This window comes from Propionibacterium sp. oral taxon 192 str. F0372, from assembly GCF_000413315.1.
Taxonomy (GTDB): Bacteria; Actinomycetota; Actinomycetes; order Propionibacteriales; family Propionibacteriaceae; genus Brooklawnia.
Genome location: NZ_KE340297.1, coordinates 1,048,544 through 1,104,451, shown reverse-complemented (window position 1 = coordinate 1,104,451; position 55,908 = coordinate 1,048,544). Strand labels below are relative to the sequence as shown.

Here is a 55,908-nt window from a genome sequence, read left to right as displayed (position 1 = left end):
AAACGTGCTGGGCAACCGGCTGAAAAGGATTGATGAGGGCACCCATGCACGGCGACCGGTGAACCTCTCAAGACACCGTTGTCGCGCAGTCATCCATCGCACAGGCCATCGCTCATCCGTGGGGACAGTCCGTGGGGGCAGCCAATGAGTCCTGCGTATCGGACTACTCAACGCCGCGGGAAACCTCTTCCACTGGACAAGGCGACGACGGCAATAATGCCGCACCATGTCATTGCCATGGCTAAGAACCCACCGATCCCGCCCGGAACGGTTGCAATCGCGGTCAGCGGGACAGCCAATACCAGGGCAATCACCACCCTGAGCGTCATGGCACGGCGATCTCGGTCCCGCTGTAGTTCCTCGTAACCGCCCACCGGAACAGCAGGCGGGCTCGGGGGCATCGGTACCATCTGCTGATGAGAAGTATCCGGTTGCCCGGTTGGGTTCTGAGTCCATCCGTAGACTTGGTCAAAGGAGTCGTTGTAGGCGGTCTCGGTGTGGAACTCGTCGCGGGGATTCTCCATGGTCATGAAGGAATAATCCCACAACCTACAACAACCAGGGAATAGGGGTTGGCCCCGATCGCGCGACTCATGTGCACGGAACCTCCGTACAATGGAAATGGACCCAGAGCCCACCCTATGCAACATGTCAGGAGCATCATCTCACGTGGTGGTGCCGCCGACGCGCAAAGCATTAGCAGCACCACCACGGCCCAAAAATCTGCCAGTGAAATCCAGTTCTGGGTAGTTTATGCCCAGTGCATTTCACTAAGTGAATTTTTATTTCATGTGAGGCGCATCAGCTCAGTTCCTTCACCGGCGAATGAGCCGTCTGGATCAGCACTTTGCCGGTACGGGTAACCCAGGTGCCACGACCCACTGGCAGCTGACTAGGTCGCACGTCGCCGAACAGGCCACCTTCGTCCCTATTGCCGCTCATCACCAGGCCCGGATTCACCTGGTCCTTCATCCTGGTGAACAGCGGATCGGAGTAGAGGGCACGCCCCGCACCACCGGCACCCCGGGCAACGATGATGTGCAACCCAATATCACCAGCTTGGGAGATGAGGTCGGCAAAATTGCTTATCGGATTGTTCATCGAGGTGCCGACCAATTCGTAGTCGTCAATGACGATGAACAGCTCCGAACCGGTCCACCAAGAACGATCACGCAACTGCTGCTGGGTTACATCGGGGCCAGGCAATCGGGAACGAACCGCCTGGGCGGCTTGGGCGAACATGTCATTGGCCGCCTGCGCGGAGGCGCAGTAGCCGCCCGGCAGGAGGTGCTCGGTTTGAACCTCACCCAGCAGGGAACGCCGGTAGTCGGCGATGACGATCTTCGCCTCTTTCGGCGTGAACCGGGTGACGATGCCCTGCAGCATGATGCGCAGGATATTCGACTTGCCCGATTCGGGACCGCCGATGAAGGCGACGTGCGGCTCGCTCATCGGATCGAAGATGACCGGCGCAAGTTCCTCGCCATCCAGGGCGAACGGGATTCCACGGTTGACCCCGTCATAGGAGATAGTCGGCAGCGACGAGAGCGGGAAGTCCATGGGAAGCATGCGCACCTCGGCGGCCTTGGGGCCATGCCAGTGCTTCTGGGAGATCTCGATGAGGTTGCGCTGGCCGTCGGAGACGGAGTCGGCATTCTCCACCCCATCAATGCGAGGCAGGCCAATCAGGGTGTGCAGCCCCTGAGCGTTAATGCCACGACCCGGACGATCAGAAGGAACCAGGGCTGCAGCCTTGCGGTTCACCTCGGATTCGAAGGGATCACCGAGCTTCAGTTCCACCCTGGTCTGCAAGGAGTCACGCACATTCGCCCTGATGTCCATCCACTTGTTGGAGGCCACCCAGATGTGGATGCCGAAACCCAGACCGGAGGTGGCCAACGCCTGCACGGTGGCCTCTTGATCCTCAAATTCCGTCTTGAAGGTGCTCCACCCGTCGATGACCAAGAAGACATCGGTGGGAAAGCGGTCCGGCGGAATCTTCCCTTCGGCACGACCACGTCGGTAGGCGGTCATCGAGTCGATGCCCCGCTCGGCGAACATGAGTTCCCGGGAGGCCCGCAGCGAGTTCACCTCAGCGATCGTGCGGCGCACCCGGTCGACGTCGAGACGCCCGGTGACCGAGCCGACGTGGGGCAGATCCCTCATCGACATGAGACCGCCACCACCGAAGTCGAGTACGTAGAAGCCAACCTCGGCAGGAGTGTGGGTCAGTGAGAACGATGCGATGGAGGTACGCAGAGCCATGGATTTGCCGGTCTGCGGACCACCGATGACGGCCATGTGGCCGCCGGCACCGGAGAAATCCAACCACAACGGATCGCGTCGCTGATGCCGGGGCCGGTCGATGAGGGCGACGGGAGTTGATAACCGACCGTGCAGCGAAGTATCCAGCACCTGCAGGCCGCGCCCGGGCACCTCCCCGACCTGACCCAGCAGGGAGTCCAGGGTCGGCGGATCATCCAGCGGTGGAAGCCACACCTGGTGAGCGGGATAACCATGACCGCGCAGCCGAGACACTGTCAGACCGAGCAGGGTCTCCTCTTCCTCTTCGTCATCGTCGTTATCCATCGGTGCAGGCTCGGCGGCAGCGGGGGACTCGTCCAAAGACTGAGGCGGGGTTTCCTCTGCCTCCGGCGGTGGAGTCACCTTCGGGACGAACTCGGGAAGGAATTCGAGGACCGGCGGAGTCCAAGACCGGGTCGGGGCGGTGAGGGTGAGCTCCGAGGTCGAAGTGGTAGCCGACGCTGTCGGGGAACCATGCCAAGGACCCGACACATAGGCCGCCTTGAACCGCACCAAATCCTTGGTGCCCTCCTTGAGGTAGCCGTTACCAGGAGGCGAGGGCAATTCGTAGGCGTCGCCGACGCCAATGACGGTGCGGGATTCCGCGGCCGAGAAGGTGCGCAGGGCGATGCGGTAAGACAAGAAGGTATCCAGACCACGCAGTTTGCCCTCCTCAAGTCGCTGGGAGGCCAACAGGAGGTGCACCGCAATGGATCGACCGACTCGGCCGATCTGCAGGAACAGGTCGATGAATTCGGGCCGGGCGGTCAGCAATTCAGAGAACTCGTCGACGATGAAAAACAGCGAAGGCATCGGTTCCAGATCGGCGCCCGCCTGACGGGCGTTCTCGTAGTCTTCGCGGTTCTTGAAATTGCCCGCTGCCCTCAGGACCTCCATGCGCCGGTCCAGTTCGCCACCGATGGCGTCCTGCATCCGGTCGACGAGAATCAACTCATCCTCCAGGTTGGTGATCGTCGCCGAGACGTGTGGCAGGGAGTCCAGGCCAAGGAAGGTTGCACCGCCCTTGAAGTCAACGAGGATGAAGTTGAGCTGCTCGGGATCGTGGGTCATCGCCATGCCGAGCACCAGGGTGCGCAGGAACTCAGACTTACCGGAACCGGTTGCACCGATGCAGATGCCGTGCGGGCCCATACCACCTTGGGCGGATTCTTTGATATCGAGTTCGACGGGCTGGCCATGCTCCCCGGTGCCGAAGGGAATGCGCAGGTGCTGGTGCAGGGGCCGCAGCCGCCATGCATCGCGGACATCAAGGGTCAGCGGATCACCTACCCCGAGCATTGATGGGTAGTCCTTCGGCGCCTCGAAGACGACCTCGGGTTCCTCCTCGATCTCAGCAGTCACCGCGTCTGGCATCCGGTAGGGGGCCATCTGACGGGCGAGCATCTCCATGTAGACCATCTCCACCTGATCGGCCCGGCCCAGCGAGGTACGGGCCTGCTGGCCCTTGCTGCCGCGCCGGTACAAGATCAACTCCCCGGAATCGGTGATCTCCATGAAGGCGACTCTCGGATCGATCCTGCGTGGAAGCCCGTCGTCAGTGCCCAGATACAGCCCGGTGGCGTGGGTTCCCGGAGTGGAGAACGTCGTGGAGGCCACATCGGCGAGCCCGTCGACCACGATGAGATTCACTCTCGGGGTATGGTCGCTGTCAGCCTGGGCCCTCGCGCCGATGGTGCTCAGGTCGGTGGCGGAGGTAGCGAACATGCGTACCGGGCCGACACCGTCGGTCTCGGCGGGCGATTGCAGATGGGGTAGCCACTTGACCCACTGCCACTGATCCTGCATCGATTCGGCAGCTGCGACCATGATGCGTAGGTCGTTGGGCGTGTGCCAGATGGCTGTCTGGGCGAGTATCGCGAAGGCCAGTTTCCGGCACTTCTCCGGATCACCGATGAGCCGGATCTGCTCGAAGCCGTCGAGGTTCATCGCCAGTGGGACATCGGAGACCAATCGGTGGGTGCGCATGAATCGACGCAGAGCGCCGGTAGTCAGCGGTTCAAGGTCCTCCACTGGTTGCGCCTCGGGAGGGGTGATCCGCTTGGCAAACTGCTGGGAACCGACGGCGACCCGCACCGCGGCAAAGTCCTCATCCTCGGGGCGTCTTTCCCACATCCGGCGCTCGCCGACGAGGGTCCACAAGATATCCGGGGCTGGATGACGGAATTCGACCGAGGCGCGCTGCTGGTCGCCCGCCTCGCGCAGCGTCTTGCGAGTCTGTCCGAGGTAGCGGAAGTAGTCACGGCGATTCCCGTCGAGCTGCTGGGCCTGCTCATCGTTGCCCCGGCCTGCTGAAGAAATCACCATGCCGAGCATCGACACCCCGTACAGCACGCCGACCACACCACCCATGGCTCCCCGGCCACCGCCGAGGCCACCGCCACCCATCATCATCAGGCCCATGGCCAGGCCGCCAGCAAGCATCGGGAGCATCCGGAGAATCATTCCGAAATTGCGCCCGGTGGGTGGCGGCGGGATCTCAGGAGGCGGCTCCAGGAGGACGTCTCCTCGCGGCAGCGCCGGCTGCACGACCCGCTTGGGCCGATTGAAGGTCACCAATCCCATGGGTCCATCATGCCCTGAAACCGGGTTAGGCTTTGCCCCGTGAGTGCTGCTGATGAGGACCTCGCCCGGGTCACTGTGATTTCACCGACAAGGCGCGTCGACCTCGCGCTGCCGGGAAATGTCACCCTCGGAGAGCTTCTGCCCTCCGTGGTGCGTTTCTCGGGCTACGAGGGAGGAACCCCACAAGAGGCGGTTCATGGCTGGGTCCTGCAACGCTTCGGGCATGATCCACTCGATCCGAATGTGCAGGTTTCAAGGCTGAACATTCGTGATGGCGAGACCCTCTACCTGCGCCAGCGCGAGGCTGCCTTGCCCGATGCCGCCTTCGACGATGTCGTCGATGCGGTCTCTTCGACCACCGCGAAGCGACCTGCTTGGCAACCTAAGCATTCCCGGAGTTTCACCATCGGCGCATTGATCACCGCGTTGGTCGGCGTGCCAACCGGAGCCATGATGTTGCAGGCAGTTCAGCAACCCGTGGGCAACCGCGGCTATTGGGGAGCAACTGCCGCCCTGATCCTTGCCTTGGCCGCAGCCATCGCATCCATCGCTCTGTCCCGGGCCGCAGGCCGCTACCGCGTCTCGGCTGCACTGGCATGGTCTGCGGTGGCGCTGGCCGGGATCGGCGGTTTCCAATTGCTCGACCGGCCGGAATTGCCGGTCAAACTCGTCTTCACCTCTGCACTGCTCTTGGGCATGTCAGCGGCCTGCGCCCTGGCAGCGGCCGTTACCCAGATGGCCTTGTTCTCGGTTGCCGCGGCATCGGGCTGTTTGCTGGTGGCATCCGTCATCGCAGCCCTGAACCCGAGTTGGACGGTGCAATCCGCCGGGGTCGGGGTGGCCGTGTTACTCGCCACGACGGCGATGATGCCCACATGGTCATACCGGATCGCCCAGATCCACCTTCCTGCCTTGCCGAACACCGCCGATGACATCCTCGCCGATGAGGAACCGGTCCAGCCTGACATCGTATCCCGAGCCGTGTTCGCCGACCGGCTGCTCGCCGCGATGCTCACCGCAGCATGCATCGACATCGTCTTGTTCTGCCTGCTGCTACTGCCCCACGGCGGGGGTTGGCATGTAGGTCTGGCTACCTGCGCAGGGCTAGCCCTCATGATGCGCGCGCGGGCCTTCGTCGGGTTCAGCCAGCGTCTCGTCCTACTCAGCAGCGGAACCCTGGTCACCATGATCTCCGCGATTGGTTGGCTTGCCTGGATGCCCACGAGCCCGATTCTGCATGCCCTGCTGATCGTCGTCGTGCTCTCCGGCGGCGCAGTCGCGCTAACCCACTACGCAGCCGTCGGATACGCAAAGATCCTCTCCCCGACCTTCGGGCGGTGGGGTGACATCGTCGAGTGGCTTGCGGTGATGGCAGTGTTCCCACTCACCTTAGGCGTGATAGGCACCTACGGCTGGGTACAGACTCTGTTCACCGGGGCCCGATAGGCCGCGACCCTCAAACCTGCTGCGGAGTTCCGCGAAGGTGGTGGGTCTGGTGACGCCCTCTACGCCTTCTTTCCGTCTCCTCAGGGCATCAGCCGCCGAATAACATCTGGTATTCGATGGTGGTCGGCGGCATGGTAATCCGCTCCAACCGGCGGGGCATAGCGACGATGAGTTCGTTCTCCGCAAGATTGTTCGTCTGCTTGAGCAGCTGGGAGTTCAACGCCAAGCCGCGTTTCATATTCTCCGATACACGCCCGTCGCAGGGCGAGACGAGGGTGACATCGCAGGCTCGCATCGCATGAATTGCAGACGACGACGCGGCATCTTCCAGCACCAGGACCGACTGCCAGACCCCCAGGGACATCCGCGCGCCATCGGCCTCTGCGGAATCGTCCACGACCAGCGATGGACGATAAGGCCGACCTTGACCTGGGATCGCGGTCGGATCGGAGGTGACCTCGACGGTGCCCCCACAAGCCTGGAGCGCCTGCACCAATACCGTCCAGGCGCGGGGATTGGTGGTCACCAAGGTGATGTGCGCTCCCAAGGCCACCGAGCGGAAAATCAGGACCCATTTCATGTAGTCCCTAACGCAGGTAAAGACCCTTGTCGGCTGGGGACGGAATAGGCGCAGGGCCGCGGGCGAGCTATCTCGGCTGTGTCCCAACAGGATTCCACTCGTACTCATGCGGCCACCTGCCTTGCCATCGGAATGGTACCAAGCAGAACCGGCACCTGTTCGCCACCCGGTGCGGCGAAGTCGACGCGCGGGCTGGACTTCTTGATCGCGGCCAAAGCGTTCTGGGCCGCGGCAACATTCGTGGTCATCACCCTGACAGCACCTCCGGAGCGGTCATGAGAATCCAGGGTGTAGGAACACACCCCAAAGATGATGGAGAGGCCTGACAAAGTCTGCAACACTTCCGCATGGGTCTCGGCGGGTGTGGGCCCCCAGGATTCGATGACCCGCCCGGCATGCTCGAATCCGTCACAACTCCAGTGATCCCAGTGCTCCACCGAAGGCTGGCCGAATGCGTCAGCACTAGTTCCGGCGGTCACCGCCAGCACGTCGTTGATCTGGTTAGCCGTCAGTTCACGGGTAATGATGCCCTGCCTCTTGAGGGCCGACTGCACCCGGTGCAGCCCGAACCTCAATGTCGCATAAATTCCCTCGTCGCTGGCGCCACGGGTGCCGATGGCCTCCAAACACAGACGCGGGTCGAGGCGAACCCCGATCCAGGTGCGACGCACCGACGGGGGTACGGACGCCGAGCCGAGAATCTGGTTGTAGGACTCGATGGCAACCGACCCGTTGGGGAGCATCACCCGCGATGGCGCGGGCACCACGAAATCGATCACCTGGAGGGTCGCGAAGGTGATGTCGTCTTGGACGGTGAGCCCGCGCAGGGCCGACAGATCAATGTCCCGGGACTTGTCGGGGAACAGTTGGTCGTCGGTGACTAGGCCCAGCAAAGCGGTCCAGCATTCCCCGTCGGTGACCACCCCGACGTCGTCGCCACGTGCCGAACGGGTCTGCTTGACCGACAACTCCGGAACCCACTTGCCCAGCGGAGCCAATGACGTTGGCAGATTTGCCGAACGCCGTGAAGGGGCGTTCCTGCGACGGAAACGCCGCCTGCGCACCATCCTGTCAATGAGGGTCATCCGACGTATCGGAACCCCCAGGATCAAGGCTGTGACAAGCAACAATCCCGCCAAAGCGTAACCCAGCACGCCACCTTTCAGAGCCAACAAAGCCACCACGATGACGACGATCTCTAGGGCAAGTGCCCGCGACATTCTCATCTTTCCTCCTCCCCTGCGCCATTACTCTAGGACCCATGGCGTCACGCAAGGACCTCCTGAAGGCACAGTCCTTCATCACTGGGCGATTGTCTTCGTCCTTCATCGACCGCGATCCGGACAACCCAACTCGACCATTGAAGAGGGTCACCACGGGGACCTTCGTCGGAATCATGATCGGTGTGTTGATCGTGGCGGGCTGCGGCCTGTTCGGTTTCATCCGCCCGGGGAGCGGCACCCTGGACGAGAAAGGAACCTTGGTCACCGACGTGAGTTCGGGCCTGCTGTTCATCTACTACGTCTCAGAGAAAGACGGGCCTGTGCTGATGCCGATGGCGGACATCGCCTCCGCACGGTTGGCTATGGGCTCTGCCGACATCTCCGTGGTGAAAACTTCCCGGTTGCAGGGCATCACCCAAGACACGATGCGCGGCATCCCCGATGCACCCCGCCAGCTGCCGTCGAACACGCAGATGAACCCCTATCCCTTGCGCACCTGCTCCACTAAGCCGAACAGCAATGACCAGCGTTACATCACGGTCGAGGCCGGCCCCGCCGACGGCTCGGTGCCCACGACAGCCGTCGGCGATGACGTGGCGGCCGTCATTGAGACGGTGGAGCCGCAGAATGCGGGTAACCAGTTCCTGGTGGTCAACGGAGTGGCGCACAAGCTGTGGCGCAACTCCTCGGGACGCGCACCAGCAGCATCCACGCTGCCGGTGCTGAAGGCCGGCGATGCCTGGCTGGCCTCCCTGCCGATCGGCCTGCCGGTCGAGCCGCTGCCGATCAACAACCGCGGCGGCACACCGTCGAGCAATCAGGCTCAGTCCGATCTGCGGATCGGGTCCGTGGCGATGGTCGAGGCGACCGAGGTGAATCCCCAGCCCAGGTATTTTGTGCAGCTGGAGGATGGCCTAGCCGAGACTTCTTTCCTCAATATGGCCACCGAACTGGCCTATTTCGACACCACCAAGACTGATCCGACGAAGATCACTCCCGAGGCCGCGGAGAAAGCGACGAGCCTGCGTAACCCGGTGCTGAAGACCGAGGGCATTCCGATGGAGCGCCCGGCAGCACCGGAATCCCGGGATGCCAGCGCATCGATCTGTGCCACTTATGTGGATCCGAGCGCCAACGCAGGCCGTACCACTCCGGTGATCACTCTTGGCCAGACCACCCCGTCCTTGCCCAAGCGGGTCACCGACCAGCCTCCTTCGAGGGCTTATGCCGACTACATCAAGATGCCGTCCCTCAACGGGGTGCTGCTGCAGGACGAAAGCATTCCCGTGGCAAATTCGTCCCACGGCCCCACCTTCCTGCTCTCAGACTCGCAGGTCTACGGCATACCCGATGCGGCTTCGCGGGAAGCTCTCGGGTACAACGTGAGCGGTAAGAACTCCGTCAAGGTCCTCCGGGTTCCCAGCTACATGACCAAACTGCTGGGTGAGGCGAAGGTGAAGCTGTCGGCATCCGAGATCTCCCCCGCTCTGCCGGCCGACTTCAAGAAGGATGCACCGGCATGACAAGGAGATTCATCTCCCGTGACGACAGGGGGACCGCCTGGCCTGGGGTACTCGCTGCAGTGTTCACCCCGCACACCTCGGAGTTGGGTACTCAGAGAAGACGCCCTCATTTTTGAGTATTCGAGCGGATACCCCGGTGACCCCTTGGCCTCTAATGTTGTTCACGTAAGAACACGACAGCGAGAACTGCTCGCTGGAAGTACCGCAAGTGGAAGGAATCCCCAATGGCTGGAGACCAGCAGCAAGATCGGGCACAACTGCTCAAGGCCACCAACGAGCTCGGCGAGGCCGAGAACGCCATCAAGGGCGTGCAGAACACGTTCACCAGCGAGATGGAAGCCCTCGCCGGTCAGTGGGTCGGCAACGCGTCCTCCGCGTTCGCCGGCGCGGTTGGTGCGTTCAACGAGAGGTTCAACAAGACCCTCCAGGAACTGAACCAGATCACCGAGCAGCTCAAGCTGTCGACCCAGGACTACACCACGAACGAGGAAGAGCAGACTCAGTCTGTTTCGTCCATCAGCGGCCTCATCAACGGCTGACGTCGCAGTTCCACAAGCACACAACACACAGATTTCACAGGAGTAAACAATGAGTGGTGATTTCACAAGGGTTTCGGATGCGGGCATGCAGCAGGGCATTGCTGCTCTGCAGAAGGCCGCTGACAACCTCGAGAAGGAACTGAACGATCTGCAGTCCAAGCTGAAGGTCTCCCTGGCCGAGTGGGCCGGCGCCGCGACCGAGGCGTACCAGGAAGTTCAGCGTCGCTGGGACAGCCAGTACATGGAGATGCAGAACATCGTGAGTCAGATGAGGACGAGCCTGACCCAGATCACTGACAACTACGCTTCCAACGAGAAGAAGGTTCAGGGCCGCTGGGGCTGATACTCACGGCGTGTCATGCCTTGAGAGTCATGAAGAATGGGGTCCACTTCGGTGGGCCCCATTCTTCATGCCCTGGTGAGTGCCGATCCTGGGTAGGACCAATGTGATCTTGCCTCAATGATGGCGGATCATCCGGTGCGGTCTTGTTGCTCGTAGCCCCAATCGCCGGGTAGTCGCTCGGTGGACCACTCGGTGTTTTCCCTGACGAGGGCCGCATCGAGACGCCGGAGGTATTCACCGCGATCGACCTCCATCACGCCCATGGAGGCTAGGTGGTCAGTACGCCACTGGACGTCGAGCAGGGCGGTGCCGTCGGGCCTTCCCCGCAGGTGACTGACCAGCCTCATGAGAGCAACCTTGGAAGCGTCTCTGCCGAGCAGGGGATCGTGGAACATTGATTCCCCGGCGAATAATCCCCACAGACTCACCCCGTATAGTCCACCGACCAAGCGGCCTTCGTCATCCCACGTTTCCACCGAATGAACGAAGCCTGCCTCGAAACCCTTCGTGTAGACCTGCTTGACGGCCTCATCGATCCAGCCGAGGGGCCGGTGAGGGTCGGCGCATCGTTCCAGCACCTCGGGGAAAGCCTGGTCGATGGTGGTGGTGTAGCGACGTGCGGTCTTCCGCAGGCTCCGGGCGACCCGCAGGCAGTCCAGTGGGAGGACGCCGCGGCGCAGCGGCGACCACCACCCGGTAGTGGCCTCGGTCTCGTCGGAATTCAGCGGCATCGGGAAGGCACCCGAGCAGTAGGCAGCCAACGTCAGGTCGAGGGTGAACTCCGTTCCTATCGCTATCAGGTCCTGGTGAGGCCATGAGCTGGGCGGTCCGAACAGTTCCATGAGCACGCCCCCAGTGTGCCACCCGGCCACGGCGACGCTGAGATGGATCAAGTGCCAGGGAATTGGCGTCACCCCGCCTTGCCTCTCGGGTGATGGCCGGGCAGGTGGGTGATCAGCGCTGGTGGCGCGGCACCCAGTCCTGCAGCGGGTTGCCGACGTACAGCTGGCGGGGACGATAGATCCGCTGTCCCGGGTTGTCGTTGAGTTCTCGCCAGTTGGCGATCCAGCCGGGCATGCGCCCGATGGCGAATATGACGGTGTACATATTCAGCGGGATGCCGATGGCTCGCAGGATGATCCCAGAGTAGAAGTCAACATTCGGGTAGAGCTTGCGTTCCACGAAGTAGTCGTCCTGGCGCGCGGCCTCAGACAGCTCGTGGGCCAGGTCGAGCAGCGGGTCGTGGATCTCCATTGATGACAGCAGTCGTTCGGCGGCCTCCCGCAGCACCTTGGCACGGGGGTCGAAGTTCTTGTAGACCCGGTGCCCGAAGCCCATCAGCTTGACCGGTGAGGTGCGGTCCTTCACCTCACTGAGGAATTGCCGCGGAGTGATTCCCTCGCGCTGGATGCGCTGCAACATCTGCACTACTTCGGCATTCGCCCCACCGTGCCGGGCCCCCCACAGGGCCGACACACCTGAGGCGCAGGCCGCGTAGAGATTGGCCTGACCGGATGCGACGATGCGTACCGTCGAGGTGGAGCAGTTCTGCTCATGGTCGGCGTGCAGAACGAAGAACATGTTGAGAGCATGGCTCACCTCGGGGCTGGCCTCGTAGTTCTGGTAGGGCACCGAGAACATCATGTGGAGGAAGTTGTCCACGTATTTCAGGTCATGGCGCGGGTAGATGATTGGGTCCCCGATCGACGACTTATAGGAGGCCGCTGCGATGGTGCGCACCTTGGACATCAGCCGCGCCGCGTAGCGTTCCAGGTTCTGTTCGTCGCCCGGGTCGATGCGTGGGCGTTCATGGGTGGACAGGGCGTTGATCATCGCCGACAGGATCGCCATCGGATGGGAGTTGGTGGGGAAGGCGTCGAAGTGCTTCATCATCGACTCATGCAGGGCCGACGAGCGGGTCAGCTGCTCGGAGAAGCGTTCGCGTTCCTCGTGGTCGGGTAGATGCCCGAAAATCACCAGGAATGCGGTCTCAACGAAGCTGGAGCGTTCGGCAAGTACCTCGATGGGGTACCCGCGGTAGCGAAGAATCCCTTGGTCGCCGTCGATGAAAGTGATCTCGGAGCGGCAGGAGCCGGTGTTGGCGTAGCCGTCGTCGAGGGTGATCAGCCCGGTCTCGGCCCTGAGCTTCGAGATGTCGAGTGCCCGCTCGCCCTCGGTGCCGGTGACGATCGGCAACTCGTAGCACTTTCCATCGATCTCAATCTTTGCTGTGTCGGCCATCGTGGTCCTTCCCTGGAACGCGTACCCCCATGGTCTCGGGTGATCCTGATCCGGATCAGCAGATTCATGATACGGGCGCGTGCACCCGATAAGTTTGGGTGCATCGAATCCGTTGGAGGTCCCATGCCCGAGAGCCCTGATTTCAGCAAGTCGATCATTGCAGCAGCACCCAGCAGCGCGCCAGACATGGCGGGCCGGATGCTTCGCCAACTCGTCGATCTCGGTATCGACGGCAACTCGGTGCTGCCCAGTTCTCGGGCTAGCGCGGGCCGGGCCCTGGAGCATCACCGGGAGGTCGAAGCGGCTCTTGATGCCTTGGTGACCACCCATCTTGCCTGGTCGGGCACCCAGGGTTTCGTGACGAACATCGGTGGGTTCGCGACGATGCTCATTGGGGCACCGGCCGGGTTCGCCGGTCTGGCGATTCTCCATGCCCGGTTGGTCGGGTGCGTGGCCCACCTGCGCGGCTACGACGTCGACGAGACCCGGATCCGGCACGCGGTGTTGATGACCCTGCTGGGGCAGCGGATCGTTGACGATCTGGTGGCCAAGGGACAGCTTCCGGGTTCGCCACTGGTTCTGGCGACCGCCCCGGGGCTCGACGAGGCCCTGGGGCAGCAGATTGCCGAACGCGTGATGACCGCGATGCTCACCGCTTCGGGGGGTAAGGCGGCCCTCGGGCTGGTGGCCCGGCGCATCCCGGTGATCGGTGCCGGGGTGGGGGCGATCACCGACACCTGGAACACCATGGCCATCGCCCGGTATGCCCGGGAACAGTTCGTGTCCAGGAGGCCACGGCTGACTCCCGGTGGTTGAGCTGGAGGAAGAACCACCCAGGTCATCTCGAAGCTGCGGTAGCGCTGGCCGAGGCCACGGAGAAATTACAGATGGCTTGCATCGACTCGTACAACACCGTCGTCTCACTGCTCGACGGCCTTGGCGTCGAGCTGGCTGCAACAGTGGACAAGTTGTGCCGAGCCGCGATCCAGGTGCTCGACAAGCGACCCATCCACAGCTCCCCCGACCGGGTCACCCTGCCCGAGGACATGAAACCGATCAGCGAACGACTACCCGGCGCGCAGGAAAACCCCAACAATAAGGATGACTTCCCAGACATAACCGCGCCGGGGACCGTGTATGTGCGTACCAACCCAGCCACCGGAGAAATCCTGCAATACGCTACCTACGGCGACGACGGCTACATTACCAAACGTGTGGACCTTCAAGGAGCAGCCCACTACGACAAGCTCTCAGGACGAGAGATACCTACCCCGCACGTGGTTTACTACCAAAAGAACACGAATTCAAGAACGAACGAGGTGTATATCAAGAAAGATAGTTCGACAGTTCGGGAAGCCTATCCAGAGGAGATTCCATGACAAAGAACACCGACCCTGAATGGGATGCGCGAGTCGCTCTCTCCTACGAACGAGAAGCACGGATCCCCATCCTTCGTGACACCCCAGGTGATGAAGCCCGGGACGAGCTACTGGCAATGCTCGACGACATCGATATGATGGTCGTCGAAAGAGCTGCTACCATCTTAGCTGCTCGGGACGTGGATTCACTAGACTCCCTGATGGAGATCTGGGATAATACCAACGACGGCACCATGAGGTCCGGATTCATGCGCAACGGCATTACCCAGCTCGGCATCGACGGCGCCCCACTCCGCGAAATCCTGGACAACAGAATGAAGAACGGGCGCCCCGCCGTCCAACGCGCAGCAAAATCCCTCATGCAAGTATACGGTTACCTGCCATACGATACGCCAACGACACAATCAAAACCATCACGCCCATCATCTCCATCGCCCCAAAATCCCTCATGAACACGGATGGCAGATGACCATCACCTCTAAAGAAATGCGCAGATCAGCATTTTTAAATAGTGAATCACCCAGTGGGTCTCTGGCGATGTGAGAAAAACAAGCAGGACACCCGACCACCCCTAGGAGACAACACATGATCGCAGAATCCTCCGACCGCACCGTCGCCATTGAGGTCACCGACGGCAGGGTCATCGACGTGGAGATCGACCGGGTCACCTACAATCTGCCTGATGACAAACTCTGCGACGTCATCGCAGAAGTGATGCAAGCCCTCATTGACGATATCTTGCGCCCACGACACGACATGGACACGATGATCGCGGACTATCAGCAGGCAACTGCCGAAGCCATGGAACGACTAGGTGCCATGTTCGCCGACCGCGACCGCACTTTGTCTAGAATGCGTGAGATCACCGACGAATTCGTCGCGCACTCTCGTCGCATTGATGACCGCACCAATAATCGGTGATCATGGCGAATGACGAAAACGATCGCTGACGGGTGCCGAACCGATCAGGAACGCTCACCTACCGTGGCGACGACGATGGCCTTGATGGTGTGCATCCGGTTCTCGGCCTCAGTGAAGATGACCTCGGCATTCTGTTCGAAGACCTCGTGGGTGATCTCCAAGGCGTCCATCCCAGTGAGCTCGTAGACCTGGCGACCGACCTCGGTGCCTAGGTCGTGGAAGGCAGGCAGACAGTGCATCGCCAGTGAGTGGGCCTTGCCGGTGCGGGCCATGAGGTCCGCGTTCACCTGATAGCCGCGCAAAGCCGCTATCCGCTCCGCCCACACTTCCTTGGGCTCCCCCATCGACACCCACACATCGGTCGCGACGACGTCGACCCCCTCGACTGCATCGATCTCGTCGGTGATGGTGATTCGTGCCCCGGTATCGGCGGCCAATTTCTCGGCGGATTCCCGCACCTCGGCGCAGGGCTGGAAAGCCTCGGGGGCGATGATGCGCACGTCCATGCCCATCAATGCCGAGGCGACCAGCCAAGAATTGCCCATGTTGTAGCGGGCATCGCCGATATAGGCGACGGCGGTTTCATGGAGGGGATGATCAACAAATTCCCTGATGGTGAGTTGATCGGAGAGCATCTGGGTGGGGTGCCACTCGTTGGTGAGCCCGTTCCACACCGGCACCCCGGCGTATTCGGCGAGTTCCTCGACGCGTGACTGCTCGAAACCCCGGTACTCAATGCCATCGAACATCCGACCCAGCACCCGGGCGGTGTCGGGCATGGATTCCTTGTGCCCGATCTGGGATGCAATCGGATCCAGGAAAGTTGTGTGCCCACCCTGGTCATGGACGGCCACCTCGAAGGCACACCGGGTGCGGGTGGAGGTCTTCTCGAAAATGAGGGCGATGTTGCGGCCCACGAGACGTCGCTGTTCCCTGCCCTGTTTCTTGGCGGCCTTGAGCTCGGCGGCAAGGTCCAGCATCTGGGTCCACTCGCCGCAGGTGAAGTCGAGTTCCTTGAGGAAATTGCGTCCGTACAGGTCAGCCATGAACGAAGTCTACGGGGCACTGTCGATCCATCTCCGGCTGCCCACTCAACGGTCACTCGATGGGCAACCCAGTTGCCATCGGCTTACGAGCCCCCTGCGGAACCCATCACCATCACCCGACCCTGATCAGTTCGTTGATCGCCTCGGCTGGAACCATCGCCATGGCCGCGATCGGCAGCCATCTGAGCGCGCTGCTCATCGGGGTCGTGGTGGCCGTAGCATTGATTACCCAGAACCCTGAGTTTCCATGAAGATGCGCGAAACGTTCCATACGAGTATGTTTTGAAACTCGATCCGGTCGGGGAAGCGGCGCTCGCACAGGGCCCAACGAAGCAGCCCACCTCTACCTGATCAACCCCCGGGTGGCGTCGCGTTCAGTCCCCGAAACCACGCGTCGCCACTCACCCGGGGCCTCACCGGTCGAGCCAGACAATCGACCCAACCCTTGCACCTGGTGCGGGACCGCTATCCCGCACTCTCCTGCACATCCCGGCTACGAATCGGAACTTCGCTTGCCGGCCATCGGCTCCTAAAATCGAGAAACGCACGAGCATTCCGATACAGGAGGTCCACCATGCGTGGAGTCATCATGCACGCCCCCAAAGATGTCCGGGTCGACGACGTTCCCACCCCGGGCATCGTCGAGCCCACCGATGCAATCATCAAACTGTCGGCCGCATGTATCTGCGGCTCCGACCTGTGGCCCTATCGCGGCCAGGAGCCCACCAACAATGCCCCTATGGGCCACGAGTATGTCGGCGTGGTAACCGAGGTCGGTTCTGAGGTCACCACCGTCGCTCCCGGCGACCTGGTGATCGGTTCTTTTTGCCTGTCCTGCGGGAAATGCGAGATCTGCCGCTCCGGCTATCCCTCGCGCTGCATCAATGGCGGATTCATCAGCGGCACCCAGGCCGAAATGGCCCGGGTGCCGCTAGCCGACGGAACCTTGGTGAAGGCTTCCTCGGCTACTCCGCTTACCCCGCAGAAGCTGCGCTCCTACCTGGCTGCTTCCGACGTGCTGGGCACCGGATGGTTCGGTGCCGTGGCTGCCGAAACCGGGCCCGGGAAAACGGTGGTGGTTGTCGGTGATGGAGCCGTCGGCCTGATGGCCGTGCTCGCCGCAAAACAATTGGGAGCCGAACGGATCATCGCTATGAGCCGCCACGCCGATCGTCAACAGTTGGCCCGCGAGTTCGGTGCCACCGATATCGTCGCCGAGCGGGGCGATGAGGGCGTGGCAAAGGTGAAGGAACTCACCGGCGGGCTAGGCGCGCACTCGGTCGTCGAGGCGGTGGGCACTCACGCCTCAATGCAGCAGGCCATCAGCTGCTGCCGTCCTGGGGGCCACGTCGGTTTCGTCGGTGTCTCCCATGACCAGACCCTCGACGGACTCCAGCTATTCTTCAGCCAGATCCATCTGCACGGCGGCCCGGCCCCGGTGCGTCGTTTCCTGCCCGATCTCATCAAGCTCATCGACGACGAGGTGATCGACCCGGGCAAGGTCTTCACCCTGACCCTGCCCCTCGAAGAAGCCGCCCGCGGCTACGAGGCGATGGACAAGCGGGAAGCCATCAAGGTTTTCCTGGAGGTCTGAGATGACGAAATGGGCGTCTCGGTCGCCTGAATCTCGCGTGGCCGAGACGCCCATTGTTTCGTCCACTACTCGTACGCTGCGGTGGAAAATCACGTCTACGCGTCGCGGTTTTTGAGAAGATCGCACGCCGTCCAGATGAGATCGATGATGTAGACAGTAGCCCAGACACGGAGCACGACGGAGGCCGTGGTGACGATGCCACCAGTGAAGAACTGGTGTATAACCCATGTGATGACTGCCGCTGCAGCGAATAATCCACTGTGCCAAGCGAAATCGATGAGAATCTCACGGCGAGATGTGAGGCTCGTCCGCCTGTTCGAGCGGGTGTCAGAGGCAGACGCTGACTCCTCTGTCCCAAGATCGCCTTGTTCCGGGGCGGGTGCAGGTGCCAGATCCTCGTCACATTCCGGTGTCGGCGCAGGGTAGTCGGCAACCTCAAGACGCCTGACTGCTGCCGGAACCAGCACCGCGCCCAATGCGATGATCACCGCACAGACGCTGCAGGCGAGGAGCCAACTTCCCGACTCGTAGAGCAATCCCGCGGCAAGCGAACCGATGACCGCTCCGGCAAGGCAGGCCCCCTCGTACAGGCTCAGTCCTCGGCCAAGGTGCATACTTCCCGTCGCCTCAGCGATCACGGACTGCTGCACGGGGATGACAATGGACCAAGCAACCGCGGAGAGCACCCATAGTGCGGCGATCCACCAGGGAGTTGGCGCGAGCGCGAGGCCCGCTGCGAAAAGCGCGCTCGACACCGAGCCCAGCATGAGCATTCTGCGACGGCCAAACCGCAGGACCAACCGATGCAGGTAGGGCGGGAGAATGCTCAGCGCGATCGCACCCGGTAGGAACACGTACGCAATCTGGACGACATCGAGATGGAACCCGCGCTGCAGGTGCAGCATCAGCAGCAGGCTGACAGATGCCTCCGCGGTCATTGTCGTCATCACGGCCACGAGCATCGGCCGGAGCTTGGTACCGATTCCTCGCAATCCTTGCAACGGCGTGCTCGGCAACTCCGCGCAGTCTAGCCCCGCATCGTTCGCACGGGTGCGATGACCTCGTTCACTGAGCAGACCCCAGACGGCGAGAAGGCAGCACGCGGCTGCGCCCGCAAATACCCAGCGGTATCCGGTGATGGAAAGAAGGATGATCGCTGGGACTACGATCAGCCAGCCACCGGTCTCCTCGGCTGCGACCAGCTTCGCGAACACACTCGAATCCTCCGAGAGTCGTTCGCCGATGCTCGCCCGGATTGCCACCCACAAGAACGCCTCGGCTGCACCGGTGACGACTGCGGCGATCAACGCCAGCGGCAATCCGGTGGACAGGGCATAGAGCCCGCAACCCACCGCGAATGCACCTGCCCCGGCACCGGCGACGGTCGAACGATCCACTCGGTCGACAACCATCCCAGCAAGCGGTCGGATGAGCAAAGCTGCCACCTGGTCCGCTGCGATGAGAATCCCTGTCTGTCCCGGGCTCAAACCGAGTACCGCCCCGGCGAACAAGGGAAGGGCGAAGTCGATGACCTGTCCCACTCCGCTGGTGAGAGTCGCACTGTCCAGTATTCGGCGCTCATGACGCAACGCGGCACTGCTGTTGGGTGGCATTAGATCCTCACTTTGGTAATACGATCGAGTTAACAAAACTCATGCTAACACATTTGTGCTAGCATGAGTTGGTGCCCAAGCTCATCGATCACGACAAACGCCGGGAAGAAATCGCAGAGGCGACGTGGCGAGTGATCCACACCGAGGGCATCAGTGGCGTTTCCATCCGTACCGTCGCCACAGAAGCCGGGATCTCCACCGGTTCGATCAGGCACGTCTTCCCCAGCAAGACCGAGCTGCTCGTGCACGCCACAGAGCTGGTGGGGCAGCGAGCGGGGCTCCGCATCCAACGTCATCTTGATGAGCCCGACCCGCGAAAGCTCGCTCTGGCCGTCGTCGAGGAGCTTCTTCCTCTTGATGCTGAGCGCCGGGCGGAGATGGAGGTCACCGTTGCACTCATCGCCGAAGCACCGGGGAACGACCGCATCCGGGAGGTTCTGGATGAGAGCTACAAGACCGTTCGGGAGGTATGCCGACTTCTGGTTGCCCGGCTGCATTGTGCGGGGCTCACTACCCCGGGGTTCGACATAGAGGCAGCGACAACGGCACTACACGGGCTGGTGGACGGACTCGCCATCCACCTACTCATCAACCCTGGCCCTGACTTCAAAAAACAGGCCCTGCACATGATAGAGGTCTTCCTTGACCATTCATGTGGTGGTTGACGTGAGGCGACTGGTGTGGTGGGTGCGATGATTCGCTACGATCACGCCGTATCTACGCAGCGACGGTGACCCTGGTCGAGGGGGCCTTCCTTGTCAGGGCCTGACGCCATTGCGGAAGCTGGCCAGCAGGTTCCGGGAGAGCCGGTCGTGTTCGCGGGCAAGAAGTTCGCGCTCCCCAAAAACGACGGTCGGCGGCTGGTGGGCTTTGCGAGCCTGCCTATAGGCGGTCATGACGGCCCTGTCGATCTCGCGAGAGCTCAGGTCGGTGTCCAGCCAGTCCGGGTCGAAATTCGCCGCGACGGGTTGACCGAAAATACCCAAGACAATCACGACGCCGTTCTGGCAGGCAGAACCCGTGGATTGGGCCCCAACCCACCGAGTGGGCGGCACGTCGCCGAGCTCGTCGATGGCGGCCTGAATGCGATCACGTTCTTTGGTCATCTGGGCGAACACGTGCCATCCGACCGGCCCCTGGAAAGGCTCGACGGGCAGCGGATCTGGTTCCGGCAGAGGGTACCGATCGGTAAGATACGTGGCATTGATCAACATAAACGCCGCCGCGAAAGCCTGATCAAGGCTGTATTTCTCGGTTTTCTTGCGCCAGTTGAGCGAAAGACGCACCTTGCGCACCGTCAGGTCGGGATCAGCCCAGACCCGGATCACCCTCTCGGGATCGGGGAACCCCAGTTCGGGAGACCATGCCGAAGTGAAGCTCTTCTCGTCGTCGGCTGTCACCGAATCCTGCTGAGCAGGCCTACCACCGATGCCCGCCGCAGTGGGGGCATGCGCTTCTTCGTCATCGTACATAGGTTCTTCTTGCGGGCTGTCGTACCGGGGTGGTGCGAGGATGTCGTCGGTTATGTGGTGTGGCCATTCGAGACGTTGTTTGGGAGTGGACGGGTTGTTCATCGTATTACACCTCAACTCCTCAGCAAAAATGACTCATTTGGGGGCAATGACACCACCAGGATGCTGAGCAAGCCCAAGCCTGGCAGTCGACAACTCCCAATACAGATTCACACCATCATTACTCGCAAAATGAAGATACGAACCATCAGGAAACACATCACGAGTCACATCCAAACCCGTCTGTGCCTTAATCTGCCCAGCAACCTCCAACGCAAACCCCGGATCATAATCCGACAACAAAAACGACGGCGGCAACTCAGTCTCCGGAGTCATATTCGGATTAGAATCACACCCCACATCCACCGGAGGCCCCGAAGAAATCGTCACAACCGTCGTTTTACACGGCTCACCCCAAATATCAGTAGCCCACATCCCATCCGCCTGCTGACCAATCGATATTGTACTCAACCACACCGTCCAACTCGTCAACGCCCCACCCTGCGGCAACACCTTCGGCAACACCCGAGCCAACGCAGCAACCTGCTCCGGATCAAAAGGATCCGGAAAATCCGGAACCCCCACACCATCCACCGTCCCACTATCCTCAAAAGGACGCTCGCTAATATCATCCTTATTTTTACAAGTAGTCGTGAGCGCATGATAACCCGCAGGAGTAATCATGTCATACACCGCAGGGTTCTCACACCGACCCCCATCAAGAACCTCACGATACCGAGCAATCAACCCCGACACATCAAACTGCGACAACGACGCCGCCCCCCGCACACGAACACCCCCCTGATCGGTCACCTCATAAAGCTTCAAATCACCAAGTTCCAAGCTCAATTTCTGCAATTTACCCTGATAAGACGTCATCACAACAAGATGATCTACAAAAATGCTCATCTGAAGCACCTGAGCATCACGAGAAATCCCCGACTGACGAATAATCTCCTCTAACTGATCCTCCAACTCCACCCCCGGCCCATACCGACGATGACACCCCGACACCACCAACACCAACACCAACACCACCGACACCACACGAACCACCACAACAACTCCTCCCACTCATATAACGTCACACAACAAGCCCGACCAGCAACTCGGGCTCACCAGCCCGGCTTGAACCTGCCATCGGGCAGGCCATCATCACCGCCGGTGGTGCACAGATCCTCAGCATCGGCATCCACATCGGTGTCGTAATCGGTGCTCGCGCCCTGCCAGCACAACGCGGCCTTGGTCGCCGCGGCCAGCTGAGTGCCGATGTCTTGCGAGGCGGCCTGCCACTCCTGGGATTCGGCGGCCACCGACTCCAGCTGGCATTTCGCCCGCTCCACGATCTCGATCATGAACCGCGTGCGCTTGTAGAACTGGTGATCCAGCAGCTGTCCCCGCGACAACTGGCTAAGCTCGTACCGGGTGCTGTCTTCATTGAACTCGACATTCCCGCTTTTTTCGACGTGCAGGTTCTGGAAATGCAGGCAATCGGCGGTGATCTGCGCGATCACCGTCTGGATCACCGACACCGCCTCCACCGACCCCTTGGTGTTGCGCACCAAATCCACCAAAACATGGGTGCGCTCGGCATTACGCATCGTGTTGTCCGCATACTGCTGCGCGGCCGCACCGCTCCACTGCGGGATCACCGACAGTTCCCGGGCCCGCTGCTCTAGATCACCTAGATCGGCGATGATGGCCTTCCACTGCTCCACCGCGCCCATATTGCCCACGATCATCCCGGCAGTCTCGACGAAGGGCACCAAAAGCCCATCCAGCTCGCCGATCACAGCCCTCGCCCTGGCCTCCAGCTGGGCGAAGGACTCCACCGATGCCGAGGCATCATGGCCGTCGGTGCAATACCATGTCCGCAGATACCCGCGCGCGATCTCCACCTCGGCCCGGTCATTGGCGATTGCGGTCTCCACATTGTCGGCCATCACCTTGTAGAGATCACGGATATCTGAATCGTTCGAGAAGCGCACCTCACCGCATGCATCGGTCATGATCGATGCCGATTTCGGGGTCTGCCTGTTCTCGGGAATGATGATCTTCATGGTTCCTCCGGTAAACGAGCTGTGAAAGCATTTTGGGTCTCGGTGTCGCCGTAGTCGGCGGAGGTCTGGCGCATCTTGGTCGAGGAATCCTGGTAGACCGATGACACCTGCCCGGTCTGGGTCTGCGCAGCCCCGGACGCCGAGGTATACGCCGCGATGGGACGCACCACCATCCCGAACTGCACCGCTGCCGCCACATCGCCGATGCGCTGCGCAATCTGCGACATGCCCGACGACATGTCATCCCACTTCGTCGAGGCGGTATCCAATTCCGCGGGCTCTACCTGGAAACCAGAACCCGCCCCGCCAGGTGGCGGCGCACCACCCGCCCCACCAGAACCAGCCGTGGGAACTGCCGGGGATGGCGCCGCGGGCACACCCGCGGCAGTCGAATCTGCCGAGCCATTCGCCCCACCAGCCGCTGGGCCTGAGGCCCCGCCCCCATCTACCGGGGACCCACCGGCTGGCGGCGACGACACCGCACCAGATCCACCGGACCCCGCGACGGCACCTGTTCCGGTGCGTGTCCATAGGCCGGTGGTCGGATCGTAAGACATTCCCGTATACGGGTTGTGGTAGACACCGGTAGACGGATCACGCACACCGAAACGCTCAATGAACCCTGGGTCTCCCGGGGACCATGGCCGACCCGTGGCGGGGTTGATGCCGAATCCCTGATCGGGGCCACCACCGGCAGCGATCGTTCCACTGGCACCGCCAGCACCGGCAGACCCCAGGCTCGCCGAGCCCGAGCCAAGGCCACCGGGAGCGGATACCCCACCACCTGCGACTCCTGGGGCCACCGGGGGCGTCATGGGTGCGCCACCAAGAGTGGTGTGCGAAACGCGGGCTGCCTGGCGCCCCGCATCCGCCGCCCCTTGTGATCCTCCCATCATCGGCGGCATCATCCCGCCTGAGGCGGGATCCTTCTTGGCCTTCCGGCCACCGTCGGCGGGATTGATGTCTTCTTCGATCAACTCCAAAGCGGCGACCACGTCATCGGTGTCGGCGCGGTAACCAGAAACCTCAGCGGTCGCCGCACGAAACAATCCCTCATCATTCAATGGGTGGCCCATACAACTGCCTCCAAAACCATCAAGGGGTGCAATTCAGGTGACCTGGGTACCAAATACCCAGTCGGCAGATCATCGTGAACAGCACGATACCCCATGGTGGATACACCGCGTCAACCGGTTTTCGTATCGCTGTTCTGAGGCAAGGCGCCCGTCCGTGGATGCTGCAGCGCGACGCATAGTCTTGAGCCCATGACAAAACTGCTGTTCGTCTGCCACGGGAACATCTGCCGCTCGACGATGGGTGAGCAGGTGGCCAGGGCATGGATCGACCGCGACGCTTTGGCGATCGACGTCGATTCCGCCGGGGTCTCTGACGAGGAGCACGGCAATCCGATCGACCCGCGAGCTGCCCGGGTGCTGCGCGAACACGGCTACCCCACCGGATCACACCGCGCCCAGCAGGTGACCGCAGCAATGATCGCCGACGCCGACCTGGTGCTCGGTTTCGAGCCACACCACGTGCAGCGGATGCGGCATCTCGCCCCAGGTGCCGACGACATCAAGCTGGTCACCGACTTCGATCCTGCGGCGGTTCCCGGATCCGGCATCGCCGATCCCTGGTACGGGGACCGCAGCGGTTTCGAGGAGACCCTGAGCGCCATTGAGGCCGCAATGCCCGGAATCCTCGCCGCCCTAGGCTGAGGAACGCATTCGACCCTGCGATATTCTTCGCCAACATTGTCTGCGCTCGTCACAGCGTAGAAAGCAGTTATGTGACGAAGTCACGTATTAGGCTGGGGCCATGAGCTTGTTCCTGGCAGGTGATGGATTCCCGGCGAGCGATCCCGCTGCTGGGGGAATTGACGCGGCCTGGGATGAATTCATCCAGTCAGCCTCCGGCACCGGACGTAAACGCGGCGTGCGCCGCCGTCGCAGGTTGGCCCGGGGCCCACAACCCACCGGACAGACCACCGGAGCCGCTGGCGGGACCACCCCTGCATCGAATATCGAGCAGGGCGACCGGCAAAGCACCGAAACGGTCGCAGAACAAGACGTGCCCCCGCCCGCCAACGACCGCATCCTGGTGATCTACACCGACGAGGCCTCGGCACGGCAGGCCGCCGAGGCGATCGGTGCCCGCAATCCACAGCTTGAGGTCATCACCGCGCCAGTCACCACCGGCGAACTCGCGCTGCCGGATTCCCCGGATCTGCTGGGCGGCGTGGTGCTGACCCCGGCCTGCGCCACGACCCTGCTCGCCGCCCTTGCTCCGCACCGGCAGATACTCTCCACACTGGTGCGCCGGGGTACGCCGCTGCTGGCCCTCGGTTCCTCCGCCGCCGTCATCGGAGCCAGCATTCCTGGCCCGGAAGGTGAACCTGTTGAGGCCCTGCGCTTGGTAGGGGTCGGGGTGAGCGTCGAACCAGTGCTTAACCACACCATCGATGCCATGACCCGCTCGAAGCTACGCACCACGGTGATCATCGATCCCGGTACCGTTTTGCGAGTGGATGCGGTGACCGGACGCACCAAGGTGCTCGGCGCAGGCCGCACCACCTGGGTCGGCCATGGCGAGGACCACTTCATCATCCACCACGAACCGACCAGCGCCCCTACGGGCGAGATCGACTGACCGGAGGCGACATGCACATCCTCGTTGTCGACGACGACCAAGCAGTCCGCGATTCCCTGGCCCGCTCGCTGCAGTACGGCAGTGGATACGAGGTCTCCACCGCCGAGGATGGGGTGATGGCCCTGGCAAAGCTCTCCTCAATGCGCCCCGACGCGGTGATCATGGACGTCATGATGCCCAAGCTCGACGGGCTACAAACCACCCGCGTGCTGCGCGAGAACGGCAACGACGTGCCGATCCTGATCCTCACCGCCCGCGACGCGGTAGACGACCGGGTCGACGGCCTGGATGCCGGTGCCGACGACTACATGGTTAAGCCCTTCTCCCTGGAGGAGCTCACCGCCCGGATCCGGGCCCTCACCCGGCGCTCCCGCCCCGAGCAGGAAGAATCGAACGAGGTACTCATCTTCGAAGACCTGCGGATGGACACTTCCACCCGCGAGGTCGCCCGGGGATCACGCCGGATCAATCTGACCCGCACCGAGTTCGCCCTGCTGCAGGCCTTCATGGAACACCCACGGCGGGTGCTAGAACGCTCCTGGCTACTCAACGAGGTGTGGGGGTTCGACTTCGCGACCACCCAGAACTCCCTCGATGTCTACATCGGCTACCTGCGTCGCAAGACCGAGAACAAAGGTGAACCCCGACTCATCCACACCGTCCGCAACGTCGGCTACGTGCTCCGCGAAACGGCACCGTGAATCCTCTGGCCTCCTGGTTCCACCGCACCATGGCGGGCACCGCCCTCCAGGGCCGCCTGGCACGGCTTACCTCCCTGGGGGTGGCGATGGCTGTGTTGTTCATCGGCTTGGCCACGTATTACGCGGCGCGAGCCACAATGTATTCCGAACTCGACCAGGAACTGATCGAGGTGGCTTCCTACGCTTCCCCCTTGGTCGGCATTGAGGTTGACGGGCTGGGCGGGCTGAATGCATCCTCCCTGCAGGCCGCCAATGTCTCCTTGATGCTGGTATCCACCAAAGGCGACGTGTTGCGGGTGCCGGGCATGCGAGAGACCATCGACCCGGGGGTGGAGGAAATAGCCATCGCCCGTACCCAGCAAGGCTCCTCAACCCGCACTCTGACCAGCAGGGATGGCTCCCACTATCGGGTGGTGGCGGTTCCTGCGACCATCGATTCGGGCAAATACGCCATGGTGATCGGTCGCTCGCTGGGCCCAACAACCACCACCTTGTGGGTAATGGGCAATGTGATCGTCGTTATCGGGGCGATCTTCATTTTGCTCTCGGGTGCTATGGGGTCTTGGTCCGGCCAGCGTCTTACCCGCCCGTTGCGCGACCTGTCCACCGCTTTGACCAGGGTCACCGAGACCAATGAGTTGCAACCGATCGGCGTCTATACCGACGATGAGCTGGGCGAGCTATCACGCTCCTTCGACACGATGATGCACTCCCTCGATTCCTCCCGGGAACGCCAAAAGCGCCTCATTGCCGATGCAGGTCACGAGCTGCGCACCCCGCTGACCTCCATGCGCACCAATGTGGAACTGCTGGTGGCCGACGAGAAATCCGGAATGCTGCCCGAGGGAGCCCGATCCGAGATCCTCAACGACGTCGCAGCCCAACTGGGCGAGTTCACCTCCTTGGTGGGCGACCTAGTGCAGTTGAGCCGCGACGATGTGGTGACCCCGGCCCCCGAGCCCCTAGACTTCGCCGACGTAGTGCGCTCGACAATCGAACGCGCCAAGCGACGCGGCCCGCACCTGGGTTTCGACGTCAAACTGCGCCCGCACTTCATCATCGGCGAACCCGACACCTTGGAACGCGCCGTCACGAATTTGCTCGACAATGCAGTCAAATTCTCCCCGGATGCGGGCACCGTGCATGTACGCCTGATCGACGGAACACTGACCATCTGGGACGAGGGACCAGGCATCGCCGAAGAAGACCTGGAGCGGATCTTCGACCGCTTCTATCGTTCCGACAAGGCGCGGAACACCCCCGGAACAGGTCTTGGCCTGTCCATTGGCGACCACACCATCCGCTCCCATGGCGGCGATCTGGGTGCTCGGAATCATCCCGGTGCCGGTGCAGAGTTCTGGGTCACCCTCCCGGCGGCCGATCCCGAAGACCTCACCGACTAAGGCTGCCCCAGCGCACTGCCCAGCCGTACCGCTCACCGACCAAAGTTCGCCCACCGGCTTCATCTCGGCATGGTGATCTGCAGTGTTGACTGTGACGTAACGTCACGTGCTGGGATGTTCCCCATGCAGGTAAAACAGCTTGCTGAATGGGCAGGCACCACAGTGCGCACGGTCCGCCACTATCACCACCTAGGGCTGCTCGAGGTGCCCCCGACCGTGCGGGGCCGACGCGACTACACGATTGCCCACCTCGCGCGGCTGCTGCGCATCCGCTGGCTGGCCGACAGCGGGGTGCCCCTCGCCCAGATTTCCGAGATCCTATCCGCCGAGGACGAAGGCACCCTGCGCGAGACGGTGCGTCACGACCTAGAGCAAGTACGGCAGGCAATCATCGCCGAGCAGGAGAAGCTCCGGCGTCAGGCCGAGCGCCTCGACGACGTGTTCGAACGGCTGGACGACGGCGAACCGCTGTCGCCGATGCCAACTGCACTGTCGGAGTTTTACGACGACCTCACCGAGAGGATCATCGCCTCCGGCAACAGCCCGGGCAGCATCAAGGTGGAACGCCAGATTATGCTGGTGATGGCGGCGCATGGGATGATTCCACCATCGGTCGGCCCCTTCCTTGCCGCCCTCGACGAGGATGACCTGGACCTGTGTGCCCGGCAGTTCGCCGACTTCTCCGAACTCGTCCACCTCAATGGTCCCGAAGGGCTCGACGCAGCGCACGAACTCGCCAGACGTAGTCAGTCCCTGATGCTGAAGCACAAGCAACCGCTCTTGCGGGTGCTCGCCGACATATCGGGCGGGGCCGCCGGACGGACCGCATGGATGCTGACCAGGATGCTGACCGTCTCTGGCTACCCCCATCCGCTGCAGGTGGAGTTCGCCAATCATCTGCTGGCCCTGATGGACCAGGACCCCGATTTCTCAGCGACGATCCGCCGATGGGCGGGAGAGGAGCCACGATTGTGAGCGAGTTCCAACCGATCAGGGTGGAATCCCTGGTTAAACGCTTCGGGTCATTCACGGCCCTCGACGGGCTGGACCTGGTGGTCTCACCCGGTGAAGTGCACGGTTTCCTCGGCCCCAATGGCGCCGGGAAATCGACCACCATCCGGGTGCTGCTGGGGCTCTATCGCCCCGATGCGGGCATCGTCCGTGTGCTGGGCAAGGATCCAGCACACGAATCGGCAACAATCAATCGTCAGGTGTCATACATCCCCGGAGACGTCGCGTTATGGCCGAACCTGACCGGCGGTCAGGTGCTGGATGCCTTGGCCGGATTACGTGGGTCTCGTGACGAGGCCCGGGAAAAAGAACTCAGTGAGTTGTTCGACCTGGACCTTTCCAAGAAGGTGCGCACCTATTCGAAGGGCAACCGGCAGAAGGTAGCGCTGGTCGCAGCGCTGTCGGCTCCCACCAAACTGCTCATCCTTGATGAGCCGACCAGCGGGCTAGACCCGCTGATGGAGAAGGTCTTCACCGACCAAGTGCGGTTGCTGGCCGAACGGGGCCGCACCGTGCTGTTATCCAGCCACATCCTGGCCGAGGTACAGAACCTGTGCTCGGCAGTCACCATCATCAAGGCAGGGAGGGTCGTCGAACACGGTGACCTGGCCACCTTGCGCCGTCTGTCGCTCACCCGGGTGGAGATGGTCGCCGATCCCTCCGTTTTGCCCCAGGTCACCACCGAATTGGCAGAGTCCGGCATCAAGGCCACCGGCGACGGTACTCGTCTAGTGATCCAGGTGAGCACCGAACAGGTCCCTGCGGTCCTCGGCATCGCTGCCAGCCATCAGATCGGCCAGGTGACCTGCGAGCCGGCCTCCTTGGAAGACCTGTTCCTCTCCCACTACCAGGAGTCATGATGAACTCCCTGTGGCCCTCAATGCGCCTGCTGGTGCGGCGCTGCCGCATCCAGATACTCGCCTGGCTGCTACCGCTGTGGGCGCTGGTGGCCTCTACGGCACCCTCCTATGAGGATGTCTATCCATCGCTGGCCGAGCGCGAGATGCTCGTGGGCGCCATGCGGGATTCACCGGGCACCCGGATTCTCTACGGCATTCTCCCCACACCAGGGACCATCGGCCAGTTGGTCCAGTGGGAGACCGGAACTTATCTGGTGTGGTGCTCCGGGCTGATGAGCATTCTGCTCACCTGCCGCATGATGCGTGGTGATGAGGATACCGGGTTGGTCGAGATATCCAGAGGTACCGGTGTGGGGCGCTGGGTCGGTTTCTGGGCTCCGGTGTTCGTCGTGTGGGGAACAACGGCCCTGCTCGGGGCCGGAATATCCGGAGTCATGCTCGCCGAGCGCAGCACCGTCGAAGAGCTGACGGTCAGCGGCTCGCTGGCCTTCGGGGCCTCGATAACGATCACCGGGTGGGGGTTCGCCGCACTGACGGCTCTCATCTGCCAACTCGGGCGCGATCTCACCCAGGCACGAGGCACGGCGATCGGGGCCTTCGGGGTGATGTTCGGGCTGCGCGTCGCCGCCGATGACCGGGACGGTTTGTCATGGCTACGGTGGGTGACCCCGATCGGCTGGCGGGATATTGTGCAGCCCTTCACCGATGATTCCTGGGCACCGGTCATAATCTGCACGCTGGCTGCCTTGGGAATACTAGGAATCGCTGGGCTGGCCTTCGGGAAGCGTGAGCTCCTATCCGGCTACCTCCCAGACCGCACGATGAGTACCAGACGGTGGCGGGTCCACGGATTCACCGGCCTATGGGTCCGACTTGCCCGGAGCGGTTTCCTCGGCTGGGGTGCGGGAATCGGCGCCCTCGCCGCCCTGTTCGGTGCGATGACAGGATCGTTCACCGACATGCTGGCCCCGGATTCCCCAACCAAGGTATGGGTGGACAAGATGGCCGACGGCAGTGCGGTAAAACAGCTGATGACCCTGCTCACCACGATGACCGTGCTGCTCGTCGCATCGGCCGCCGTACGTAGGGCGAACACCCTGGCCCAGGAGGAACGTGAAGGGCTAGTGGAACTGGAAATAGCCACCGGTATGAGCCGCGCCCGTCGCTACTGGGTGCACCTGGGTTTGGTGGTTCTTGAGGCCATCATGCTGACCGGGATTGCCGCAGGCTCCCTGGCATGGGTCACCTCCTCCCAGCTGACCACGGATCATGCCGTGGCCCGAGCCGCGGTGTTCGTGCTCACCCAGATACCGGGTGTGCTCGCCGCCATCGGGCTGGCGATGGCCATCGTCGGCCTGGTACCCCGACTGGCCTCCGTGATGTGGGTGGTCATCGGCTGGAGTCTGTTCGCCCAGTCCTTCGGGGGCCTGGTAGACCTGCCGGACTGGGCGCGGGATCTGTCGATCGTCGGGCACTGCCTCGACGTGGTGGGTGACCCGGAATGGGTTCCGCTGGCCGTCCAGGCGGGGATTGCCATCGCGAGCCTGCTCGTGGGCTTCTTCGGTTTCTCCCGACGCGACGTGGGGTCCTGAACCCTGCGACGCTGAACTGCACCGGGTACAAGTCCGGGCCCTAGTTCCTCGCAGCGCTCCGGGGGATGTAGTGGCCCGGATACCCGGTCATTTGGTCAGCTGTCTGGCCCCACACTGGCGTCCAGGCCTTGGTCCATGCGGTCAGGAATCGGCAGCCGGGTGGCACCCTGTTCTCCGGCACATAGTTCTCGGCACGTGGCCGGGCTGTTTCCGTACAGTTCCCGACCCAGTTGATCATCACATCTAGATCTAGAGAGTACCCCGGATACAACCTTGGTGGTGTCTCACTGCCCGAGTCATTCTCAGACGACTCGACAGAGAGTAGAACGTTGGGCATGAAAAAGATATTCACCGCAGCAATGATCGCTGCAGCCCTATCCTTTCAGGCTCCGTCAAGTGATTTCGCCACGGCACCCAGTGTTTCAGCTGTTCCCATGATTCATTTTTGCAGCATGTTTCCATTTTTCCCCGGATGTTGACCATTTCTTTTAACCAAGATCTCCTCTTTAGTCTTAATCTGACTACCCATCCAGGTGGTGGACACCGGCCGAGTCTGCCCCCGAATGAATGGTGATTCCTGGACTTCGCATCTGCCTGACCCCAGCGTGGTCCACTGACGACCTCTCCTGAGGCAGGCCTTCGCCCCTTGTCGAGGCGGCATGGGCCTGGCTGGGTTCAGACGCAATAAGGCGAAAACCGAGGCCTCCACCACCTGCTGGGGTAACATCTGCACATGCGTGTGGGTCAGCGACGCATCAGACAGTACGCGGATGGAATCCTGCCCACTATCGATGTGATCGCTCCACTGATTGCTGGTGTGACCCTGCTGATCTTGGTCGTCCTCGGTTCGGTCGGCAAGGAGGTCGTCCCGCTCAAGTTGTTCGGACAGATGCTGCTGTGCTTGGTGGTTGCCAGTTCCAGCTTTTCCGCACGCTATTCCGCCGCAATATCACTGACGCTGTTCGGAGGCCTGGCCACTACCGAGAGCGTCACAAGTGGGTTCACCATCGTGGCAGCGATGGTACCGATCGTGACCCTTGGTGCGAAGGGGATTCGCACCATGATGGTGCTGTACGCGGCGATCTTATGGCCACTGCTCGCGGTCCAGGACGCTGCTTGGCCTGCTGAGTGGCACAGGTTCGTGTATGTGCTGATCCAGTGGGGCACCCTTGATCTAGTGGCGCTGGCCCTTGGGCTCACCTTCGCGGCGATTCACCGTCAAGCCGATCAACGCGACCTGCAGCGTCAGCGAGAGCACCAAGTTGAGCGGGAACAGCTGTCGAGAAGACTGCACGAAACCGCAGCCCGGTCTCTCACCCATGTCAGCTTCCTCTGTGCAGACCTGGCCAGCACGCCCGACCTACCCGAACCGGTGGTCCGTGATCTGCTCGGCATCTGCGATATTGCCCGCAGCGGCGTGGCAGACCTGCACACCCTCATGGACCAGCTCCAAGATCATGATCACGACATTACTTCCTCAACCACTGAGGCCATACAACAGGAGTGCGCCACGGCCATCCGCCAGCTCGATGAGGCCGGATACCGGGTTTCCACTGAAATCCTCCTGTCTGATGAAGACAAACGCCACCACTGCGCACTGTTCCACGACGTATTGACCGAAGCCGTCGAGAACATCGTCAAGTATGGCAGTCCGGAAACTGCATGCTCGCTGTCAGTCGAGGCCTACCCGCCACACTACGTCCTGACTATGATGAACGCGATCAACGATGATGCCACCCATGTCGAAGGCGGCTTTGGGCTCAAGGACATGCAGCGTCGCCTGCAACGCATGGGTGGCCGACTCGAAACGCAACGGCTCGAAGCGGGCGTGCCTTTGTGGGTACTAACCGCGCACATCCCCCAAGGTGATACCGATGATTGAACACTCCACCGTCGTCGTGGTCGACGATGACCCGATCGTCCGCCAGGCTTTGACCTCATTGATTTCCAGGGGTCTGGGAGTGGAGCACATATTGAGCTTCACCGACGGCAGCGAGGCCGTCGAATTCTCTCGTCTGCACCATGCCGATGTCTACATCATGGACGTACGCATGAACCACACCGACGGATTCGTTGCCACTAGTCATATCCGCCGCAACTCGCCAGACAGTGCCATCATCTTGATGTCCAGTGTGGAAGCAGACGGAGTGTCGTTTACCGCCCAATCCGTCGGTGCCGACCACTTCCTGCTGAAAACCACCCCCGCGCCGGAGATGACAGCCATAATCCGGCAGTTCCTCGAACGCGGGCACAGCGACCACTCCACCGCAGATCACAATCCATCCGATCCCGAGGCGACAGACCCCACAAAGCTCACCCACCGCGAACTCGAAATCCTCAAATTGCTGTGCCAAGCCCGCAGCAACCACGAAATCGCACAAGAGCTGTCGATCTCCGAGGCCACGGTGAAGATCCATGTCAGTTCCATCATGACCAAGCTGCATTGCAACTCCCGCCTTCAAGTCGTCATCACGGCCCTCAAGCACGGGATCTGCAAGCTCGATTGACTGATCCTGCCCAGCACCAGGTCCCGTCACGGTCATCGAAGTTCTGGGGGAAAACCGGCGACCCCATGCGGGGAAAGCAGTTCTTCGTAGACTGTGCCCGGTCACTACGCAAAGTCCACTTGCAGCTCACCACCGCATGAACAATCGGTCGTTGCTGATTTCGTTGGCGGATAACAGCCCAACGACCGGTTTCATCGTCAACGAGACACCTCGTTCGATTGATCGCCAAGTCAGGTTCGGGAATTCTGGTTCGGAGTGGGTGTGAAATTTGAGGCCGGGATGGCACCGACGCGTCACCCCTCCTGCTCTTGTACCCAGGCCTCGATCCTGCGGGTGAATTCCTGGGGCTGACACAGGCTGGATGGATCGAAGGAGCCGGGGATGACGGCAAACTGTGAACCCGGAATCGCCCGGTGGGTGCGTCGCATCATATCGACGGCGAACAAGGAATGGTCACCCACCAAACACAGTGCTGGTGTCGTACATCCTGCGAGCAGTTCCTCATAGCGCACGGCATTGACCGCACGCCGCTGCAACACGAGATCCCGCATACGAGCGGTGGCCAGCGTGTCGGCCAGGGCCTGACCCGCCTGTGGCCACCGCCGGTAGCCCGACCGCACAGTGGCCGTCAGCATCGCACGTGGCAGCAGGCGCAGCATGGCCGGCTGCAAACGGGCAGGCCACAACAGCACCGCCTCACGACGAGTGCGGGGCCGGGTGTCGCACAGACTGTCGCAGATGACAGCGGAGGCCAGCAGATCACGATGCCGCAGCATCAGTGTCTGGACAAGGACACCGCCGTAGGAGATCCCCACCACATGTGCACGCTCCACGCCGATACCCCGCACTGCCTGCACGATCGCGTCAGCCTGTACGTCCAGGACCTCGCTGACGGCAAGATCTCCCAGAGGCGGCGATGCGCCACAGCCGAGCACATCCAGGCTCACGCACTGCATTCGGTTACTGAGATCACGCACTTGCGGCGCGTACATGGTGTGGTCGCATCCCAGTCCGGGGATGAATACCACCGCCGGACCGCACCCACGAGACTCGATGAACATGGCGCTCTCCTGTCCCACGCAATCACTACCATTGTAGTATGTCTCGTCGTGAAGAAGTCCTAGACGCAGCCGTTGCCGTCTTCTCTACTGGTGGCCCCCACGCATTGACTCACCGCCGGGTGGATAATCGCGCGAACGTGCCCGCGGGAACCACCAGCAACTTCTTCCGCACTCGCGCGCACCTCGTCCAAGCGGTGGCTCGGGAAATCGGTGCACGGCGGTTGCGCGAACTCCCCGGACAGACACGAGATCGAAACCTGTCGTTATCCTGGCTCGAACTGGTCATCGCAGCCGAACGGGACCCAATGCTCCACGACGCTATCGCGCCCGTGCGCACGGAGATGCTGGCAGTACTCGACCGCGCCAGGACCGATGACCTCCCACTCAGCACCCCAGTTCTGGCCGCGTTGCTGACCGGTGTCGAACTGGTCCAGAATATCTCTCCCGAACCAATCGATACCCTTACCGCGGTGACAGTCCTGGTTGGCACGCCTTCCTCTTCACCCCCGTGCGAGCGTCAAGTAGACAGCTGATCCTCACCCGAAGACCGGGTCTCCTCCCACCTTGCGGAGGAAGTGATCCATCCCAATCAGACGATCCGGGCCGAGCATTGCTTCGATATAGGCAATCGTTTCGGCTGCCAGGCCTTCTCGAAGAGTGACGTCATCGATCAGGTTCACCAATTGCTTGATCGCCTGCAGCGCGAATTTGGGGCCATGGGTGAACTGCGCGGCCCACTGCCGGGCACGCGAGATCACTTGCTGCGGTTCCACAACCTCATCCACCAACCCCACGGCCAAGGCCTGCTGGGCATCCAGTGAACGGCCTGTCAAAAGCAGATCCTTAGCCACCGACGGACCGACCAGGCGTGGTAACCGTTGGGTTCCGCCAGCAGCCGGAACGACACCAAGCCGGATTTCGGGCTGGCCAATGCGCAACTGATGGGAGGCCACGCGATGATCACAGGCGAGTGCCAGCTCGCACCCGCCTCCCAACGCCACACCAGACACAGCTGCCACAACCGGCTGCGGCAACGAAGCCACTGCTTCGAAACTGTCACGCAACAAATGTGCAAAGTCATTGATCTCTTGCCCGTGCAGGTCCCGCATCTCATCAATATCGGCACCTGCGCTGAAGACTTCCGGAGAATCACTGCGCACAACGACGGCGGCAACTTGGTCATCCTCGCTTACCTGATGACATGCTTCACACAGCTGCTGTAATGCTGTGGTGTCCAATGCATTCACCGGACGACGTGTCAGAACGATTTCAGCGATCCGATCATCGACGATGACCTCGATACTGCGGCCATTCATGATCGCTCCCGTTGGGGTCCGGTACTACGGAACACGCTGGCGGTCCATACCATTCCACCGCCCTGGGTAAGCAGGAGCAACACCTGTTTGCCGTCCGATGGCACAGCAGGCGCCAGTAACCTCAGATCACGATAAGGACTGACACCCGAGAGGTCACCGGATCTACGCAGGAAACCCACATTGTTCGTGGCATGCTCCAGCCCGAGATGGGAAATCAGCTTGCGCATGACTCCTGCTCGCCCGCTGGGTACTGCGACGGCAGCGACCTGCTCCCGACTCACTCCAGCATCGGCCAGTGCGGCATCGGCCACCCTCTCGAAAGCGTCAAAGTTAACACTGAGGAATTTACCGCGCAGCATTCCGGGATCCAGTACTTGGTACACCGTGTTCAACGCGGAACGCGGTTCGTCCCACGCGCGACTTCCCGAAGGGTAACCGGCCATGCCGTACAGCGAGCCATCGGCCCACGACCGCGAGGACACCCGTTCGATGGCGCCCACACGCCGTTCGGTCCCGATCACCGCAGCAGCGCCTGAATCACCGAAGATCAAACCCGCTGCGGTGTGTTGGGTCGAGTAGTGATCCCACCGGTCGCCACACAAGATCAAGACCTTCCCGCGGTCAGGGTACATCGCGACGTGGTCTATGGCGTGGTCAAGTTGTGCAGTGAATACATTGCACCCCTGGTACATGTCGAAGGCCTGAATATTTTCCAAGCCAAGTTGTCTGGCCACGTATGGGGCCAAGGTCCGCATCGCGAATTCATGCGGCAGCGTCGAGGCTGTCACCACAACAGATATGTCGGCTGGTTGCATACCGAGACGCTCCAGAAGCGCCTTGCCTGCACGAACCATCAGATCGCTGGCGTGACAACCCGCTTCGGCCACCGGCACCGAAACGACTCCCCAGGAATCAGCCAACGCCGAATCCACCGTTCCCGCTGCGACCAGATCTGCGACCTCCACCCGCCGTGATGGCACGTGAATTTCAACCCCCTCAATGATCGCTGATCCCGGCCCACGCGGTGTATGGCTTTTGATCAGGCCTTCTTGGTTGATCGCCGGAGACGGGGAAGGGCTCGATACCCTGTCGAGGCTGGTCGTGATGCTCATAAGGCACCCTCCAAGACATCCATCTTGGCATGGGCTGCGTCATAGTCGAACAGCACCGAACCATAGCCCAGGCCTGCACCATAGGAGCACAGCAGCACCCGATCGCCGGGGTGAATTCTGCTTGCACGAATCGCCTCGTCCAAAGCGATGAGGCTGGACGCCCCACCGGTGTTTCCGTACCGGCTGTTGTTGATGAATGTCTTGCTCATCGGTATCCCGAGGGTGTTCATGTTGCGTTCGATCATCCGGGCATTTGCCTGATGAAAGATCAGAAAATCAACGTCACTCGGATCCAACTGCGCCTTTGACGCCACGGTAGCGACAGTTTCCGGAACAGCACTTGTCCCGAACGTCCACACCGCACGACCGTCGATCACCGGGGTCCGGAGTTCCTCAGGAGCCGTCACCGTCCCCCGGCCTGCCCACACGACCCGTTCGTAGTCGCCACCTAAGGTGTGCAGGTCTGTTTGGATCTCATGAGCTTGCTCACACACCTCTAAAACCACCGCTCCAGACCCATCGCCTAGGAAGCAGGAGCTGTCCCGGTAATTCCAGTTGATGAACTTGCTGTAGATCTCCGTGCAGACCACCAGCGCACGTCGGCAATCACCATTGGCCAAGAAATTTATCGCCGTCGTCAGGGCAAACGCCGTGTTGGAGCATCCCCCCACATTCATGTCGAATGCCACACACGACGGGATCCCTAGCCTGCTCTGCAACACGCAAGCGGTGGCAGGAGCAGTGTAGTCGGCCTGGAGCGAAGCATGAATGAGCACGTCGATGTCGCTGGGGTCGGCACCGGCAGCATCCATCGCCCTCCGCGCGGCCTCACAGCCGAGATCTGACACGTTCGTCGCATCATCGACAACGCGACGCTCCGCGATCCCGTATGTACGACGGATCCACTCATCATTGGTGTCCATCATGCGCGTGAGATCATGATTGGTGAGCACATGCCGAGGAAGGAACGAACCCGTTCCAGTGACAGTAATTTTTTTCGAAGAGTTCATCACAGAACACCTACCTTAATAATTTGTTTTGCGGATCTGATCACGTTCAGTAGACAAGAGAAAAACAAAACAGTTCCCCTAAACCAAAGACGAGTAATGCCAGCTTGTTGCCACGTCGGATGCGCCCTTCAGCGATGGACCGCTTAAGGTCAATCATGACGTCAAATCCGCTGATGTGCCCCATGTCTTCGATGCAATCTAGCGGAGTAATGCTTGCGGGCAGGCCAAGACGCTGCACAATCTTCGCATTGAATCCTCGCTGCTGGTGCACGATAAACAATTGGTCAAAGCTGGTTGGGTCCTGACCGCTTAACTCACACAATTCCAAGAAGGGACTGGCACACATGTCGACGAAAATGGGCTTGAGCTTGCGGCGATAGTCCTCCACGCTGAACTCGACATTGTCCTGCCACTCGCCGTCAAAGCTGGTGGTAGCCGTGAAGGGATGCGCCACGCCCCCATCACGCAGTACCCCGAGCCTGGGAGTGGCATCATTGATGTTGAGCCACGCTTGGGTGACCAGTTGGCTGCAGCCGCGCTGCAACACCCACGCACATGCTCCATCACCGATGAACTGCGGAAAGGTTCCCCCACCCAAATGCTCTGCTAACGCCACCAAAACAGTGTTCACCGAGGAGTCCGCGGCTAAGATGTCAAGAGCGGCCTGATGCGCTAGACCAGTTGAATTGCATCCAGCGTAGATGTCGAAGGTCGTCGCATCGGCACCCAGCGCATCAGCGATGTATCCGCTCATCTGCCAGTCAAGATAGTCCGAGGTAATGTTATTAGAGATCACTACATCCACCTCTACGGGTGCGATACCAGCTTCTCGGAGTGCATCCCTGGCTGCGGCCAAGGCCATCGAACTAGGGCTGTCCCATTCATTTGCAAGCGGCACCGACCAGCAACCCAGATATTGTTTCAGCCCGGGTTTTTCGGGATCCAGACCCCCTGCAGGAGCCAGAGTCTCCCAAGGATCGACACGACGCTGTGGCAGGTACACTCCGATCCCGGCGATACCGGCCATCATCCGATCCGCTGCGACGACCCCGGGCCGTAACTCATGCTGTATCGTCATCGTCAGACCTCCATCACGGCCGCAGCCCAGTTAGCGTCGATACCCAGCGAAATCACCAACACGTGACTACCGCCGTGTAGTGTCGGCTCAAGGTGCGGGACGGACATTTCCTGCAGCAGCCTCGCCAACGCGAACATGATTCCTGCGGAGCACAGCCACGCATGACCCAGACCAGGTGTGATGAGCCGATGCCGCCCGATCGGGAACCGCCGGGCAAAACCTTCCGCGATATCCGGGGTGGCTGTGTCTAAGACGACGGCATCGACGCTATCCCAGCCGATCCCGGCATCATCCATGGCTCTCGCAATGACGGCATCGGCCCGCTCGACAGTCACTGCCCGCACGAAGCGAGCTGCACGTTCGTTGTGGACCCGGTACACGAAACGGCCATTGCGGCACGGATCTTCGGTCATGGGAACGGCCCAGCCCCCCACCTCACTGTAGACAATGTCATGGAACTGTCCCTCGCTGGATGCAGAAATGGCCATCAGCCGCGGACCGGCGCCACCACGCTCCAGGAGAGCCGCAGCAGCACCATCACCCAACGCTGCATCTCCCAGCCGACGCCCTACGCTGTGGTACTTCCAGTGCTGGGTCGCCAGCACCACGCCACGCTGGGCATCCGGGTTGTTCGCCAGATGACATGCCAGCAGATACAACGCGAACACTGCGCTGTTGCCGCCCTGGGTGAAACTGTAAGTGTGTGCACGGCCCACCCCCAGATCGTCGAGAACCATGCGGCCGGCCAACTGGAACAGATAGTCCCCAGGTCCTTCATTACACACCAGCAGGTACTGTCCATTAAGGTCTTCAACGTCCCGGCCCGCCTGTAGTAGGGCGTCCCGCACCGCAGTAGTTGCCATCGCGTACGGAAGATCCTCAGAACCTGCCGCAGGCACCATCACCGGATCCGGCATCGTCGGTACAGTCACGGCAGCCAGATGGCATGGCAGGAAACGTCCCACACCACCGAGAGTCAATCCATCGATCTTCATCGGGCCACCTCTGCATACTGGTAGATTCCGCGACCGCTCTTGCGGCCAAGTCGGCCTTGCTCCAGTAGCTCCCGCAGCAGTGGGTCAGCGTCGTACCGCGGATGACCGAGCAACGCGTACAGCGAGTCCAGCCCCCTCAGCGCGACATCCACGCCCACCTCGTCCAATAACCTCAGCGGTCCCACAGGCATGTTCAATCCCAGCGTCGCGACGATGTCTATCACCTCCGCAGAGGCCTCACCCTCACTGAGAATGTGTACGGCTTCATGCACCACGGCCTGCGCGAGCCGACTTGCCACGAACCCTGGCTGGTCATTCACCCATGCAGCCACCTTGTCGATCTCGCGGCACCACTGCTCCACTCGCGCAACCACTTCGTCACTGGTGTGCGCCCCGCGGATCACCTCTACCAGCCTCATCCGCGGTACTGGAGTCATGAAATGCATCCCGACAACCCGCGACGGTACTGGCAACGATTCAGCCAATGAGCTGATCGGAATCGTGCTGGTCGACGACGCTAGAACAGTCTGCTCGCTCACTCGTGATGCCACCGACTGCAGCACAGCCACCTTGGTTTCAAAATCCTCGCTGACGGCCTCCACGACCAGCTCCACCTCGGGAACTTCATCGATCGTGCACGAGGACATCCGTTCCATCAACTCATCTGCCTGGTCAGGCGTCATCGTTCCACGCGCAACCTGTCGTTGGAGCACCGCACCCATCCGGTCAGCACCATCGCGGGTCAGCTGCACCACGTCATAACCGACAGCCGCAAAACACTGCGCCACACCAGAACCGATCGCTCCGACGCCCACCACCGCCATCCGATGCCGCGTGGGATCGGGCACCGGACAGTACTGCGACTCAGACATGGCACACCTCTGTTTCCTTCATTGGCGACAGTGTTTTCAGCACAGAACTCTCGTTGGCGAGCCCTGCCCCGGTGCCACCATGAGGTGGCAAGAAATCCTCGGGAGCACACCAGCGCATCACGCTCACCCCGTAACTCAGTCCGGCACCGAACCCAATGCAAAACACCATGCTTCCGGGATGAATGCGGCCGATATCAATGGCTTCGCACAGCGCGAGCGGAACCGAGGCACTGGATGTGTTACCAAGTCGCTCAATGTTGACAAATGCCTTGTCTCGGGGTTGTCCGATGAGCTCCATGAGGTCATGGATGATACGACGGTTGGCCTGATGGGTGATGAACACGTCTGCCTGGTCGAGGCCGACACCGCTGTCGCGAGCCACCTTACGCACCACCGCAGGCAGATCCTGATGAGCAAAATCCCATACGGCATGGCCGTCCATGACGAAGTACTGGCGTCCGTCGTGATAGTTGCTAGGTGTGACTGGCTGGGCACGTCCACCATTGGGGACATAAGCTGCGAAATAACCGGAAGGCTCGTTGCCCAGTGTGGTGTGCACGATGCCGCTACCGTCCCGGCACGGGCGCAGGATATAGCACGCAGCACCATCGCCGAGAATGACACAGGTCGAACGGTCGTTCCAATTTGTGATCTTGGAATTCACTTCTGCCAACACGACCGCAACGGTGTGGTATCGGCCAGAGGTGATGTATTGCGCACCCACGTCGAGGGCGAAGATGCTTCCCGCACAGCCACCAGCGCGCACGTCGAAACCGACGCAGTTGTCCAGGCCCGCCTTGCGCAGGATCATGCAGGCGGTCTGTGGGCTGGGATGGTCCGGGGTGTTCGAACCACTGATCACTAGATCAATCTCACTCGGATCGATGCCAGCGCGACGGCAGGCATCGCTGAGGGCCAGAACGGCCAGATCCGATGAGAGCTGCTCGGGCGCTGCGATATGACGTTCCTGAACGCCAATGCGCGATTGGATCCACGCATCGGTGGTGTCAACCATGGTCTCGAGTTCGGCGTTGGTGAGTACGGTGGGCGGCACGTACCGGCCGATCGCGACAATGCCGGCATTGATGGCGTTCATCGTTGCTCCTCACGTTCGTAATCGTTGATGTCCTGGGAGTGACGCAGGACTGCACCACCCCACATGAACCCAGCCCCGACTCCAGCCAGCGCAACGAGCGACCCATGATGCAGTCGTCCGGTCTTACGCGCCTGATCAATCACTGTCGGCAGGGTGGCCGAGCAGGTATTACCAAAACTCTCGACATTGCAGAGCGTGCGCGACATGGGAAGGTGCAAATCGTCCATGATTGCTTCGATCAAACGCAGATTGGCCTGGTGCAACAACACGATGTCCAGTTCGTCCAGGTCAACATCTGCCTGCAAGGCCGCAGCCCGTACCGAGTCGGGCATGACACGCATCGCGGAATCCCACACCGATCGGCCGTTCATAGCAAACAGATGTTCTGCACTGGCAAGACTTTTCTCGGTCCTGGCCTCGGCCGACCCTTCCATGATCGAAACGTCCAAGCTGTATTGCGAGCCAAGACTCCAGGACAAGAATCCCAACCCCTCGGTACGCATACGACGCATGATGAGCGCTCCGGCACCATCGCCGAAGAAGACCGCGCTACCCCGGTCCTCGGGATTGATGGTACGTGACATCGCATCCCCACCGATCACCAAGACGTTGGTCACGGAAAGATCCTGGAGGATCCGTGCGGCCAGCCATGTAGCGTAGATGATGCTTGAGCATGCGGTCTGGGTTAGGTCAATGGGCACTGCCCGGTAAGCACCAAGACGTTCCTTGATTGCCAAGGACATCGATGGCAAACGATGATCGGGAGTAATGGAAGCCACGATAATCACGTCGATGTCGCTGCTGGAGAGCCGATCGTTTTCCAGCGCTGCACGAGCTGCCCGGACGCACATGTCGGAGCACAGCTGCCCTTCGGGCAAAAATCTACGGGTCTGAATGCCGGTCTTCGCGACAATCCATTCCTCATTAGTATCAACCAATTTAGTCCAGAATTGATTATCGATGACCTGTCCAGGATAGTAGCTACCAGAGCTAGAAATACCGACTGGAAATGTCAATCCACTGGAACAATGTTTATACTCAAGCCCGACACAATCGATGCTGAGTCGCTGACGAAGCAGGGAAGGGGAAACCCCTAGGGTGCCGGATCGATCCGGCTTTCTTTCAGTAAAAGTCGTGGACACCGCCACTCACCTCAATTATCTCACCATTTATGTAGCTTGCTTGGTTACTGAGAAGGAAGCTGACGCAGTCAGCAACTTCATGGGGGTGGGCAAAACGTTGAGTCACCAATGCGCGAGAAACACGCTCATGAAGCTCAATATTATTTTCCACTTCACGCCCCATACCAGTTTCCACGTATCCGGGCGCCACGCCGTTGATCCGGATCCCGGAACCGCCGTTCTCCGCGGCAGTACAGCGTATGAGCATGTTGATTGCCGCTTTGCTGACGCAGTAGGAGGATGCTCCCGGCATCACTCGGCAGCCCAAGATGGAAGAAACCATCACGATACGCCCAGACCGTCGGCGCCTCATCCCGGGAAGCACTGCTCGCAGACAGTTTGCTGTACCGAGAAGGTTTGTACCAATGACCTGATTCCATTGCCAGCTGGACTGACGGTCGAATCGCCCATCGAGATGAATTCCAGCATTGCAAACCATCGCATCAATCGGACCGAAATGATTTTCTACTCGCTGAATCATCACTGAAACATCTTCAGGGTTGGAGATGTCACAGGGCTCACAGCCGATCACGGGAACGGCACCGATTCCCATGTCATCGACATGTTTGACGTCCCTTGCAACACACACCACGCGTGCCGCTGCTCCCGCGAGCCGCTCGCTGATGGTCCGCCCAAGTCCTCGGGTGCCTCCGGTGACGAGGACAAGCGCGTCGGCTAGACCTGTTTGGTCCTGCGCTGAAGGGATAGGAAACGTGATCGTGCTGTGAGCAGTCATGGTTGACACCTTTGACTCGTCGGGGATGATGGTTGGGAGCCGACCCAGAGGGCCTAGACACTGGCGATATCGCGCCGGGAGAAGGCATATGAACCTGCGACCAGCAGCAGAATCACAGCAGCTGTCAAGATCCCCAGATGCCCTAGGTCAAGCCCCTTGCTCAAGGGGTCGCCTGCGGAGTAGTAGTAGAAGGCCGATATCTTGCGCAAGCCTTCAATATCAGGAATCTGTGGGGCGAAGCTATTGGCCAGATAGGCCACCACTGCAATTGCACCTGCGACCCCACCTGCCACAGCCCTTCGGCCCATCACGCCCGAGACAGCCACCGCCAAGATGGCGAACACGGCGGCCAAGGCCACAAGAAGCAGGCATGCCGCAGCAAGCCGATCAACCTCGATCTGCATGTCCACCACACGGGAGGTCAGCAAAACCGCGACGAAAATGAGTGCGCAGGCATCCAACAGACAGCACAGCACCGCCGCTGCCCGCTGCACGTAGAAACTCGTTCGGCTAATCGGATACGACATCAGCAAGTCGAGCGTCCCCGCCTCTTCATCGGCTGCGTTCACTTTCAATCCCAGCAGCACTGCAAAGATGATGACCAATGTGGGAACAACCAGTCCAAACACTGTGCCGGAGAGATAGCCAGCAGGACTGGCAAGATCCTGAAGACCCAATGCATCACGCACGGCTTCGGGATAGCTGTTGATCGCCGATGCCATCTGCTGATCCTTCATCATTGGGTAGAAACCGACGTACATGACCGATGTTGCGACCAAAGCGATGTTCCACACCAGCAGCGATACCCGCTGGTCGTAGAAAAACTTCAAGAACGGATTACGAAGCATTTTTCTCAGCCATTTCGTAGTAGGAGTAGAAGGTCTCTTCAAGGTCAGGCTCTTCGCACAGCAGACTGACCATTGGGAACCGAGCCGCAACCTTGACAAGTTGATCAGGAGAACCCACCAGATCACAGTTGACATGATTACCGGCCACATTCAGGTTCTTCAGGCCCGGGATCTTCACGAACATCTCGCGAGGAACAGATTCGGCAAATTCGATGTCAACCCTGCGCAACGATTCCAAGTGCATCTCTTTTGCATTCTGCACTTTCACCATGCGCCCTTCTCGGATGACACCGATCACCTGCGCAGTCTGTTGAACCTCTGACAGAACATGCGAGGACATGAAGACGGTTCGCCCGTCTCGGTGGGCCTCCTCCACGAGTTCGAGGAAGGTGTGCTGCAACAATGGATCGAGACCACTGGTTGGCTCATCCAAAATCAACAGTTCCGGTTGGTGCATGAACGCCTGCACGATACCGACCTTCTGCTTGTTGCCCTTGGACAACTTGTTAATGCTCGCGTTGACGTCCAGTTCGAGCCGGTCGCACAGATCATCCATGACACGCCGATCAACTCCACCGCGAAGATTTCCCAGGTAAGCGAGAAGATCCTTTACCTTCTGCCGTCCTTCAAGAATCAGCGTCCCGGGAAGATATCCAATCTGACGGCGGACAGCCACCTTTTCGTCACCAAGCTTCCGGCCCAGTACCGTGGCGGTGCCACCAGTGGGTTGGATCAAGTTCAACAAGATCCGGATCGTGGTGCTTTTTCCGGCACCGTTTGGGCCGATGAAACCAAACACTGTCCCCTGAGGAACCTGCAAGTTAAGATCGACCAGGCCACGCCGCCGTCCATATTTCTTTTCGAGCCCATTGGTCTCGATTGCTAGAGATGTCACTGCCCCTCCTGTGGTGCTCAAAACATCTTTCTTGCACACAAGATTAAGAACGAACACCTGTGGGGTCTATTACCCGATGGATCTATCTTTGTAGCCCAGATTGTCTAGCCGCACCGAGAAAACTTCATTTTGCGAGGCAGCGATTGCACGCCTTTGCAGCCACGAAACACCAAGTCAGAATGATGATCCCGGGCATCACGGCTCGGACCGGGCCACATCGTCTGTCGGGCGGGAACTCTGACAGCCCCGGTCCCTGTGTAGTGATGCGATGCAGGCCGCCAGCGGTTACACCCTCTCAGTCTCCACAACCCGGCGGCAGGTCATCGCTCAACCGCCAACGGCCCACCCACGCACCAGAGCCTCCAGACCCATCCGAAACTCCGCATCGGGGGCCCAGTCGTAGCCATCAGACAAGGCCTCGGCCAGATGCGGATGAGTGTGTTCCGCCACACTGAGGCCTTCCTCGAAGAGCTGGGCGCCCAGCTCAGGCGGACGCACCTCCTGCTGCACCTTGCCGATGACGTAGCCGATGACGCAGTCGAGGATGCGCAAGGCCTCTGCTGCGGCCAGCCCCTCCTGGTACAGCCATCCCAGAACCCTGTCTATGCTAGCGAGCAGGGTAGGAGTGATCGCCGGACGCGACGCGACGAGACCAGCAAGCCGGGGATGAGCGAGCAACACCGCGCGCAATCCATCGGCCAGTTCGATGATGACCCCCTGCCACCCGGAGCCGGGGACCGGTGGATTCACAGCGACCTCACCCCACACATGGTCGAGGACCGCGTCGAGTAAGGCGTCCTTATTGGGCAGGTGGTGGTAGAGGGTCATAGGGTCCACCCTCATCGATGCGGCGAGGGCTCTCATGCTGAGTTCCTTGCCTGCGTCAAGCACGCCGATGGCGGCGCACACGATCTGCTCGCGACTCGTCTTGGATGGTCGGGGACTCATCGCTTTTCTCGCTTCTCCGGGCGGGTGAAGAACAGAGTTCGATCATGCCATAGCACCCACCCGCAGATGGGAAGCAGCAGCAACGTCTGGATGATCTTGGTGTCGGGCTCGGCTGCGATGATCTCATTGCCGATATTCGCCGCCAGGTGGAAGGCAACAGCGATCCACACGTTGCGCCCGTTGCGGTAGTACAACCAGTTCATCAGGATCATGAAGGGCCACACGGAGAACAGGAAATTGATGCTGGCCAGGAGACCAACTTCGGCGACCTCTGCCTGGTAAGAGCCCTGGATGGCGGACAGCGGGATGTGCCACAGCGCCCAGAAGATGGCAAACATCCATGTGGAACGCCACAAGCTCCAGCGGGCGGTGAGGGCGTCGGTGCCATAGCTATGCCAGGCGAGTTCCTCTAGCAACGGAGCCAGCGTGATGGTGAGCCAGCCGGGAATGACCCCGATCATGACTGCGGAATGGGTGTTGAGGGAGAACTGGCCAGGCGATCCACCGAGAGCGACGGAGATCGCGATGGCCACCAGCAGGGCAACAGGCATGGTCATGACCGCCGCCATGGCACCAGTTTTGGTGATTCCGCTGCTGCGAAGCCGGTCACGGATGTCACGACGCAGGTGCGGATCCTGGCTGACCAGCCGCCAAGCGACGAGTATCGGGGTGAGCAGCCCGCACAGACCCAACAGCGCGATAATCCACTGGAGGGCCGGGGTCTGGTTCCCGCGATGGGAGACCCATCCGGCGAGGAGCCACAGCGCCCAGGGTACGGCGATGGACAGACCGTAGAAGGTTTTCAGCCGACAGTAGCGTCCGACAGTGTCGTAATCGATGGTGGTGGTTGTACGAGAGTTCATGCGTGGGGTCGTCATGGGACCACCGTAAATCTACAGTGTAGAAAAATACATCCGGTCGATCACTTCTCAGGGTTGACCAAGGGGCGAACCATGATGAACTCCTCCTCGTTCCGCACGACTTCTTCGAACCCACACCGGCGATAGAGCCGGTGAGCCGGGTTCGCCTTCTGCACTGACAAGGAGACACCCGGGTACCCAGCCTCGCTGGCCTTCGCCAATATCGCAGTCAACAGCGCGGTCCCCACACCCTGGCCGCGGTATCTGGGAAGCAGGGCGATGGACAAAGATGGCATGGCATCATCCACATGGCCGTAGTCGTTCATGATCCGCAACCACACCGCCCCGGCTACCTGTCCGTCGACCTCAGCCACCATGCCATGGTCATCAGGGCCTCCGAAGTTCTCGTGGTAGATCCGCAATTCGGGCAATTCGACGATTGACCGGGGCGGGGGCTCGACCCCTTCGGGAACAAAGATCGCCTCATAGCAAAAATCGGCCAGCATGCCGTATTCCTCCGGCTGGATCGGCCTGACAAGGTATTCCATCACAGTTCCTTCCGTACTGGGGGCATCTCGGAATACAGGACGTACCGGGGAACGATCTAGAGCAGAACCGAGTCGGCATGGGGCGGGACCCCTACTCGTCAACAGTAGCCAGCAAGGACTCAGGGATCACAGCTTTTCCACAAAGTTGTACACATCTGGGGATAACCACATCGGTGTAACTACACACACGTGATACACGCATCACCGCTTGCCATTCCGACTTCAATCATGCTTCCACAGGGATGTGCACAGTTGTGGACATCCCGGGCTGTAGGTATCCGGATGGTTGTGCACAGTACACAACTGCATCCCGGAAGCGAGGCTGATTCAGCATGTAGGGTGGCGGCATGGGCGGATGGATGGCTGAACTTAACCAGCCGATACGCTCAGTATCCGGGAACAGCACCCCCCGGGATCCATCCCACTGGCCGTTCACCATCCCAGCCGTCGCCCAGTTGTTCACCGAACCGCTGAGGCTCACCTCCTGCACCGTTCTCGTCGGGGACAACGGTTCGGGTAAGTCAACCATCACCGAAGCGATCGCAGAGGCCTTCGGGCTTAACCCCGAAGGCGGGTCTACCGGAGCAATGCACACCACCCGGCGCAGTGAATCAGTGCTAGCGCAGCACCTCACCTTGTCCCGGGGAGCCACGGCATCGCGGTGGGGCTATTTCTTCCGGGCCGAGACGATGCACGGACTGTTCACTTACTTGGAACGGACGAACATCTCCCCGAGATTGCACGAGCGCAGCCACGGTGAAGCCTTCTGGGAGATCATCACCATGCGCTGTTTCGCCAATAACGGTGAGCCCAAACCAGGGCTCTATGTCTTCGACGAGGTGGAATCGGCGCTGTCTTTCAATTCCTCGCTGCGGATGCTGGCCATGTTCACTGAACTGTCCCGCGCAACAGGCGTCCAGCTTCTGCTCGCCACCCATTCTCCAGTACTAGCGGCAATACCGGGGGCGAGAATCCTGCAATTTGACGCCGACGGAATCACCCCGCGGGAATGGGCCGATCTTGACTTGGTGAGCGGGGAACGGCATTTCCTCGCTGATCCTCATACTTTCCTTCGCCACTTGAACTGATTCCAGTATCACTAAATCCGGCACCCGGTGAATGGTAACCTTCATCACCCTGCCGGATTCCATGGTTCCCACGATCAATGGCGGACACCGCATGAAGACACCACAGCAATTAAGCTGAACAGCATGGAAGAAGATTTCGAGAAGGTGCTGGCCGCCGCAGCCCGTGAGGTATACCCCACGGCGGAGATCACCATCACCAAATCCGTTTGCGTTCATGTGCGTGAACAGGGCCGCGAGGAACCCGCCGAGTTCTGGTGCAGCGCCCCCGAGCGCGACAGCCGCGGTCTGCCTTTCGCCGAGCGGGTGCGCATCACCGTCCACCACCTGCAAAAATTCCTCATCGACAACGCAGAGCAGCAGCCAGAGCCTCCGTGGGAGCGGCTCATGCCCCTAGTGCGACCCGTGGGCTTGCTCCAGGATGCTATGGCCCGTGGCGGGGTGGTTGCCCGCCCCCTCGTCTCCCATTGTGCCGAGATCATCGGAGTCGATCATCCGGAGGCGACAAGCCTGCTGAACAGGGCTAGTGCGACCACATGGGATGTCTCCGATGAGCGCCTGTTCGAGGTTGCCAGGAAAAACCTGCTCCGCTCCGGGATGATGACCCGGGTGATGCCCATAGGTGCGACTGGACAAGGCGGGTTATTCTTCGTATCACCGTACGGCTACCAACCCTCCTGGTTAGTTTTCCCTCGCACCTTCGCCAAACCGATCCGCACCGTCGCAAACCGTCTCCGGGTCCGCTCCCGTCAGCTCGTGTTCCCGGTGGAACGTAACGAAATGTTCGTCCTTCCCGAAGCCGACGAGACAGCCATCGAAGCGGCCCTGGAATATGCCCTCGACCATTACCTTGATGACAGACAAGCGATGGCCCCGTTCGCCCTCGTCCACGAGAACGGTTCGCTGGTGCCCTGGCACCAGCCGAGTAACCCACTGGCCCATCGCTCTTGGGTGCAGCGACGACTTTTCGTGCGCAACCAGTACGCGATTCCGGAAGGGCATCCGGATGAACTCACCGCCACGGCTCCTCTCGCCAGCCTGACCGGTGAGGCACTCAACCCGACAGCCACGACCATCACCTCCGATGACATCCGGGCAGGAATTCTGTTGCCCGAGGTCGAGTATCTGGATCTGCACACCAACCGGGGTCACGTGGTCGTCGGCTGGCACGCCGCCGTGGATCTCCTAGGCCTGCAGCAGGTGCCATCCCGGATGCCCTCACGATGGTCGGTTGGCACCGATCCTGGTCATCAGAAGGTCTGGGACGAATTGCAGGCCGCCGCCGTCGATCCAGAGATCCTGCAACACCAGTGATCTGCCACACCACTGAGCCACTTTCCGCCCAAAAACTTCAGTCGTCCTCACGGGCGGCAAGGGTAGCCGGGGAATCCGCGAAGTCGCCGATGATCCCTGCTGCGGACTTCGGCCATGCGAAGTAACGGACCAGCATGTTGATCATTGCTGTGATCCGGTTGCGGCCCCCCAGAAGGGTCATCAGGTGAACGGCCACCCACATCGCCCACGCAGCGAAACCGGTGAGCTTGATCCCGTTGGGCAACTGCACCACGGCTGCATTGCGACCGATGGTGGCCATGGTGCCCTTGTCGATGTAGGAGAACTCCTCCAAAGGCAGGGCTTTCTCGGCATTGATGATGTTGCGGGCCACCAGCTGGCCCTGCTGGATAGCCGGCTGGGCAAGCTGGGGAACCGGATTCTCCTCGCACAAGCAGACATCACCGGCGGCATAGACACCGGGCCGACCGATCACCTGCTGGGTGTTGTCGACCAGGACCCGTCCGCCGCGGCCCTGCGGCAGGCCCCAGTCTGACACAGCGCGATGGGCGGCCACGCCAGAAGCCCAGATGACGATGTCGGAATCGAGGGTACCGCCGTCGGCGAGTTCGACGTGATCCGGGAAGACTTCCTTCACCGCTGTGTTCAGCCGCACGTCCACCCCGATGCGCGACAGTTCCCGATGGGTGTAGCGCTGGAGCCGACGGTCGAAGGGGCTAAGCAGCCGGTCGGACATCTCGACGAGCACCACGTGGAAGGTGTCGACGGTGGTCTCGGGGTAGAGCACCGGAAGGGCTTGGGTCTTCATCTCGGCGAGCGCACCGGCGGTCTCCACCCCGGTGGGCCCGCCACCGACGACGACCGCAGTGAACCGTTTGTTGGGGTCGCCTTGAGCGGCCATCAGTTCCAGGCCGGTGAAGATGATGTCGCGCACCTCAAGAGCCTGACCGCGGGTGTAGATGAGCTTGGTGTTCTCGGCCGCCCCCGGGATGCCGAAGTAGTTGGCACCGACACCCGCGGTGATAACCAGCTTGTCGTAGGAAACCGGCTTGCCCCGGGAGACGATGACCTGCTTGTTGTCGAAGTCGATCCCGGTAACCGTCGCCCGACGGAAGCTGGCCAAGTGGGAAGAATCGTTTGAGGCCCAGCGGCGCAGCGAGTAGGTGACGTCGCCGGGGTTCAGCCCGCCGGAAGCCACCTGGTAGAGCAACGGTTGGAAGGTTGTGTAGGCATGACGGTCGATGATGGTGACCTCGTGACCGGTGGCCGTCAGTGCCCTGGCCGCATGCAGCCCTGCGAAGCCTCCACCGATAATGACAACTCGTGACTCGCTCATGGGGCTATTCTCGGCATCACTATCCAGGATGTCATCCCTCTGCGGACCATTTTGGAAACAAGTTTCTTGTAAATTCCTGGGCGGAAGAACACCCTGAACGCCCAGGAAGACCACCCCCGCGAGATAGAAGATCCCCGAGCACCCAATTGGTCCAAACCTCACCCAGCCGGACAGTCCCCGGTATCCACTTCCCAGGTGAGCGAGGGGGCCTGGTCAAGCAGGGTGGCGGTAGCCGCGTCGGTAAGCGCATAACCAGTTTCCGGGTCGCTCAGCGACATAGCGAAGACCGTGCCAATCACATGACCGTCGGTGTCCACCAGCGGGCCACCCGAATTGCCGGGACGAACCGTGCCGCGCACCGCGTAGATCTCCCGGGCCACACCCTCGCCGCCGTAGATGTCCGTGGACTGCTCAACGAGGGTTCCCCGGATTCTGCCAGGGGACAAATGGTAGGGCCCACCCCATGGAAATCCCGCGGCCACGGCATCGGCACCCGCTGCCAATGGCTGGGGTGCGCGGGGAAGCGCGGGGGCGTCGAGTCCGTCGACGGCCAGCACTGCCACGTCGAGATCCGGGTCAAGGGCAACGACTGTGGCCGACAGCGCACCGCCCCCGGTGGCGCGGGCCACCGTAAGGGAGCGGGAACCTGCGACGACATGGGCATTGGTCACCACCCGTCCGGGCGAGACCACCCACCCCGAACCGGTGGAATCGCTGACACAGGCAGGTGAGCGGGTGGCAACCTCGACCACTGAGGCCGCCACGCCCAGCACCTGCGGGTCGTTCACTATGCCCGCATCGGATTCCTCTGTCGGCAAGACAGGGTCAACCCCGCCGAAAACCACCGGCAAGTGGGCGACCAAGTCCTGAACGGTCCGGGTGGCCAACTCGGAGAACTGCTCGGGGATAAACGAGTCAATGGTGGCGTGAATCCGGGAGCCGTCGATGGCCGATTGGACGGTCGGGGTGGCGAAAGGCCGCACCGCGACGATGAAGAACCACGATGCGATCACGACGACGAATACATTGGCGACAGCCCCCAATGCGGCATCAATGCCGCGGGCAGGCTCATCGGAGCCGACTTTATTGTGCAGGATGGCCGCCAGCTTGCTGCCAATACCGACCCCTGCCAGGAACATTGCGGTGAGGGCGATCAGACGGAAACCGCGCTGCCCAGCAAGTTCTGGCAGCAGTTCCAGCAACTTGGGGCCAATCCACAATCCGAACCAGCCACCACCGATGACTCCGGCTACCCCAAGCACCGCAGCCAAGGCTCCACGCCGCCACCCAGACACGCCCCAGACCACCATGACGGCAACCAAAACTAGGTCGAGTACGATGCCGGGAGTCATGATGCAACGTGAGGGTAGGGATCAGACAGTCTGGGCTGCCAAGGCATCCAAGGCCTCGCGAGACTCCTCCATGATCATGTTGAACGTGATCTCGCGAGCGGTCTCCTCGGTGACATCGACTGCCAGGGCGATCTCCGCGAGCAGCGGGGCCGAAGCTTCCTTGAGCAGGTCCTTCTCACCGAGAGACAGCGAACCGCGCTCACGACGACGGACCAAATCACGCACCACGGCGGCCAACTGCAGCGGATCACCGGATGCGATGGATGCGCGGGTCGCCTTATAGCGACGCGACCACTGGGGCTCCTCAGAGACTGTCGGACCAGACAGGACCTCGGCCAAGCGATCAAGTTCCTCGGCCCCGGCAACGGAGCGGATACCGATCTCTTCCGCCTTCGAGATAGGCAGGGAGACGCGCAGTTTGGAGGCCACGACCTCCAGTTCGACGTACTCGACCTCTTTACCTTTCACCGTGCGGGTCAAGACGTTCGCCACCGCGGCAGGGCCGTGATGCGGGTGGATGACTGTCTTACCGACTTGGAACTTCATGAACCGTCCTCGTGCTGTTGTCCGCATGGACCAGCGGGCCACCTTGGTCCGCGACTTGTGACGATGCTAGTTTAGCAGATTGGGGAAATTACGCCTTCTGTGAGACCCCTCTTCGACCCCTTCTGATCACCTTTTGACTAGGCATTTCAAGGCCCTCTGGCAACAATCCGGAGATATTGGCAGCCGATACGTAAATGTATCGCACGGCTTCGGCCGGTCATCCCGAAACTCAGCGCCACATCAGATCATCCGCTCACGCAGTATGCGCGGCTCACCTCTCACGGCCCATCCAGGTGGTCTCTGAGACATCGTCGACGGCGGCCACCGCAGAGATCTCGACCAAGGCGCCGGGCACAACGAGCCCAGCAACGATCGACACCGAGATGGCCGGGGTGACTCCATCGAGGAATTCCGCGGCGACCCGGGCGCAGGAGCGAGCATCAACCTCCGAAACGATCTTGATCTCCATGCTGACCAGGTCGGACACCGCCGCGCCGACCTCCTGCAAGCAGACCACCACATTCTGCAAGCAGACCCGGGTCTGGGCGAGCGCATCGCCGATGATTGCGCCCTCGCGTACCGCATTTTGACCACCGATGAACAGCAACTGGGCACCCGACACCAGCACGGCCTGGGAGTAAACCGGGGAGATGCTCAATGCCTCAGGGTTGATGCGCTGGATCATTTTCCGCCTCGTTTCTGGATGGCGGCCCACTCATCACGCAGGCCGACAGTGCGATGGAAGTACATGGATTTGTCAGGGTCGGGGGCGAAATAGCCGAGCCGCTCAAACTGGACCACCTGGCCGGGAACGGTCTCGGTAAGGGCGGCCTCCATTTGACACCCGGTGAGCAACTCCCGGGAATTGGGGTTGAGATCGTCGAGGGGTTCGCCGGTGGCCTCGCCTGGCAGGGCTGCGGTAAACAATCGGTCGTAAAGGGCGACACTCGCCTCGACGGCATGGGGCGCCGAAACCCAATGCATCGTGGACTTCACCTTGCGCCCATCGGGGGCATTGCCACCACGGGTCTGCGGGTCGTAGGTGGCCAGTACCTCGACGACCTCACCTGACTCGTCGGTAATCGCTTCGGTGGCGGTGATGAAATAGGCGCCGCGCAGCCGTACCTCTCGGCCAACCGACAGCCGGAAGAATTTCGGCGGGGGCTCCAAGGCGAAATCCTCGCGCTCGATCCACAACTCACCGCTGAAGGCCACCTGGCGAGTGCCGTCGTCAGGATTCTCCGGGTTGTTGGCCACCTCGAAGTGCTCCACTTGGCCCGCAGGCCAGTTCGTGATCGTCACCTTGAGCGGGCGCAACACCGCCATCCGGCGCTGAGCCGTGGCGTTGAGGTCACGACGCACATAGGCTTCAAGTTCCTCAATGGCCTGGCGGGAGTTGGTCTTCGAAACCCCCATTGCCCGGCAGAAGGTGCGGATCGCCGAGGCCGGGTAGCCCCGCTTACGCAGCCCGGACAGGGTGGGCATCCGCGGGTCGTCCCATCCGTCAACCACCCCGTCGGCGACGAGTTTGGCCAGCCGACGCTTCGAGGTGACGGTGCAGGTCAACTCCAGGCGCGCGAATTCAATCTGTTTCGGCTTGTCGCCAAGTAGCGGGAGTTGATCAAGGCACCATTGGTAGAGCGGGCGGTGGGAGACAAATTCGAGAGTACACAGCGAATGCGTGACTCCTTCGACGGCATCGGATTGACCGTGCGCCCAGTCGTAGGTGGGGTAGATCACCCAAGCATCGTGGGTGCGGTGGTGGTGACCGCGGCGGATGCGATAGAGCACCGGGTCGCGCAATTGCATGTTCTCGGCATTCATGTCGATCTTCGCGCGCAGTACCCGTGAGCCGTCGGGGAATTCCCCGGCCCGCATGCGACGGAACAGATCAAGGTTCTCGGCTGCGTCGCGGTTCCGGAACGGGGATTCGATGCCGGGTTTGCCGTAACCACCGCGCTGGGCGGAGATGGTCTCCCCATCTTGGTCATCGACATAGGCCTTACCCTCACCGATCAGGTACTCGGCCCACTGGTAGAGCTGCTCGAAGTAGTCGGATGCGTAGAAGATCTCGTTGGGCTGGAAACCGAGCCACTGGATGTCACCGAGGA

The 55,908-nt window shown here is 61.1% G+C and carries 57 protein-coding genes (2 of these 57 only partly in view); 24 read left to right on the top strand and 33 right to left on the bottom strand.

Going from position 1 to position 55,908, the window contains the following annotated elements:
• Positions 1-33 carry the 3' portion of a S8 family serine peptidase gene (locus HMPREF1531_RS05190; protein WP_156860180.1) on the top strand. 1,269 nt of this gene lie to the left of the window's left edge, so the window shows 33 of its 1,302 coding nt (coding positions 1,270-1,302); its start codon lies off the left edge, out of view; its stop codon occupies positions 31-33.
• Positions 34-167: 134 nt separating this feature from the next.
• Here HMPREF1531_RS05190 and HMPREF1531_RS05185 read toward each other — a convergent pair whose 3' ends face one another.
• Both HMPREF1531_RS05185 and HMPREF1531_RS05180 read right to left on the bottom strand, forming a co-directional pair.
• The gene (locus HMPREF1531_RS05185) at positions 168-530 is read right to left on the bottom strand and encodes a hypothetical protein (RefSeq protein WP_016668867.1); all 363 of its coding nucleotides are present in this window, start codon (positions 528-530) and stop codon (positions 168-170) included.
• Positions 531-801: 271 nt separating this feature from the next.
• Complete coding sequence (locus HMPREF1531_RS05180; protein ID WP_016668866.1) at positions 802-4,887, bottom strand: type VII secretion protein EccC; 4,086 nt, start codon at positions 4,885-4,887, stop codon at positions 802-804.
• Positions 4,888-4,926: 39 nt separating this feature from the next.
• Here HMPREF1531_RS05180 and eccD point away from each other — a divergent pair, with 39 nt between their 5' ends.
• Positions 4,927-6,333, top strand: coding sequence for a type VII secretion integral membrane protein EccD (eccD, locus tag HMPREF1531_RS05175; protein WP_016668865.1), 1,407 nt, complete (start codon positions 4,927-4,929; stop codon positions 6,331-6,333).
• Positions 6,334-6,421: 88 nt separating this feature from the next.
• Here eccD and HMPREF1531_RS05170 read toward each other — a convergent pair whose 3' ends face one another.
• Together HMPREF1531_RS05170 and HMPREF1531_RS05165 are read right to left on the bottom strand one after the other, a co-directional pair.
• Positions 6,422-7,021, bottom strand: coding sequence for a hypothetical protein (locus tag HMPREF1531_RS05170; protein ID WP_016668864.1), 600 nt, complete (start codon positions 7,019-7,021; stop codon positions 6,422-6,424).
• The gene (locus HMPREF1531_RS05165) at positions 7,018-8,139 is read right to left on the bottom strand and encodes a type VII secretion protein EccE (protein WP_016668863.1); all 1,122 of its coding nucleotides are present in this window, start codon (positions 8,137-8,139) and stop codon (positions 7,018-7,020) included. Before HMPREF1531_RS05165 ends, HMPREF1531_RS05170 begins: the two co-directional genes overlap by 4 nt.
• Positions 8,140-8,174: 35 nt before the next feature.
• Here HMPREF1531_RS05165 and eccB point away from each other — a divergent pair, with 35 nt between their 5' ends.
• The 3 genes from eccB (at position 8,175) to HMPREF1531_RS05150 (ending at position 10,541) form a co-directional block, all read left to right on the top strand.
• Positions 8,175-9,659: a type VII secretion protein EccB gene (eccB, locus tag HMPREF1531_RS05160; protein WP_016668862.1), complete on the top strand. Its 1,485-nt coding sequence runs from the start codon at positions 8,175-8,177 to the stop codon at positions 9,657-9,659.
• 224 nt (positions 9,660-9,883) lie between these two features.
• Complete coding sequence (locus HMPREF1531_RS05155; RefSeq protein ID WP_016668861.1) at positions 9,884-10,198, top strand: WXG100 family type VII secretion target; 315 nt, start codon at positions 9,884-9,886, stop codon at positions 10,196-10,198.
• A gap of 49 nt (positions 10,199-10,247) precedes the next feature.
• Complete coding sequence (locus tag HMPREF1531_RS05150) at positions 10,248-10,541, top strand: WXG100 family type VII secretion target (protein ID WP_016668860.1); 294 nt, start codon at positions 10,248-10,250, stop codon at positions 10,539-10,541.
• A gap of 128 nt (positions 10,542-10,669) precedes the next feature.
• Here the strand turns inward: HMPREF1531_RS05150 and aat are convergent, their stop codons facing one another.
• Together aat and HMPREF1531_RS05140 are read right to left on the bottom strand one after the other, a co-directional pair.
• A complete protein-coding gene (gene aat / locus HMPREF1531_RS05145) occupies positions 10,670-11,455 on the bottom strand; it encodes a leucyl/phenylalanyl-tRNA--protein transferase (RefSeq protein ID WP_016668859.1) in 786 nt (261 codons plus the stop codon).
• Between the two features lie 40 nt (positions 11,456-11,495).
• The gene (locus HMPREF1531_RS05140; protein WP_016668858.1) at positions 11,496-12,782 is read right to left on the bottom strand and encodes a citrate synthase; all 1,287 of its coding nucleotides are present in this window, start codon (positions 12,780-12,782) and stop codon (positions 11,496-11,498) included.
• Between the two features lie 123 nt (positions 12,783-12,905).
• Between HMPREF1531_RS05140 and HMPREF1531_RS05135 the strand changes: the two genes are divergently transcribed.
• From HMPREF1531_RS05135 to HMPREF1531_RS05120, 4 genes are all read left to right on the top strand, one after another.
• Positions 12,906-13,598 carry an EcsC family protein gene (locus tag HMPREF1531_RS05135; RefSeq protein WP_016668857.1) on the top strand — a complete coding sequence of 231 codons (693 nt, stop codon included), beginning with the start codon at positions 12,906-12,908 and terminating at the stop codon, positions 13,596-13,598.
• 71 nt (positions 13,599-13,669) lie between these two features.
• Positions 13,670-14,161, top strand: a complete 492-nt coding sequence (locus HMPREF1531_RS05130) for a polymorphic toxin type 24 domain-containing protein (RefSeq protein ID WP_016668856.1) — start codon at positions 13,670-13,672, stop codon at positions 14,159-14,161.
• Positions 14,158-14,613 carry a hypothetical protein gene (locus HMPREF1531_RS05125; RefSeq protein WP_016668855.1) on the top strand — a complete coding sequence of 152 codons (456 nt, stop codon included), beginning with the start codon at positions 14,158-14,160 and terminating at the stop codon, positions 14,611-14,613. The genes HMPREF1531_RS05130 and HMPREF1531_RS05125 overlap by 4 nt, the downstream gene beginning before the upstream one ends.
• 133 nt (positions 14,614-14,746) lie before the next feature.
• The gene (locus HMPREF1531_RS05120) at positions 14,747-15,082 is read left to right on the top strand and encodes a hypothetical protein (RefSeq protein WP_016668854.1); all 336 of its coding nucleotides are present in this window, start codon (positions 14,747-14,749) and stop codon (positions 15,080-15,082) included.
• Positions 15,083-15,126: 44 nt separating this feature from the next.
• On the opposite strand, the gene argF is transcribed toward HMPREF1531_RS05120, so the two are convergent.
• Entirely contained in the window at positions 15,127-16,128 is a 1,002-nt protein-coding gene (gene argF, locus HMPREF1531_RS05115; protein WP_016668853.1) for an ornithine carbamoyltransferase, read from the bottom strand.
• Positions 16,129-16,187: 59 nt separating this feature from the next.
• Between argF and HMPREF1531_RS05110 the strand changes: the two genes are divergently transcribed.
• Both HMPREF1531_RS05110 and HMPREF1531_RS05105 read left to right on the top strand, forming a co-directional pair.
• A complete protein-coding gene (locus HMPREF1531_RS05110) occupies positions 16,188-16,379 on the top strand; it encodes a hypothetical protein (protein ID WP_016668852.1) in 192 nt (63 codons plus the stop codon).
• A gap of 323 nt (positions 16,380-16,702) precedes the next feature.
• Complete coding sequence (locus HMPREF1531_RS05105; protein ID WP_016668851.1) at positions 16,703-17,722, top strand: zinc-dependent alcohol dehydrogenase family protein; 1,020 nt, start codon at positions 16,703-16,705, stop codon at positions 17,720-17,722.
• Positions 17,723-17,817: 95 nt separating this feature from the next.
• On the opposite strand, the gene HMPREF1531_RS05100 is transcribed toward HMPREF1531_RS05105, so the two are convergent.
• Positions 17,818-19,335, bottom strand: coding sequence for an MFS transporter (locus HMPREF1531_RS05100; protein ID WP_016668850.1), 1,518 nt, complete (start codon positions 19,333-19,335; stop codon positions 17,818-17,820).
• 71 nt (positions 19,336-19,406) lie between these two features.
• On the opposite strand from HMPREF1531_RS05100, the gene HMPREF1531_RS05095 reads away from it, so the two are divergent.
• A complete protein-coding gene (locus HMPREF1531_RS05095) occupies positions 19,407-20,000 on the top strand; it encodes a TetR/AcrR family transcriptional regulator (protein ID WP_016668849.1) in 594 nt (197 codons plus the stop codon).
• Positions 20,001-20,093: 93 nt separating this feature from the next.
• Here the strand turns inward: HMPREF1531_RS05095 and HMPREF1531_RS05090 are convergent, their stop codons facing one another.
• The 4 genes from HMPREF1531_RS05090 to HMPREF1531_RS05075 are packed head-to-tail and all read right to left on the bottom strand — an operon-like array spanning position 20,094 to position 23,982.
• Entirely contained in the window at positions 20,094-20,909 is an 816-nt protein-coding gene (locus HMPREF1531_RS05090) for a hypothetical protein (RefSeq protein WP_016668848.1), read from the bottom strand.
• 33 nt (positions 20,910-20,942) lie between these two features.
• Positions 20,943-21,905: a hypothetical protein gene (locus HMPREF1531_RS05085; RefSeq protein WP_016668847.1), complete on the bottom strand. Its 963-nt coding sequence runs from the start codon at positions 21,903-21,905 to the stop codon at positions 20,943-20,945.
• A gap of 56 nt (positions 21,906-21,961) precedes the next feature.
• Positions 21,962-22,906 carry a hypothetical protein gene (locus HMPREF1531_RS05080; RefSeq protein WP_016668846.1) on the bottom strand — a complete coding sequence of 315 codons (945 nt, stop codon included), beginning with the start codon at positions 22,904-22,906 and terminating at the stop codon, positions 21,962-21,964.
• Entirely contained in the window at positions 22,903-23,982 is a 1,080-nt protein-coding gene (locus HMPREF1531_RS05075; protein WP_016668845.1) for a hypothetical protein, read from the bottom strand. The genes HMPREF1531_RS05080 and HMPREF1531_RS05075 overlap by 4 nt, the downstream gene beginning before the upstream one ends.
• Positions 23,983-24,171: 189 nt before the next feature.
• On the opposite strand from HMPREF1531_RS05075, the gene HMPREF1531_RS05070 reads away from it, so the two are divergent.
• The 9 genes from HMPREF1531_RS05070 (at position 24,172) to HMPREF1531_RS12850 (ending at position 33,629) form a co-directional block, all read left to right on the top strand.
• Positions 24,172-24,624: a low molecular weight protein-tyrosine-phosphatase gene (locus HMPREF1531_RS05070; RefSeq protein ID WP_016668844.1), complete on the top strand. Its 453-nt coding sequence runs from the start codon at positions 24,172-24,174 to the stop codon at positions 24,622-24,624.
• A gap of 100 nt (positions 24,625-24,724) precedes the next feature.
• A complete protein-coding gene (locus HMPREF1531_RS12855; RefSeq protein ID WP_016668843.1) occupies positions 24,725-25,555 on the top strand; it encodes a hypothetical protein in 831 nt (276 codons plus the stop codon).
• Between the two features lie 11 nt (positions 25,556-25,566).
• Entirely contained in the window at positions 25,567-26,256 is a 690-nt protein-coding gene (locus HMPREF1531_RS05060; protein WP_016668842.1) for a response regulator transcription factor, read from the top strand.
• Positions 26,253-27,659: a sensor histidine kinase gene (locus HMPREF1531_RS05055; protein ID WP_016668841.1), complete on the top strand. Its 1,407-nt coding sequence runs from the start codon at positions 26,253-26,255 to the stop codon at positions 27,657-27,659. The genes HMPREF1531_RS05060 and HMPREF1531_RS05055 overlap by 4 nt, the downstream gene beginning before the upstream one ends.
• Positions 27,660-27,728: 69 nt before the next feature.
• The gene (locus HMPREF1531_RS05050; protein WP_198010994.1) at positions 27,729-28,634 is read left to right on the top strand and encodes a MerR family transcriptional regulator; all 906 of its coding nucleotides are present in this window, start codon (positions 27,729-27,731) and stop codon (positions 28,632-28,634) included.
• Positions 28,631-29,530 carry an ABC transporter ATP-binding protein gene (locus HMPREF1531_RS05045; protein WP_016668839.1) on the top strand — a complete coding sequence of 300 codons (900 nt, stop codon included), beginning with the start codon at positions 28,631-28,633 and terminating at the stop codon, positions 29,528-29,530. Before HMPREF1531_RS05050 ends, HMPREF1531_RS05045 begins: the two co-directional genes overlap by 4 nt.
• Positions 29,527-31,122 (top strand): ABC transporter permease, encoded by a 1,596-nt coding sequence (locus HMPREF1531_RS05040; RefSeq protein ID WP_156860179.1) that lies wholly within the window; start codon positions 29,527-29,529, stop codon positions 31,120-31,122. The genes HMPREF1531_RS05045 and HMPREF1531_RS05040 overlap by 4 nt, the downstream gene beginning before the upstream one ends.
• A gap of 733 nt (positions 31,123-31,855) precedes the next feature.
• Positions 31,856-33,004: a sensor histidine kinase gene (locus tag HMPREF1531_RS05035; protein WP_016668837.1), complete on the top strand. Its 1,149-nt coding sequence runs from the start codon at positions 31,856-31,858 to the stop codon at positions 33,002-33,004.
• Positions 32,997-33,629 (top strand): response regulator transcription factor, encoded by a 633-nt coding sequence (locus tag HMPREF1531_RS12850; protein WP_016668836.1) that lies wholly within the window; start codon positions 32,997-32,999, stop codon positions 33,627-33,629. Before HMPREF1531_RS05035 ends, HMPREF1531_RS12850 begins: the two co-directional genes overlap by 8 nt.
• On the opposite strand, the gene HMPREF1531_RS14405 is transcribed toward HMPREF1531_RS12850, so the two are convergent.
• Positions 33,601-33,915 (bottom strand): NgoMIV family type II restriction endonuclease, encoded by a 315-nt coding sequence (locus HMPREF1531_RS14405; RefSeq protein WP_442852398.1) that lies wholly within the window; start codon positions 33,913-33,915, stop codon positions 33,601-33,603. The two genes, HMPREF1531_RS12850 and HMPREF1531_RS14405, sit on opposite strands and share 29 nt — an antisense overlap.
• A gap of 7 nt (positions 33,916-33,922) precedes the next feature.
• Entirely contained in the window at positions 33,923-34,690 is a 768-nt protein-coding gene (locus HMPREF1531_RS05025) for an alpha/beta fold hydrolase (protein WP_016668835.1), read from the bottom strand.
• A 38-nt stretch (positions 34,691-34,728) separates the two neighbouring features.
• Between HMPREF1531_RS05025 and HMPREF1531_RS05020 the strand changes: the two genes are divergently transcribed.
• Complete coding sequence (locus HMPREF1531_RS05020; RefSeq protein WP_016668834.1) at positions 34,729-35,223, top strand: TetR/AcrR family transcriptional regulator; 495 nt, start codon at positions 34,729-34,731, stop codon at positions 35,221-35,223.
• A gap of 3 nt (positions 35,224-35,226) precedes the next feature.
• On the opposite strand, the gene HMPREF1531_RS05015 is transcribed toward HMPREF1531_RS05020, so the two are convergent.
• The 14 genes from HMPREF1531_RS05015 to HMPREF1531_RS04950 all read right to left on the bottom strand — a co-directional run bounded on the left by HMPREF1531_RS05015 (position 35,227) and on the right by HMPREF1531_RS04950 (position 48,185).
• Positions 35,227-36,006, bottom strand: a complete 780-nt coding sequence (locus HMPREF1531_RS05015; RefSeq protein WP_016668833.1) for an enoyl-CoA hydratase/isomerase family protein — start codon at positions 36,004-36,006, stop codon at positions 35,227-35,229.
• The gene (locus tag HMPREF1531_RS05010) at positions 36,003-37,118 is read right to left on the bottom strand and encodes a ketoacyl-ACP synthase III family protein (protein WP_016668832.1); all 1,116 of its coding nucleotides are present in this window, start codon (positions 37,116-37,118) and stop codon (positions 36,003-36,005) included. Before HMPREF1531_RS05010 ends, HMPREF1531_RS05015 begins: the two co-directional genes overlap by 4 nt.
• Positions 37,115-38,128, bottom strand: a complete 1,014-nt coding sequence (locus HMPREF1531_RS05005; protein ID WP_016668831.1) for a 3-oxoacyl-ACP synthase III family protein — start codon at positions 38,126-38,128, stop codon at positions 37,115-37,117. Before HMPREF1531_RS05005 ends, HMPREF1531_RS05010 begins: the two co-directional genes overlap by 4 nt.
• A gap of 46 nt (positions 38,129-38,174) precedes the next feature.
• On the bottom strand, positions 38,175-39,206 hold the full coding sequence (locus tag HMPREF1531_RS12845; RefSeq protein ID WP_016668830.1) for a 3-oxoacyl-[acyl-carrier-protein] synthase III C-terminal domain-containing protein: 1,032 nt from the start codon (positions 39,204-39,206) through the stop codon (positions 38,175-38,177).
• A 2-nt stretch (positions 39,207-39,208) separates the two neighbouring features.
• Positions 39,209-40,201 carry a hypothetical protein gene (locus HMPREF1531_RS04995; protein ID WP_016668829.1) on the bottom strand — a complete coding sequence of 331 codons (993 nt, stop codon included), beginning with the start codon at positions 40,199-40,201 and terminating at the stop codon, positions 39,209-39,211.
• The gene (locus HMPREF1531_RS04990) at positions 40,198-41,073 is read right to left on the bottom strand and encodes a 3-hydroxyacyl-CoA dehydrogenase family protein (protein WP_016668828.1); all 876 of its coding nucleotides are present in this window, start codon (positions 41,071-41,073) and stop codon (positions 40,198-40,200) included. The genes HMPREF1531_RS04995 and HMPREF1531_RS04990 overlap by 4 nt, the downstream gene beginning before the upstream one ends.
• Positions 41,066-42,169, bottom strand: a complete 1,104-nt coding sequence (locus HMPREF1531_RS04985; RefSeq protein WP_016668827.1) for a 3-oxoacyl-ACP synthase III family protein — start codon at positions 42,167-42,169, stop codon at positions 41,066-41,068. Before HMPREF1531_RS04985 ends, HMPREF1531_RS04990 begins: the two co-directional genes overlap by 8 nt.
• Entirely contained in the window at positions 42,166-43,311 is a 1,146-nt protein-coding gene (locus HMPREF1531_RS04980; RefSeq protein WP_016668826.1) for a 3-oxoacyl-ACP synthase III family protein, read from the bottom strand. Before HMPREF1531_RS04980 ends, HMPREF1531_RS04985 begins: the two co-directional genes overlap by 4 nt.
• The gene (locus HMPREF1531_RS04975; RefSeq protein WP_016668825.1) at positions 43,292-44,086 is read right to left on the bottom strand and encodes an SDR family NAD(P)-dependent oxidoreductase; all 795 of its coding nucleotides are present in this window, start codon (positions 44,084-44,086) and stop codon (positions 43,292-43,294) included. The genes HMPREF1531_RS04980 and HMPREF1531_RS04975 overlap by 20 nt, the downstream gene beginning before the upstream one ends.
• A gap of 53 nt (positions 44,087-44,139) precedes the next feature.
• Positions 44,140-44,976 (bottom strand): ABC transporter permease subunit, encoded by an 837-nt coding sequence (locus tag HMPREF1531_RS04970; RefSeq protein WP_232210226.1) that lies wholly within the window; start codon positions 44,974-44,976, stop codon positions 44,140-44,142.
• Positions 44,924-45,829: an ABC transporter ATP-binding protein gene (locus HMPREF1531_RS04965; protein WP_016668823.1), complete on the bottom strand. Its 906-nt coding sequence runs from the start codon at positions 45,827-45,829 to the stop codon at positions 44,924-44,926. Before HMPREF1531_RS04965 ends, HMPREF1531_RS04970 begins: the two co-directional genes overlap by 53 nt.
• A gap of 327 nt (positions 45,830-46,156) precedes the next feature.
• Positions 46,157-46,777, bottom strand: a complete 621-nt coding sequence (locus HMPREF1531_RS04960; RefSeq protein ID WP_016668822.1) for a TetR/AcrR family transcriptional regulator C-terminal domain-containing protein — start codon at positions 46,775-46,777, stop codon at positions 46,157-46,159.
• On the bottom strand, positions 46,774-47,655 hold the full coding sequence (locus HMPREF1531_RS04955) for a CPBP family intramembrane glutamic endopeptidase (protein WP_016668821.1): 882 nt from the start codon (positions 47,653-47,655) through the stop codon (positions 46,774-46,776). The genes HMPREF1531_RS04960 and HMPREF1531_RS04955 overlap by 4 nt, the downstream gene beginning before the upstream one ends.
• Positions 47,656-47,699: 44 nt before the next feature.
• Positions 47,700-48,185: a GNAT family N-acetyltransferase gene (locus HMPREF1531_RS04950; RefSeq protein ID WP_016668820.1), complete on the bottom strand. Its 486-nt coding sequence runs from the start codon at positions 48,183-48,185 to the stop codon at positions 47,700-47,702.
• A 347-nt stretch (positions 48,186-48,532) separates the two neighbouring features.
• On the opposite strand from HMPREF1531_RS04950, the gene HMPREF1531_RS04945 reads away from it, so the two are divergent.
• The gene (locus tag HMPREF1531_RS04945; RefSeq protein ID WP_016668819.1) at positions 48,533-49,273 is read left to right on the top strand and encodes an AAA family ATPase; all 741 of its coding nucleotides are present in this window, start codon (positions 48,533-48,535) and stop codon (positions 49,271-49,273) included.
• Between the two features lie 123 nt (positions 49,274-49,396).
• Positions 49,397-50,584: a hypothetical protein gene (locus tag HMPREF1531_RS04940; protein WP_016668818.1), complete on the top strand. Its 1,188-nt coding sequence runs from the start codon at positions 49,397-49,399 to the stop codon at positions 50,582-50,584.
• 37 nt (positions 50,585-50,621) lie between these two features.
• Here HMPREF1531_RS04940 and HMPREF1531_RS04935 read toward each other — a convergent pair whose 3' ends face one another.
• From HMPREF1531_RS04935 to HMPREF1531_RS04915, 5 genes are all read right to left on the bottom strand, one after another.
• Positions 50,622-51,899 carry an NAD(P)/FAD-dependent oxidoreductase gene (locus tag HMPREF1531_RS04935; protein WP_016668817.1) on the bottom strand — a complete coding sequence of 426 codons (1,278 nt, stop codon included), beginning with the start codon at positions 51,897-51,899 and terminating at the stop codon, positions 50,622-50,624.
• A gap of 158 nt (positions 51,900-52,057) precedes the next feature.
• Positions 52,058-53,251 (bottom strand): MarP family serine protease, encoded by a 1,194-nt coding sequence (locus HMPREF1531_RS04930; protein WP_016668816.1) that lies wholly within the window; start codon positions 53,249-53,251, stop codon positions 52,058-52,060.
• 21 nt (positions 53,252-53,272) lie between these two features.
• On the bottom strand, positions 53,273-53,797 hold the full coding sequence (locus HMPREF1531_RS04925; RefSeq protein ID WP_016668815.1) for a CarD family transcriptional regulator: 525 nt from the start codon (positions 53,795-53,797) through the stop codon (positions 53,273-53,275).
• A 271-nt stretch (positions 53,798-54,068) separates the two neighbouring features.
• A complete protein-coding gene (locus HMPREF1531_RS04920; RefSeq protein ID WP_016668814.1) occupies positions 54,069-54,482 on the bottom strand; it encodes a RidA family protein in 414 nt (137 codons plus the stop codon).
• Positions 54,479-55,908, bottom strand: the 3' portion of a protein-coding gene (locus tag HMPREF1531_RS04915; protein WP_036898387.1) for a glutamine--tRNA ligase/YqeY domain fusion protein. 247 nt of this gene lie beyond the right edge of the window; 1,430 of the gene's 1,677 nt are visible here — the last part of the coding sequence; the start codon falls outside the window, past its right edge; its stop codon occupies positions 54,479-54,481. The genes HMPREF1531_RS04920 and HMPREF1531_RS04915 overlap by 4 nt, the downstream gene beginning before the upstream one ends.

What these genes read in the sequence shown, in the direction of transcription:
- HMPREF1531_RS05170 (WP_016668864.1), bottom strand. Translation starts at nt 7,021, where the DNA reads ATGAGTACGAGTGGAATCCTGTTGGGACACAGCCGAGATAGCTCGCCC.
- HMPREF1531_RS04985 (WP_016668827.1), bottom strand. Translation starts at nt 42,169, where the DNA reads ATGAACGCCATCAATGCCGGCATTGTCGCGATCGGCCGGTACGTGCCG.
- HMPREF1531_RS05005 (WP_016668831.1), bottom strand. Translation starts at nt 38,128, where the DNA reads ATGAACTCTTCGAAAAAAATTACTGTCACTGGAACGGGTTCGTTCCTT.
- HMPREF1531_RS05120 (WP_016668854.1), top strand. Translation starts at nt 14,747, where the DNA reads ATGATCGCAGAATCCTCCGACCGCACCGTCGCCATTGAGGTCACCGAC.
- HMPREF1531_RS04975 (WP_016668825.1), bottom strand. Translation starts at nt 44,086, where the DNA reads ATGACTGCTCACAGCACGATCACGTTTCCTATCCCTTCAGCGCAGGAC.
- HMPREF1531_RS05060 (WP_016668842.1), top strand. Translation starts at nt 25,567, where the DNA reads ATGCACATCCTCGTTGTCGACGACGACCAAGCAGTCCGCGATTCCCTG.
- HMPREF1531_RS05015 (WP_016668833.1), bottom strand. Translation starts at nt 36,006, where the DNA reads ATGAATGGCCGCAGTATCGAGGTCATCGTCGATGATCGGATCGCTGAA.
- argF (WP_016668853.1), bottom strand. Translation starts at nt 16,128, where the DNA reads ATGGCTGACCTGTACGGACGCAATTTCCTCAAGGAACTCGACTTCACC.
- HMPREF1531_RS12850 (WP_016668836.1), top strand. Translation starts at nt 32,997, where the DNA reads ATGATTGAACACTCCACCGTCGTCGTGGTCGACGATGACCCGATCGTC.
- HMPREF1531_RS12855 (WP_016668843.1), top strand. Translation starts at nt 24,725, where the DNA reads ATGAGCTTGTTCCTGGCAGGTGATGGATTCCCGGCGAGCGATCCCGCT.
- HMPREF1531_RS04945 (WP_016668819.1), top strand. Translation starts at nt 48,533, where the DNA reads ATGGGCGGATGGATGGCTGAACTTAACCAGCCGATACGCTCAGTATCC.
- HMPREF1531_RS05105 (WP_016668851.1), top strand. Translation starts at nt 16,703, where the DNA reads ATGCGTGGAGTCATCATGCACGCCCCCAAAGATGTCCGGGTCGACGAC.
- HMPREF1531_RS04930 (WP_016668816.1), bottom strand. Translation starts at nt 53,251, where the DNA reads ATGACTCCCGGCATCGTACTCGACCTAGTTTTGGTTGCCGTCATGGTG.
- HMPREF1531_RS05050 (WP_198010994.1), top strand. Translation starts at nt 27,729, where the DNA reads ATGGTGATCTGCAGTGTTGACTGTGACGTAACGTCACGTGCTGGGATG.
- HMPREF1531_RS05130 (WP_016668856.1), top strand. Translation starts at nt 13,670, where the DNA reads ATGGCTTGCATCGACTCGTACAACACCGTCGTCTCACTGCTCGACGGC.
- HMPREF1531_RS05110 (WP_016668852.1), top strand. Translation starts at nt 16,188, where the DNA reads ATGGGCAACCCAGTTGCCATCGGCTTACGAGCCCCCTGCGGAACCCAT.
- HMPREF1531_RS05075 (WP_016668845.1), bottom strand. Translation starts at nt 23,982, where the DNA reads ATGGGCCACCCATTGAATGATGAGGGATTGTTTCGTGCGGCGACCGCT.
- HMPREF1531_RS05080 (WP_016668846.1), bottom strand. Translation starts at nt 22,906, where the DNA reads ATGAAGATCATCATTCCCGAGAACAGGCAGACCCCGAAATCGGCATCG.
- HMPREF1531_RS05165 (WP_016668863.1), bottom strand. Translation starts at nt 8,139, where the DNA reads ATGAGAATGTCGCGGGCACTTGCCCTAGAGATCGTCGTCATCGTGGTG.
- HMPREF1531_RS05100 (WP_016668850.1), bottom strand. Translation starts at nt 19,335, where the DNA reads ATGCCACCCAACAGCAGTGCCGCGTTGCGTCATGAGCGCCGAATACTG.
- HMPREF1531_RS05155 (WP_016668861.1), top strand. Translation starts at nt 9,884, where the DNA reads ATGGCTGGAGACCAGCAGCAAGATCGGGCACAACTGCTCAAGGCCACC.
- HMPREF1531_RS04935 (WP_016668817.1), bottom strand. Translation starts at nt 51,899, where the DNA reads ATGAGCGAGTCACGAGTTGTCATTATCGGTGGAGGCTTCGCAGGGCTG.
- HMPREF1531_RS05150 (WP_016668860.1), top strand. Translation starts at nt 10,248, where the DNA reads ATGAGTGGTGATTTCACAAGGGTTTCGGATGCGGGCATGCAGCAGGGC.
- HMPREF1531_RS05125 (WP_016668855.1), top strand. Translation starts at nt 14,158, where the DNA reads ATGACAAAGAACACCGACCCTGAATGGGATGCGCGAGTCGCTCTCTCC.
- eccB (WP_016668862.1), top strand. Translation starts at nt 8,175, where the DNA reads ATGGCGTCACGCAAGGACCTCCTGAAGGCACAGTCCTTCATCACTGGG.
- HMPREF1531_RS05020 (WP_016668834.1), top strand. Translation starts at nt 34,729, where the DNA reads ATGTCTCGTCGTGAAGAAGTCCTAGACGCAGCCGTTGCCGTCTTCTCT.
- HMPREF1531_RS05070 (WP_016668844.1), top strand. Translation starts at nt 24,172, where the DNA reads ATGACAAAACTGCTGTTCGTCTGCCACGGGAACATCTGCCGCTCGACG.
- HMPREF1531_RS05180 (WP_016668866.1), bottom strand. Translation starts at nt 4,887, where the DNA reads ATGGGATTGGTGACCTTCAATCGGCCCAAGCGGGTCGTGCAGCCGGCG.
- HMPREF1531_RS05040 (WP_156860179.1), top strand. Translation starts at nt 29,527, where the DNA reads ATGATGAACTCCCTGTGGCCCTCAATGCGCCTGCTGGTGCGGCGCTGC.
- HMPREF1531_RS05035 (WP_016668837.1), top strand. Translation starts at nt 31,856, where the DNA reads ATGCGTGTGGGTCAGCGACGCATCAGACAGTACGCGGATGGAATCCTG.
- HMPREF1531_RS04940 (WP_016668818.1), top strand. Translation starts at nt 49,397, where the DNA reads ATGGAAGAAGATTTCGAGAAGGTGCTGGCCGCCGCAGCCCGTGAGGTA.
- HMPREF1531_RS05090 (WP_016668848.1), bottom strand. Translation starts at nt 20,909, where the DNA reads ATGAACAACCCGTCCACTCCCAAACAACGTCTCGAATGGCCACACCAC.
- HMPREF1531_RS04925 (WP_016668815.1), bottom strand. Translation starts at nt 53,797, where the DNA reads ATGAAGTTCCAAGTCGGTAAGACAGTCATCCACCCGCATCACGGCCCT.
- HMPREF1531_RS04960 (WP_016668822.1), bottom strand. Translation starts at nt 46,777, where the DNA reads ATGAGTCCCCGACCATCCAAGACGAGTCGCGAGCAGATCGTGTGCGCC.
- HMPREF1531_RS04955 (WP_016668821.1), bottom strand. Translation starts at nt 47,655, where the DNA reads ATGACGACCCCACGCATGAACTCTCGTACAACCACCACCATCGATTAC.
- HMPREF1531_RS04990 (WP_016668828.1), bottom strand. Translation starts at nt 41,073, where the DNA reads ATGTCTGAGTCGCAGTACTGTCCGGTGCCCGATCCCACGCGGCATCGG.
- HMPREF1531_RS05185 (WP_016668867.1), bottom strand. Translation starts at nt 530, where the DNA reads ATGACCATGGAGAATCCCCGCGACGAGTTCCACACCGAGACCGCCTAC.
- HMPREF1531_RS05135 (WP_016668857.1), top strand. Translation starts at nt 12,906, where the DNA reads ATGCCCGAGAGCCCTGATTTCAGCAAGTCGATCATTGCAGCAGCACCC.
- HMPREF1531_RS04950 (WP_016668820.1), bottom strand. Translation starts at nt 48,185, where the DNA reads ATGGAATACCTTGTCAGGCCGATCCAGCCGGAGGAATACGGCATGCTG.
- HMPREF1531_RS05025 (WP_016668835.1), bottom strand. Translation starts at nt 34,690, where the DNA reads ATGTTCATCGAGTCTCGTGGGTGCGGTCCGGCGGTGGTATTCATCCCC.
- HMPREF1531_RS05140 (WP_016668858.1), bottom strand. Translation starts at nt 12,782, where the DNA reads ATGGCCGACACAGCAAAGATTGAGATCGATGGAAAGTGCTACGAGTTG.
- HMPREF1531_RS04920 (WP_016668814.1), bottom strand. Translation starts at nt 54,482, where the DNA reads ATGATCCAGCGCATCAACCCTGAGGCATTGAGCATCTCCCCGGTTTAC.
- HMPREF1531_RS04995 (WP_016668829.1), bottom strand. Translation starts at nt 40,201, where the DNA reads ATGAAGATCGATGGATTGACTCTCGGTGGTGTGGGACGTTTCCTGCCA.
- HMPREF1531_RS05010 (WP_016668832.1), bottom strand. Translation starts at nt 37,118, where the DNA reads ATGAGCATCACGACCAGCCTCGACAGGGTATCGAGCCCTTCCCCGTCT.
- HMPREF1531_RS12845 (WP_016668830.1), bottom strand. Translation starts at nt 39,206, where the DNA reads ATGACGATACAGCATGAGTTACGGCCCGGGGTCGTCGCAGCGGATCGG.